Raw genomic sequence first — 57,671 nt, forward strand, 5'->3', positions numbered from 1 at the left:
ATCATGGAAAAAATCAAAAATACTGTAAAAAGTGATTTTATTTTTTCACTAAGCAATGCAAGTAGCGTTGCGAATATTTATGGATCTTATCTTGCTAAAGGCGATTTAAAACCTTTACTTGATTATGAAAAAAATATAGAAAATCTAAGCAAAGATGATTTAATTCATTGTGCTAAAAAATATTTCAATGAAAACAAATCTACTACAATAATCTTAAAAAGGGGTGAAAATGGACAATAAAATCATCATAGGAGCAATGACAGCTTTAATAACTCCATTTAAAAATGGAAAATTAGATGAACAAACTTACCACAAACTCATCAAAAGACAAATAGCAAATGGGATTGATGCAGTAGTGCCTGTTGGAACAACCGGAGAAAGTGCCACTTTAACCCATGAAGAACATAGAATTTGTATAGAAATAGCATTAGATGCTTGCAAGGGAAGTTCTTGTAAGGTTTTAGCAGGAGCAGGAAGCAATGCTACCCATGAAGCTGTAAGTTTGGCTAAATTTGCACAAGAGCATGGAGCTGATGGTATTTTAAGCGTTACTCCATATTATAACAAACCCACACAAGAAGGTTTGTATTTACATTATAAAAAAATAGCAAAAAGCATAGATATACCTGTACTTTTATACAACGTGCCAGGAAGAACAGGTTGTGAGCTTCAAACAGAAACCATTATAAGATTATTTAGAGATTGTGAAAATATTTATGGAGTAAAAGAAGCTAGTGGGAGCATTGATAAATGCGTTGATTTGCTAGCACATGAGCCTAGAATGATGCTTTTAAGCGGAGAAGATGCGATTAATTATCCTATACTTTCAAATGGCGGTAAAGGTGTGATTTCAGTTACTTCAAATTTACTTCCTGATATGATTTCAAAATTAACTCATCTAGCTTTAGAAGAAAAATACATCGAAGCTAAAAAAATTAATGATGAGTTGTATAATATCAATAAAATTTTATTTTGCGAAAGCAATCCTATACCTATTAAAGCAGCAATGTATATAGCAGGTTTAACTCCTACTTTAGAATATCGTTTGCCACTTTGTAAACCTAGTGATTGCAATTTAGCAAAAATAGAAGCGATTATGAAAAACTATAATATCAAAGGATTTTAATGGATACTTTTTTTCAAAATAAAACTTTAGTAATTAGCGGTGGAACAAGAGGGATTGGTAAAGCTATTGTATATGAGTTTGCAAAAGCAGGAGCCAATGTAGCTTTTACTTATAATTCTAATGCAGATTTAGCTCAAGAAATTGTAAAAGATTTAGAAAATAACTATAAAATCAAAGCAAAGGCTTATGAGTTTAACATACTTGAACCAGAAACTTATAAAGAATTATTTGAAAAAATCGATCAAGATTTTGACAGAATAGATTTTTTCATCTCTAATGCTATTATCTCAGGTCGTGCTGTTGTAGGTGGATATACTAAATTTATGAAATTAAAGCCAAAAGGTATTAATAATATATTCACAGCAACTGTAAATGCTTTTGTTGTTGGAGCACAAGAAGCAGCAAAAAGAATGGAAAAAGTCGGCGGGGGTAGTATATTATCTATTTCTTCAACAGGAAATTTAGTACATATTGAAAACTATGCAGGACACGGTACAGCTAAAGCAGCAGTAGAAGCTATGGCAAGATATGCTGCAACTGAACTTGGTCCTAAAAACATCCGTGTAAATGTAGTAAGTGGTGGACCAATTGACACTGACGCGCTTAAAGCATTCACAAATTATGAAGAAGTTAAAAATGCAACTATTAATCTTAGTCCATTAAACCGTATTGGACAACCTCAAGATTTAGCAGGAGCATGTTTATTTTTATGTTCTGATAAAGCAAATTGGATCACAGGGCATACCTTAATCGTAGATGGTGGTACTACTTTTAAATGATTCATTACCCCATTTTGGGGTATTTTCTTTAAACACAAGGATTAATAAACAATGAATTTACCTAATATCTTAGCATTTATAAGGATATTATTAGCTCCACTTTTGTTTTTTTTGCTTATTAATGATTTTGAAAATATTCATCCTAGTTGGGTAAATTATTTTGCTTGTGTTGTTTTTGGTATAGCTGCCTTGACTGATTTTTTTGATGGTTATATTGCAAGAACTTGGAATCAAACTACAAAACTTGGAGCTATTATAGATCCACTAGCAGATAAAATGCTTGTTCTGGCTGCTTTTTTAGGATTATTACTCACCCAAAAAGCCGATCCTTGGATGATTTATATTATTTTAGTAAGAGAATTTTTTATAACCGGTTTTCGAGTGGTTATGGTGAGTGAAAAATTTGACGTAAGTGCTTCTTTTGCAGGAAAAATAAAAACAACCTTTCAAATGATAGCTATTATATTTTTAATCATGCAATGGCCTTTTGCTAATACATTGTTATTTATTGCCTTAGTACTTACACTTTATTCGGCTTTTGAATACATACTAGCTTATACAAAACATTTAAAAAAGGTATAATTTGAAATCATATTTATTTTTATTTATTATCTTAGCCATTGGCTTTAAATTTTATTCTTTTAGCTTTTTAATAACGCTTTTGGTTATATCTTTTTTAATTTTTTTTCACGAATTAGGACATTTTCTAGCCGCAAAACATATGAAAGTAGATGTAGAAATTTTTAGTATAGGCTTTGGAAGAGCTGTTTTTAAAAAAACTTACAAAAACACAGAATATCGCTTATCTGCTCTACCTTTTGGTGGTTATGTTAAACTCAAAGGACAAGATGATTTAAATCCTAGCGAAAAAAATTACGAACCAAATAGCTATAATACTCTAAGTCCTCTAGCTAGAATTTACATACTTTTCGCGGGACCATTTTTTAACTTTTTTCTAGCATTTTTACTTTATATAGCCATAGGTTTTTTAGGAGTTCAAAAGCTTGCACCTGTTATTGGTAATATAGCACCAAACTCAGCTGCACAAAAAGCAAATTTACAAATTGGAGATAAAATCCTAGCTATAGATGGAGTTAAAATTCAAAGCTTTGAAGAAATCGGCAAACTTGTGCATATAAAACCAACCTTACTTAGTATAGAACGCGATGGTAAACTCATCAACATCACCCTAACCCCGCAAATTGACCAAGGTTATAATGAGTTTTATCAAAAAGTTCAAAAACCACTAATTGGCATAGCACCTAAGGGTGAGTTTGTTGCTATTTATCATCCAGGAATTAATAGTTTAAAATATGCTTATGAAGAAAGCATAGAAGCCTCTTTACTTATTTTTAAAGGTCTTGCTAAAATCATTAGCGGGGAATTAGACGCTAAGAATATGGGCGGGATCATCACTATGGTGGATATAACTTCCAAAGCAGCAAATACTAGCATAGTGGTTTTATTTTTAATCACCGCTTTAATTTCTATCAACCTTGGAATATTAAATTTACTTCCCATTCCAACGCTAGATGGAGGGCATATACTTTTTAATCTTTATGAGTTAACTTTTAAAAAAGAGGTACCAAAAGTATGTTTTGAATATCTTAGTTATTTCGGTATGGCTTTGCTTTTAAGTTTAATGGTGTTTGTAACTTATAATGATATTGCTCGTTTTATGAGTAATTAATAAGTCCTAGTAGCAAAATCATAGCGATTAAATTTACTTATATTGTTTTTACGGTAAAAACTATTATAAAATTGCTTACTTAAACTTTGCTCATAATTTAGTCTAAATCTTACCCACATTGCTGTTTGATCTTTGGCACTAGTTTTTTCATCTTGATAATTAAGTGATAAATCTAAAATAGAAATTGGAGAATAAGTAATGTTATATTGATTTTGTAATTCTTTTATATTAGAATTTACATTTAAAACATTCAAATAAGGCAAATCAAACATCAAACCAAGCTCTGTGCTATCTTCACTATCATTTTCCTTTATATTATAGTGATTAGCATATGCTTTAAAATAATGACCAAATTGAAATTCAGCACCAAAACTATTTTTTTCATAAGCTTCTTTATACTGATCATTAAAATAATTAAAACCTAAATTAAACTCATCAAATTCATAACGATTAATAAGTCCTAAAGAATAAGCTTGTTCTAATTGCCCTATTCTTGCTTGTTTTTCTAAAAGCAAAGTAGCATTTTCATAATCTAGTATTGAATTAATATTTTTTATATTTACATTTAAAGCATCATAGTCTAAATTAGCCTCTGTCTTATCTTTAGAGCTTAAATTTAAAACTTGACCTAAAGAATTACTAGCAAAAGAACTAAGATCTGTACTTTGAGCTTGGTATTCTTGTGGTTTTTGAAAAAATACTTGCTTAGAAACAGTGTCTGACTTTTGATATTTGCTAATATTAGCCTCACCCTCACCTAAGCTTTCTTCTAAATTTAAAGCAAATGCATTTATGCATATACAGCTTAAAAAAATGTATTTTTTCACTCAACCTCTAATGTATTATTTTATAAAGATACAAAATTTCACATTTATCATGAAATATTGCTAACTCTATATTTATAATAGCATTATATTTTTACAATATAGCTAATAGCATTTCAGACAAAAAAACTACTTATTATAAAATTTTTCCCTTTTTTAACATTCTGATTAAAAATCTTGCAGGATGAGTAGCATGTAAAAAATCTTTTTCTATTTTTGGCTCATCAAAGATTAATGCACTAAGTATTCTAGCTCCAATAATAGCGCTAGCAAAAGCCCTAGATCCATGAGCAATAGAAAAATACAAAGGAATAAAATCATTTGGTGCTACTTGACTTTTATTTTTATGCCATAAAAGTGCTTTATAATTTTGCATATAAAAATTTTCATCATAGGCTTGACCTATTATGGAAAATCTATCACTAGAATATGATCTAAATCCTACTTTTCCGCCCATAATTTCTAAATTTTCAACATGCAAAAACTCTTTTATATTTTCAATATTTTGCAAATCATCATTTTTTAAAAGCGTTATATCTTGATTAAGTCTATCATAACTTGCACCAATAAGTTGCAAATTTAATTCTTCATTGATAGGACAAATATAACCTTTTGAAGATAAAGCATGAGAATTTTTTAAAAATGGTTTTAAATGAGTGCATTGCCCTCTAACACTGCTTAATTTCATATATTTATACTCTAAAAAATTCTTAACATCAGCACCTTGAGCATAAATTAACACATCATAATCTTTTAATGTTTTTTGATTATTAAATTGCAAAGAAAACTTTTCATTTTCATAAGAATAATCTTTAAATTCATACTCAAAAAACACCCTAGCCTTGCTTTTTTGTAAAAGTGTTTTCACAAGCTCTTGGGGTTTTATGCAAGCTCCATCTTTTAAAAAAGCTTGGTTGTTAATAATTTCAAATAAAACATTATTTTTTTGACTATCAAAACGCTCTTGCATAAGCTCATTATGAGCAAATTCATAAACTCCTTGAGGAATTAAACCTAAAATTTGCCTATAAAATCTACTAGCCTCTAAAAAAGCATATTGTGAAAACTCGCCTAACAAAACATCAGGTTTTAAAATCAAAGAACTTAAAATTCCATTGATATTTCCAGAAGCACCTTTTCCTAATGAATTTTCTTTTTCAAAAACATCTACTTGAACATTTCTTAAAGAAAACTCATAAGCTATACTAGCTCCGGCTATACCTGCTCCGATGATGGCTATTTTTTGTATCTCTTTTTTTAAACTTGGAGTGTTAAAATAAGCAAATTTATCTTCAAACTCAAGGCCATTAAAAACAGCCTGTATCATTTCTCTTTTTCTAAAACCTTTGATTTTTTGTACTTGAAAATTATTATTAATTAAAGCTTTTTTTAAAATGCTTGCAGAAGAAAAAGTCAAAATCTTGGCATTTATTTTTGAATTTTTGGCAACTTTGTTTATAATATCCTCATTAAACATCTCTTGATTTTTAGCAGGAGCAAAACCATCTAAATACCAAACATCGACTTTAAAGTCTAAATTTTGTAACTTTTCTTTAGCATCGCCAAATACCAAATCTAAAAAACAATCTTGAAAATAAAATCTATAAACTCCATCTTTACATGGAGGGTAAAATTTTAAAAACTGCTCTAAAAGCTCTTTAAATTCCTCATAAAAACTAAGGTTTTTATAAATTTCTCTTAATGTTTCTTTTTCTATATAAAAATTTTCAAAACTAAGATAAAATAATCTTTGATTTTCTTTTTTTTCCTTTATAAAACGCTTTAAAGTAAGGAAAAAATTTAAACCTATACCAAAACCAAGCTCTGCAATGATAGTTTGTTTTGTTTGAAATTCAAAAGCATTAGTATAGATAAATTCACTCTCACTTAAACCATCACTAGAATTAAAATAATAATCATCAAAATCCAAAGAAAAAGGTGCATTGTTTTTAATGATAATATTTGCTTTTTTCATTGATTTTTATAAAAATAACTCTCTATGCCATTAGCAATACCAATAGCTAATAATTCTTGGAAATTTTTATTTGTTAATCTATTTCTTTCACTAGGATGACTAATATAACCTGTTTCAATCAATATAGCAGGCATTTGCGCTCCCACTAAAACCCAAAAAGGAGCTTCTCTAACTCCACCATCAACAACTTTATATTTTTTTCTTACATTACTTAAAATCTTTTTTTGAACATCAATAGCTAATTTATTTGAAGCAACGATTTTTTCACGGTTTAAAAAATTTAAAAAGGTTTGTTTGGAAAAATAATTCATCTCTTCAAAATCGGATTGATTTTCCAACTCAGCAGCTTTTTTACTTCTTTCGCTTCTTGCAGGCGATAAGAAGAAGGTTTCAATACCTTGTAAAGTTTTAGCTCTTTGTTTATTTGGAGCTGCATTTGCATGGATAGAAATAAATAAATCCGCCATTTTTTCATTAGCCATAGAGGTTCTATCTCTTAAGTTTATAAATTTATCTGTACTTCTAGTATAATAAATTCTATATCCACGTTTTTTAAGCTCATTACCAAGTTTTAAAGCCACACTTAAAACTACATCTTTTTCTCTAACACCCTTATCACCCAAAGTACCTGGATCTTTACCTCCATGACCTGGGTCAATTACTATGATTTTACCTGATTTTTTAATGGTAGTTTTTGCCGTTTTTGAAGTAGTTTTTGTTGGTGTTTTTTTAGCCTTTTTTTCAAAGCCTATAAATAATTCCTCATCGTCTAAATCAAGATTGGTTTTAAAATCACTAGTAGAATTTAAAACAACTCTTACTGTAGTTTTATTAAATTGCACTATTGTGATGGATTGATTTTTATTGATATCGATTTTTTTTCTATCGCCTTCTAAAATAGCTTCAAAGCTTACAATAGAACGATATGTTTTACCATCTTTAAAAGAATTGATTTTAATATCTTCAATATCAATATCATTGTTTAATTTTAAATTAACACCATTTTTATCTTTACTTGATTTTAAAATATATAAAGGCTCATTTTTAATAATTTCTTTTTTTACTTCTGTTTTTTTAATTTCATTTTGTTTTTTAACTATAGGTTTGGGTTCTTCTTTTTTTTCTACTTTTTCAAGCCCCATAAAAAGACTTTGATCTTTAAGCTCTATTTTGATCTTTAATTCTTTTTTTGAACTTAAGACCAAACGCATACTTGTTGGGTTAAATTGCGATACGATAATATCAAAATCTTTAAATTCAAAAGTTCTCTTAGGTCCTTTTAAAATCCCATCAAAATCTGCAACATAACGAAAATTCTTATCGCCTTTGAGAGTAAAGTTTTTAATGTCTTTTTGGCTGATTTTTTCACTTAAATCAAGTAAGATACCATTGTCTGATTTCTTTACATCAAGTACAAAAAGCTCTTTTTGCACCGGAGCTTTTTTATCTTCTTTTTTATCTTCTTTTTTATCTTCTTTTTTATCTTCTTTTTTATTAATAGGTGATGTGGTATTGGTTTCAATTTTTGTTTGTTCTTTTTTTATTTTTTGATCTTGTATAACTTTTAAAGCATTTTTTAAACGTGAAATTTCTTCTTCACTTACTCCGCTTTCTTTAAGCTCTTGCACATAAGCTTTATCATCAAAGCCTAAAGAATTTGAACTTATGATTAATCTTTTTAAAATCTCATTTTTTTCTTCATTATTATCATTAATCACACTTTGTATATACAAAGATTTTAACTGCTGGTGTAATTGTAGTTTTTCTTCTGAATTAGAAGTTAAAAAATTATGATCAAATTTCTTAACTTCTGCATTAGCAAAAACACTAAAACAAAATAATAAAAAAATAAAAAATATTCTAAGCATCTTCGCCATTAACTAATTTTTTCATTAGCTCTTCTACACTAATAAGCTTATCTAGTCTATATCCATTAGCCCCTGTAAAAAATAAGCCTGTTTCTTTTTTACCGCTCCAAGCATCATATAATCTATCTGCTATACAATAACCCACCTTAGTAGCTTCCTTACCTCTACCGCATGGTGCAACACAATTACTCACACAAGAAATTTTTGGCCCCATTCTTTTATCTACTAAATTTAAAAGATTAGTTCTTACCCCTCTTGCAGGATAGCCAACTGGAGATTTTAAAAGCTCAATATCTTCTTTTTTACAATCTAGCAATACTTGTTTAAAATCATCACTCGCATCGCATTCAAAAGTTCCTATAAAACGAGTTCCCATTTGAACACCACTTGCTCCTAAAGACATCATTTTTTCTATATCTTGCTTATCCCAAATTCCACCCGCGGCGATTAATGGTATATCTCCCCAGTTTTTAATTTCTTGCGCAACTTGTGGTACTATATTTTCTAACTGATATTCATCCATTAAACATTGCTCATAAGTAAAACCCTGATGTCCACCACTTTTTGGCCCTTCAACTATAACTGCATCAGGCAAGCGATTGTATCTGCTTTGCCATCTTTTGCAGATAATTTTTAAAGCCTTAGCCGATGATACAATAGGCACCAAAGCAACATCAGGATAATCTTGTGTAAATTCAGGCAAATTTGTAGGAAGCCCTGCTCCTGAAACTATCACATTAAAACCAACCTCACAAGCATTACGAGCAATTTGCGCATAATTATTACTTGCATATAAAATATTACAGCCTAAAGGTGCGTCTTTACAAACCTTTCTAGCATTATCTATCAAAGCTTTTAGGCCTGCTTTTGAGTAAAAATTATCACTACCATAAGGCTTCGCATTGAACTCTTTATCTATATGCGTTCTATTTTCATAATATCCAGTTCCTACCGAAGAAATAATCCCTAATCCACCATTTAAAGAAACTGCAGAAGCAAGTTTGTCCCAACTTATACCAAGTCCCATGCCACCTTGAAAAATAGGATATTTTATCTCATGCTTTCCAATTTTTAAAGCTTTAAAACTCATCATATTACCTTTAATTTTGCAAATTTTCTTTTTCCAACTTGTAAAATATATTCACCGCTTTCTAGTTGGAATTGTTCATCTTGAACTTTTTCTCCATTAACACTTACTGCATTTGAATTAATCAATCTTCTAGCAGCTGAAGTAGAACTTTCCATTTTGCACTCTACTATAGCTTTTGCAAGCCAAATACTACCTTCTAAAGTAAAACTTGGCATATCACTAGGAAGTTCTTTTGCGCTATGGACTTTGTCAAATTCTTCCTTAGCTTTTAAAGCACACTCGCTTGAGTGAAAACGCGCAGTAATTTCTAAAGCTAAATTTTCTTTAGCTTTTTTAGGATGCAATGAGCCATTTTTAATATCATCTTTTATTTGTGAAATTTCATTTAAGCTTTTTTCACTTAAAAGTTCATAATATCTAAACATCAATTCATCACTAATACTCAAAACTTTAGCATACATATCTTTGGCATTTTCAGTTACACCAATATAATTTCCCAAGCTTTTACTCATTTTATTTACACCATCAAGGCCTTCAAGCAATGGCATCATCATTACCGCTTGTTCTTTTTGACAATTATATACTCTTTGAAGCTGTCTACCCATTAAAAGATTAAACTTTTGATCCGTTCCACCCATTTCTATATCACTTTTTAATGCAACACTGTCATAACCTTGCAAAAGCGGATATAAAAACTCACAAATTGATATAGGGTTTTGTTCTTTGAAGCGCTTAGTAAAATCATCTCTCTCAAGCATTCTAGCAACACTAAAAGTCGAAGTAAGCTCTACTATACCAGCAGCACCAAGCTCATTTAACCATTTAGAATTAAAATGAATTTGAGTTTTATTTGGATCTAAAATCTTAAAAACTTGTTCTTCATAAGTTTTAGCATTTTTAAGTACTTCTTCTTTGTCAAGTTTTTTTCTTGTAGCACTTTTTCCTGTTGGATCGCCTATTTGAGCAGTAAAATCACCTATTAAAAATTGTACTATAGCTCCATGCTTTTGAAGCAAAGCCATTTTGCTCAAAACCACAGTATGACCCAAATGCAAATCAGCAGCCGTAGGATCAAAACCAGCCTTTACAAAAAAATTTTCACCTTTTTCATAGTAATTTTTTACTAAAGAAACTAATCTTTCTTCATCAATAATTTCTGCTATTCCTCGTTTAATTTCTTTAATAATTTCATTAATATCCATAAAAAACCTTTTTTAGTGATTATTATATGCATCATTTAAAGATGTAAAATCTAAAATTTTATATCTAGATTTTAATCTTTCTTTTGCATTCTCAAGATCTATATTATTAGGTAACTCAACTTGTACTTCAAAATAGTTTGCAACAACTGGCTCTGAATCAGCTGAGTTAATACTTAAAACATTAATCTGCATTTTAGCTAAAGTAGTTAGAAAATCTGCTAAAGAACCTTTTTTATTTTCTATAGAAACGATGATTTTGTAACTTTTTATCGAACTATCATTCCAAAAAACAAAAACCATTTCTTTATTATCTTCTATCATTTTCATTGCTTTTTCACAAAGCTTATGGTGTATCGTTGCTCCAGTTGAATGTCTAAAAGCAATAATTTCATCTCCTCTTTTAGGCCTACAACAATAATCAAAATTAATCGTGGTTATTTTATAATTAGAACCAATCACTATGCTTTCAAATTTTTGCTCATTTTGTTCAAATTTAGCTGCTTGATTTTGCCCCATATATTTTCTTAGAGCAATAATTACATCTTTAAAATAATTAAAATCCAAAGCAATTTGTCTTAGCTTTTTATTAAAATTTTCTTTTTCAAGCCATTCTTCTATAAGTTTAGAATCTTTATTAAAAACAGTAGATAAAAGATTAACAGCAATTTTGTTATTTAATTCTTTTTTCTTTTGCTTGCAAAAATCTCTTATACTAGCTCTAGCCTTTCCTGTTTTAACGCTATCTATCCATGAACATCTAAAAAATTCTTCTTCGGAAGTTTCAATGCTAACTATATCTCCATTTTTAAGCACGGTTAAAAGTGGTACTCTCATGCGGTTAACAAACGCAGTTTTTGCATGAAGTCCTACTTTGGTGTGAACTTCATAAGCAAAATCCAAAGCCGTAGCCCCGCGCGGCAAAGTAAAAATTTCACCCTTTGGAGAATATACTGCTATATCTTCTATATATAAACTATCTTTTGCATATTCATAAAGTTCGATAGCATCACAATCTTGCACAGCATTGCCATCTTCTTTACCATGCATAGAAATATCCGCAAGCCAATCTAAATTTGGTGTTGTTATATTTCCTTCTTTATATTTCCAATGCGCTGCCACGCCAAATTCAGCAGTCTTATGCATATCAAAGGTGCGAATTTGAGCTTCTATGATATTTTTTGCATCAAAAAGTGTTGTATGTAAGGTTTGGTAACCATTTTGTTTTGGCAAAGCTATATAATCTTTAAATCTTGAAATTAAAGGATTAAAATGTGTATGTAAAATTCCTAAAGCCAAATAACAATCATAAACTTTTTCAACCAAAATTCTTACACCCAAAAGGTCTAAAACTTCATCAAGCCCCACACCTTTTCTTTGCATTTTTAAATAAATAGAATAATTATGTTTGATTCTTTTGTGTATAACAAAACTACCTTGTCTAAACCCATTTTCCAAAAATAACATTTCTATTTTTGAGATAAATTCATTAAATCCAAGTTGAATTTGTTGATCTTTTGCATTTATATAATTATCAATTTGTGCATATTCATCAGGTAATAAAAACTTAAAACTTAAATCCTCAAGCAAATTTTTTATACTTGAAATTCCAAGTCTATGAGCTATAGGTGCATATACCACCAAGGTTTCTTCGCTGATTCTTTTTTGTTTATCTTCTCTTAAAAAATTTAAAGTAAGCATATTGTGCAATCTATCACAAAGCTTTATTACAAGCACGCTCACATCTTCAACACCAGCTAAAAGCATATTTCTAAAAGTCAAAGCAGATTTTGCAAGCTTTTCATTAGAATTAGAGCGTGTAAGATGATCTTCTCTAATACTGACTATTTTGGTTAAGCCTTGAACTAATTTGGTGACTTCTTCGCCAAAATTTAAACTCAATTCTTCTTCATTGCAATTTGTATCTTCTAACACATCATGTAATAATGCAGCTATGATCATAGACTGCACTGGACTTAAAAAAGCCACAAAAGAAGCCACTAATATAGGATGAACTGCATATGGTTCTCCGCTTTTTCTAAATTGCCCTTCGTGTTTTTGGATACAAAAATCTACTGCTTTTTCTAAAACAGCAGATTGTGGGAAGACCATAAAAAGGATTTCTTTTGCTCTTTGTAAATCCTTACAATTTTTAACATCATCAACAAGTTTATCTAACAATAACTCATCATTTACTAGCTTCAATAAATCCCTCTAAAACGATTTTATCTTCTGCTATTTCATGTAAAGCAATGTCGGTATATTTGTATTTATTTTTATCTAAATTTACCAAAGGTTCTGCACCATTTGCAAGCTCTTCAGCTCTTTTAGCTACTACAAGAGCTAGTTTATATCTATCATCTTTTAGTTTTTTTAATGCTTTTGCAGCTATTTGTTCTACTCTCATTTTTATCCTTAATCTTGATTTTTAACAATAGAGCATAAACTCATATCGCCTTGGATGATTTTTAATAAATTTCCTTCTTTAAACATATTACACACCACAATAGGTAAAGCATTATCTTTAGCTAAGGCTATTGCAGTATCATCCATAACTTTAATATTATCATGCAAAGCTCTTTCATAACTTAGCTCATTAAGCATAATTGCATCATCATATTTTTTAGGATCTTTATCATAAATTCCATCTACCTTAGTTGCTTTAATGATCATATCTGCTTGAATTTCTACCGCTCTTAAAGTCGCAGCAGTATCTGTAGTAAAATAAGGATTACCCGTACCACAAGCAAAAATAACTATACGTCCTTTTTCTAAGTGTCTATGTGCTCTTCTCATGATATAAGTTTCACAGAATGCTTCCATTTGAATAGCACTTTGAACCCTTACATCAAGCCCAGCACTTTCTAATGCTTCTTGCATAGCTATAGAATTAATCACAGTAGCAAGCATACCCATATGATCACCACTTGTTCTTTTTATAAGTCCATCTCTTGCAGCAGATACCCCTCTAATGATATTTCCACCGCCTATTACTATACCTACTTCAACATTTTCGTTAATCAAGCTTTTTATTTCAGAAGCTATGTATTTTAAAATAGAATTTTCTATACCAAACCCATTTTCTCCAGCCAAAGCTTCTCCAGAAAATTTAACCAATACTCTTTTTCTTTTATTGTTCATTAAATTTCTCCTTTGATTTGAAACTATATCAAAATTCGCATTAAAAAAAACTAATTTATTTAATCATCTCTAAAGGATTGATATGAAAATTCTTTTGTGTTACTTCAAAAGTTAAATCACTTTCAACCCTACCTATAATATAACCTTTTTTGATATTTCTACCCACTTTAACCCCAGGTGCAATTTTATCTAAATGCGCATAAATAGTATGTATACCATCTTTATTTTCAACAATCACAACTTGTTTTAAAGTTGGAGTTGCTTTTGCAAAAACTACTTTACCATCTAAGACATTTCTTACTGCAGCATTAGCACTGTCACTTTTTAAAACCACATTTTCATTATAAATTTTAATATTATAAATAGGATCAACATAATTTCCAAATTTTTGCTTTACCGTGTAAGATTCTAAAGGAGCGATTGTCTTAGGACCGCTATAACGCTTAACACTGCTTGTTTGATAACTTGAGCCTACTTGTTTAACATTTGAGCTTGGTTTTTTGTCTTCTTTTTTTTGTGCTAATTTTTCTTCTTCTTTTTCTTTGATAATTTTTAATTTATTAAGTGTTTTTCTTAATTCTTGCTGTTGGGCTTGTAAATTAGAAAGTTTTCTAGTATAAATTTCTTTATCTGTTTTTTGCTTAGCTATTTCTTGTTCTTGCTTTTTTCTAAGATTTTTAAGCTCATCGATTTGATCTTTATAGGTTTTTAAATTATTATTGATTGTGGTAATTTGAGTTTGTTTTTCTTCTATTTTTTTACTTATATTTTCATAATCTTTTGAAATTTGATAAAATTCTTCTTTGAAAATTTTATCCAAAACCCCAACTAATTCTAAAGCTATAATACTATCTTCACTTTCAATATAATTTTTAGGAATTGCCAAATCATAAGCAAAATCTTTAGCAATTAAATCAATAATCTTTCCTTCTATTTTGTTTTTATTTTGCAAAAGATCTTTATTTTGTGCATTGAGTTGCTCTAGCGCTTTTATTTGAGTTTTTACTGAACTTTCAAGTTTAGAAGTTTTTGAAGTTAAAGTGCTAATTTCTGAAGCGATTTTTTTTAGATTTTTTTCATTATCTAAAATTTCACTTGCTAAATCCTCTAACTTTTTAGAAAGTTGCTTTACTATACGTTCATTTTCTTTAATATCTTTTTGTTTTTGTGCAATTTCATTTGCAAATAAAACAGAAAAAGAAAACAAAAAAAGCAAAAAGCATTTTTTCATTTTCTAACCTTAAACATTACAAAATTCACACAAGCAAAACAAACACAAAGCATTGCTAAAAAAATCAAAAACAAATGTGTGAAAATACTTATCTTAGGTAAGCTAATATCCACACTTTGTAAGGCTAGCTTGATAGAATCAAGATCGTAAACTTGGGTAAAAAATAATACAAGCAATAAAAATGCTATAAAACAATCAATAAAAACAATCTTATAAAGCATAAAAGATCTAAACCAAAACGGCGCTCCAAGTAAACACATGATTTCAACTCTTTGAGTATGCTCAAAAAGCCAAATTTTCATTTGCTTAAGCAATAATACAAAGCTAAGCAATATTATAATAAACAAGAAAAACCATAATAAAAATTTCACTAAAACCAAAAGTTTGTAAATTTTTGTATGCGTTTTAGCAAAAGTCTCCACTCTAGTAATATTAGGATTTTTTAAAAGCTTATCTTTTAAAGTATTTAGCTCATCTTCTGATAAAAGTTTATTGAGTTTTAAAGTATAAAATTTTGGCAATGTAGCCTTTAAAACTTCTATATTTTTAGCTGATATATCATTTTTAAGTCTATCTATCATTTCATTTGGATTTAAAATTTCTAAAGACTGAAAATGATTTACCTGATCTTCTATGCCTTTTTTATCTAAATGAGTTTTACCTACTAAAATAATATTATAATCTTTATTTAAAAGTTTTTCATAATGCTCTATAGTTTTGTTTGTAATGATTAAAAACTCAAAAGCAAACATCATTACCATTAAAGCAAATATTAAAGAAAGATGATTTTTAAAAGATTTCATTCATTCTCCCATTTTCTATATTAAAACGACGATAATCAAGTCTTAAATTAGTAGGAATTCTATGCGTAACAACCACTACACAAGTTCCAAGTATTTCTCTAGCTGATTTTAATAAAGTCCATATAATATCTGAAGAATACTCATCCAAATTTCCCGTTGGCTCATCACATAAGAGTAATTTTGGATTATGTGCTAAAGCTCTTGCCATAGCCACGCGTTGTTGCTCTCCACCTGAAAGCTGAGCTGGCTTCTTATCAGCTTTGAAAGTTAAATTTACATGCTTTAAAAGCTTTGCGGCTTGTTCTTTACATACATTCTTACTATAACCTTTAATCATCAAAGGTAGCATTACATTTTTTTCTACACTAAATTCTTGAACTAAACGATAATCTTGAAAAATAATTCCTATTTTTTGCCTAAGCTGTAAAAGCTCAGCATTAGAAATATCCACTAAATCATTATTACAAACTTTTAAATTCCCACTTATTGGCTCTAAATCTCCATAAAAAGATTTTAACAAAGTTGACTTTCCACTACCGCTTTTTCCTGTAATAAAAACAAAATCATTATCTTTTAGCGAAAAACTAGCATTTTCTATAACAAGTTCATCATAACCAAGACAAAGCTTTTTAGCTTCTATCATCACTGCTTTTCCTTATTTATTTTATAAATGATTATTTGATATAAGAATACAATATTTCTCTTAATTTTTCTATAGCTTTTAAATTTTCTTTAGTTTTAAAAGGCTGTTCAAAAATAAATTCTATCTTTTGTGCGTTTAAAGCTATATAAACATGCTCAGGCTTATAAAAAGCACCAAAAGCTATTTTAATGACAAACCCATCATCCTTAATATACATTTTTTCAAAATGCAAGAAAAAATCCTCACCTTTAAAAACTTCATTTTTAAAATTCTTTTTTATACAAGCTAATTCTTCTGCGTTTAATCTTAAATCTTCAATGGCAAATTTTTGATCCTTGCTTAAACTTTCACTCTTGCTGAAACCACTAATGATTAAATCATATATATCTTTATTTTGCCTTTTCCAGCGATCTTCATATTTGCTTGAAATTTCTAAATTTTCATTTTTCTTAATCAAGGCCTTTAAATGAAAAAAATTCAAAAAAGTTTCTAGGGTAAAATCAAAATACAAAAAACTATCTGTTCTAAGTTCAAATTGCCCATTTTCTTTTAAAACCCTAGCGCATTCATTTGCAAAATTTAACCCGACTACCCTACGATGAGGCTTTTTATCCCAAGGAACAGGAAAATGCAAAAAGATTTTATCTATCAAATTAGACTCAAGTACGCTTAGTAATAATCTTGCATCGGTTTCTATTAATAAAACATTATTTAAGTTTTCGCTTAAGGCAAGTTTAGCTACTTGCTCCAACGCAGGGGTGTAAATTTCTATACCTATAATCAAAACATCAGGATTTGATCTTGCTTGATAAAGCAAATGCCTACCACTTCCAAAACCTATTTCAATAAAAATTTGCTTTTTGTTTTTTATTTGCTCTAGTAATTCTTTTAAATCATTAGCGATTAAAGGGGTTTTTTGGATTAACCTTGTATGTTTTAATGCTACAGCTTCACAAACTACATCTTGAGTAAAGTTTTCTTTAAACACAAGTAAAGCTTTTTGCAAATATCCAATTTGCGAAGGCTTAGTGTGTTTTTCACCCTTAATAAGCCATTCTTGTTTTTTTTCATCTTTTTTAATCTGCAAAAAAAAGTTTTCTTGCTTTATGCGCGTAAAAAGCAAGTCTACATTTTCACCTTTAGCAAGCCATAAAAATTCAACCCCATCTTTTTCAAAAGGAAGTTGAATTTCTTTTAAAATTTTACACTTAAAATTTGGCATTATTTCACCGCTGTAAATTTATCAGAAGCTTTTGATTCTATACCATTTGCATCAATTGCTATAACCTCATAACTATATACTTTTCCAGGAACAGCTGTTATATCTTTTAATTGTTTAGATTTAATCTCTTTAAACACAGCATTACTTCCACCACCGCTTCTTTTAACTATATACTCTTTAGCTCTATCATCATTATCAACCCATTCAACTCTAATACCATCATCTTCAACAGCACATAAAATAATACTTGGTGCTAATGGTGCCCCTAAGGTAATACCTTCTACAGGCTCACTTGCTATAGGACTTTCCAAGCCATCTTTATCGACCATACTCACTTTATAATATCTTTTTTCAGCCACGCCTTTAACCACATCTTCATAAGTATTTTCAGAAGTTTTAGCTACCACGCTAAAAGGTAAAAAGGTAGTTGAACTAGAATAAATTTTATAATAAGCAAAATCAGCATAGTCAATTTTATCCCAAGTTAAAATGATTTTTCTTGGCGCATCTTTACTTGCTTGTAAATTACTTACCATAGGAGGAAGTGCTTTGGTGGTTGATTCTACTATTTTACTTGGAGTACTTTTAATACCATCATAAGTTAAGGCTATAATTCTATATTGAAAACTTTCATCAGGTTTTAGCGAATCATCTATATATTCAGCACTTAAGCGATTTTTGATTCTAGCTAATTCTTTAAATTTCATATCTTTCATGTTTGCACGCTCAATGATGTATGAATTTACTCTTACATCAGGGTGTGGTCTCCAAACTATTTTTACACGATTTGGCAAACCCACAATAGCTTGCACAAAAGGCACTGGATCAATCACTCTATTGGTAAAAGCTTCTATACTCACGCCATCTTGAGAAACTTGTCCAAGCTCGTTAAAGGTTTTCATAGAATAATAATATCTTGTATTTGGCTCTAAATTTGTATCAGTATAATGAGTTTGAAATTTATTTTTAATTTTTGCTATAAGCTCCATAGGTGCACCAGCTGCATTTGCCCTATAAATATAATAGCCTGCTATATTTTGATCATACAATGGTTCCCATTCAAAAGCTATGCTTGTAATATCACTTATACTTTTAATATTTGAAATTTTTGGTAAAGTATCGTTTACTTGAGCAATTTGAGGCGAACTCATAGTTGTACTACAAGCACTAAAAGCCAAAGCAGAACTTAAGATAATCCAGTGAAGTTTTTTCATCTATCTCTCCTTGTGTAAAATTTTCTTTTAAAATTTGATAAAAATCATCAAACATAGGAGCTTTTATAAACATTAACTCTTTAGTCCTAGGATGAATAAAATAAATCAAATACGCATGAAGCATTACTCTATTATACTTTATTTTTCCTTTATATCCGTATAATTCATCTCCTAAAATATAGCGATTAAAATCTGCTAAATGCACCCTGATTTGATGGGTTCTTCCTGTATATAATTTAGCAGCTATTAAAGAGCAGTTTTTAGCACTTAATAAATTTATAAAATCTGTTTTTGCATTTTTTGCTAAAGGATTTTTGGTATTTGTAGTAATTTTTTTAAGCCTATTATTAGGACAACGCATAATGGCTTTTTCATTACTCATTTTATCATTTTTCAAAGGCAAGTCACTCAAAGCAAGATAAAATCTTCCCATACTTTTATCTAAAAGCTGATTTGCTAAAAATTGATGTGCTTGATTATTTTTTGCTATGATGATAGCTCCGCTTGTGCCTTTATCAAGTCTATGCACAAGCCCTGCTCTATGCTCTCCATTTAAATTTGATAAAGCATAGCCCTTATGTAAAAGCCAATCCACCAAAGTCGCTTCTTTAACACTACTTGCACCATGTACGACAACATTAGGAGCTTTGTTTAAAACTAAAACATCATCATCTTCGTATAAAATTTCTATATCAAACTCGGGCGTGTAGCTTTCTTTAGCTTCTTTTACTAAAGGTAAAAAAATACTTATTTCATCTTTTTGTTTTATTTTTTTAGAACTTTTATTTTCTAATTTTTCATTAATATATATGCAATTTTCTTTGATTAGTTTAGCAACTTGCGAACGACTTTGTTTAAGTATATCTGATAAAAAAATATCCAATCTTTCTTCACAAAGTGATGAAATTTTTAGCATATTATATTTCCTTGTGATAAAATTTGCAATTTTAGCATATAATTACACAATATTTTGTAAAAAAGGTTAGCTTTGATAAAACTTGATAGAAGAATTCTAACGCATTTTGATTTTATTCAACCTCTTTTAGTATTACCTATCATAGCTATATCTTTTCTTTTAATTTATGAAGCAAATATACGCTTAGCCGAAAAACAATTTATCTATACTTTAGTAGGTTTTGCAGGATTTGCATTTTTTTTCTTTTTACCTTTAAGAAGATTAATGTGGCTTATACCTGTGTTATATTGGATTAATATAGCTTTGCTTTTGAGTGTGGATATTTTTGGTGTTGAAAAACTTGGAGCTAGAAGATGGCTTGAAATACCTTTTACACATTTTACCATACAACCTTCTGAAATTTTTAAGCCTTCTTTTATTTTAATGTTAGCTTATTTGATTTATCAAAACCCACCACCTCATAATGGCTATGGTTTAAAACAATTTTTAAAGCTAAGTTTTTATATTTTACTCCCATTTTTACTTATAGCAGGAGAACCTGATTTAGGAACAGCTTTAGTACTTTTAATAGTGGGCTTTGGAACGCTTTTTATCATAGGAGTAAATTATAAAATTTGGCTTAGCATTTTTTTAGCTATAGCTATAGCTTCGCCTATTATTTATAGTGATTTTTTAAAACCTTATCAAAAACAAAGAATTCATGATTTCTTAGCTGAAGAGCCAAGTTACCATGTAAAACAATCCATCATTGCAATAGGAAGTGGTGGTTTGAGCGGAAAAAAGGCTGATGAAGCCACACAAACACATTTTAAATTTTTACCTATTTCTACGAGTGATTTTATCTTTGCATATTTGTCTGAAAGATTTGGTTTTATCGGTGCGGTTGTAATCATATTACTTTACACCTTACTCATTTTTCATTTATTGAGTTTAAATTATAAGCTCAAAGATGATTATTTTACAAGAGTAGTAACAAATTGCATTGCTTTATTTATTTTCATATATGTAGCAGTAAATATATCAATGACCATAGGTTTTGCTCCTGTTGTTGGTATACCTATGCCATTTTTTAGTCATGGGGGAAGTTCTTTTGCTACCTTTATGATTTTCTTTGGAATTTTACAAAATTTAATAACTTTTAGATATTTAGCAATAGAAAAAGCAGTAAAAATAAAATTCTAAATTTAAATTAAGGAAATAAAGATATAATAACATTTTTATTTTAACTTCTGGCGGATTTATAGCTCAGTTGGTTAGAGCAACCGGCTCATAACCGGTTGGTCGCAGGTTCGAGTCCTGCTAAATCCACCATTTTATTTAATCTCGTATTTTTATTCTGATCAAAACTTTTTTTAAATTACATTCTTATTTTAATTATTTTTTAAGTGTTTTATATTAAAGCTAAATTCAAATTTCTTATATGTTAAATTAGAGTATTAAAACTAATGAAAATCATTAAAAGTAAGATTAATAATATTTTTATTTACTATTAATTTAAATTCTTTTAAAAATTTTATTAGGAAATTGGTTGCGAAGGGGAGATTTGAACTCCCGACCTTCGGGTTATGAGCCCGACGAGCTAACCACTGCTCTACTTCGCGGCATCATATGAAGTGGATGGGGTAAAGGGATTCGAACCCCTGAATGACAGGACCAAAACCTGTTGCCTTACCGCTTGGCGATACCCCAATAAATGAAGTAATTTTTAAATTAAAAGTGGTATTATATATTATTTTTTACATAATGTCAAGAAAAATGTTATATAATTTCTTAAAAAAAATAGAAAAAAGGAGATTATTAGTGGGATATATTAGTGTAGAACAAGCTATAAAAGAACTTCAAGATGGCAAAATGCTAGTTATGGTAGATGCAGAAGATAGAGAAAATGAGGGAGATTTGATTTTCCCTGCACAATTTAGCTCACAAGAAAAAGTAAATTTTGCCATTACTCATGCAAGAGGTGTGGTGTGCGTAGCATTGAGTGAGAATTTGGCTAAAAAATTTGAACTACCTTTAATGGTGCCTAAAAATACATCAAATCACGAAACAGCTTTTACCATCACTGTCGATGCAAAAAATGCAACAACAGGAGTAAGTGCTTATGAAAGGGATATGACTATACAAATTTTTGCTGATGATAATGCAAAGGCAAGTGATTTTGTGCGTCCTGGCCATATTAATCCTTTGATAGCAAAAAAAGGTGGGGTTTTAGAAAGAACAGGTCATACAGAAGGAACAGTGGATTTATGTCGCTTGGCAGGATTAAAAGAAGCATGCGTGATATGTGAGATTGTTAAAGATAATGGAGATATGGCTAGAAGAAGCGATTTGCTTGAGTTTTGCAAAAAACACGATATTAATATGATTACTATTTCAGATTTAATCGAGTATCGTTTAAAAAATGAAAGTTTGATTTCTTTAATCAAAGAAGAAGACAGTATTTTAGCGGGTTTTAAAGCTAAAAAAATGACTTTTAAAGATCATAATGAAAATGAACATATAGCTTTTAGCTTTGGCACTTTGAAAGAATGTGAGAATGTTAAATTTTATCTTAGCGGAAGCGACTTTGAACTTCTAACTTCTAATAAATTTAATGAATTATTAAAACAGATTGAGTTTTTAAGCCAAAAAGGTGGTGTAATCATTTTCATGAAAAATGAAAAACAAGAAAACACACAATATAAAAATTACGGCATAGGAGCGCAAATTTTAAGGTATTTAAAAATTTCAAAAATCAAACTTCTAAGTCAAAATACCGATAAAGAATTTATAGGCTTAAAAGGCTTTGGACTTGATATTACAAGTAGTGATTTTAAAGCTTAAATTCTAAAAACTTAAACTTATCACCAAAGTTAAACATCAAATTTTTACTTTGGCTGATAAAGTTTTTATAAATTTGAGAGTTAGTATTTTTAGCGTGCTCGATAATTTCTTCTAAGCCAAAGTCAATTAAAGCTTGATTTTGATTTTTATATTCTAACACTTCAAAGCCCTCTTCTTTTAAAACTTGTAAAAAATGATCAAAATTTACATTATATGTAATATCGCTTTTAGCAAAAAAATCTTTTAAATTCTCTTCAAAAAGATTATACACTTGGTGATTTTTATACATTCTAATACTAATTTTTTCTTCTTTTTTTGCATAATCAAAACATGCAAAAGTTAATTTTTCACAAGTTTGTTTTAATTTGGATAAAAAAGGTTTATAAGAGATACAAAGCTCACTATTAGTGATAGCATATTTTTCACATTCTTTTAAAAGATCTTCATTCATAGACTTAAAAACAATATTTAAATCATCATCAACATATGCCATTGTTTTATCTTTTATAAGTTCACATGCAAAACAATCAAATAATTCATTAGCATAAAAAAAGGCATTTTTAAAATGACATTCTTCTAAAGAATTATAAATTTTTACATCCAAATCATACTCATCAAAAAGTTTTTTTTGAACACATCTTAACTTTTCATGTGGCTCTATAATAAAACATTCAATCTGCTCTAAAACATCAGCTCTAAGAGTGTATAAAGCTTGTATAAAATCAAGCATTAAATGCCCTTCATTTACCCCTATTTCCACAACTTCAACCGGTAAAGTTAGTTTTTTATCATCTATAAGTTTTAAAAAATGATTAGCTAAGAGTACTCCAAAAAGATTTCCCACACTAACTGCAGTATAAAAATCTCCATTTTTGCCAACACTCACAACTTGGGAGTAATATTTATCAATCCAATTTTGAAAAAATTCACTAAAAGCTATCATTATAAAGCATTAAATTTAGCTATAAAATCAAGCGGATCAACTTGCACACCATTGACTAAAATTCCAAAATGCAAATGTGGCCCTGTAACCCTACCACTAGCTCCACTCAAACCTATAAGCTCGCCTTTTTTTACCTTTTGTCCTACTTTTACATTAAGTTTTGATAGATGATAATACTGAGAATAAATCCCATATCCATGGTCAATCACCACTGAATTTCCTGCATAGTAACGATCTGAAGCAATCCTTACAATACCATCATTACTTGCATAAATTTTTGTCCCACTTGCTGCTCTAAAATCAGTTCCGCTATGATAACTTTTAAGAGTATCATTAAACAATCTTGCTTTGCCAAAATCACTTGTAATTTTACTTTCTAAAGGGTATGTAAAATTGCCTTCAAATAAAGCTGTGTTAGTATAAGTATTATAAACCTTAATAGCTTCTTGATATTCTTTGCTAATGCGATCAAGTGTTTCTTTAAGTGGATTGACCTTAGAAGCACTAACTTTTAAAAATTCTTTTTTATAGTTTCCTTCGCTAAATTTTATGTTAATTTCTTCTTTGGAATAATCTTTAAATTCAGCTATTAATTTTCTATCTTTGGGGTTTTTATAAGGCATAGCTATACTAACAATAACTTTATTTTTATACTCAAAAAAAGGAAGTTTTTTAGAATTTGAACTAACTTGTAAAAAATTACTTTTATCAAATTCTAAAAAAACTACTTGCCCTTTTACAAGCTCAATCTCTCTAGCTTCTAATGCAAACACCAAAAAGCAAAGCAAAAAAAGAATTTTTCTCATATACTAAGCTCTTTAATATCAGCTATTTTTAAAAACTCACGATAAATTGCACATACCAAAGCTTGACGATTGTTTTTAATATTTTCATCTTTGTCATTAATCATTACTTTATCAAAAAAAGCATCAATTTGCGGTTTGAGTGCAAAAAGGCTTTCTAAAAGCTCTTGAGTATTATTTTCTTTTGTTTTACACTGCATAAAAGCTTGATATAAATCTTTTTCTTCTTGAGTGTTAAACAAATTTTCATTAACTTGAGCTTCACTCAATACTGCAATATTTGCTAAACGCTTAAAAGTAGCAAAATTTTGACTAAAATCTGCCTTATTTGCGCTTTGAATCAAAGCTTTCATACAAGAATCAATATAAATAACATCATAAGTTTTAGAGCTAAGCACAGCTTTAACAAAAGAAGCATTTACTTCATAAAAAGTATATAAACGCTCTAAGATAAAATCTAATAAAATTTTCAAATCAAAGCTTTTATACTCACCAGCTATTGCTTCTAAAAATATCTTAAGATCAAAATTTTTATTTAAAGCTAAAATAATTTTTAAAACACCATTTGCTGCTCTTCTTAAAGCGTAAGGATCTTTTGTGCCGCTTGGGATTTTCCCCATTGAAAAAAGCCCCATAAGTGTATCAAATTTATAAGCTAAAGCTACAATAGAACTAAATTCATTACTTGGCATAGCTGAATTATCGCCATTTGGAAGGTATTGTTCTTTAATCGCCAAAGCAAGCTCATCGCTCATACCCATAGCTTTAGCATAATAAGATCCCATAATGCCTTGAAGATCAGTAAATTCATACACCATTTGAGTGCTTAGATCAGCTTTTGAGTATTCTATGGCTTTTAAAATTTCATCTTTTTGAGTATTAACAAAAACCTCACAAAGCTTAGCGGCGATTTTTTGCTCTCTGATGATTTTATCTTTTAAGGTTCCAAGCCCTTCAAGATAGACCATTTGGCTTATTTTATCATTATTTAAGCCATGCGCTAAGTCATTTTTCCAAAAAAACATCGCATCACTTAATCTTGCCCTTAAAACCCTTTCATTCCCATTAATGATTTTAGAATAATCTTTACAAACTGCATTAGAAACTACAATAAAATGATTGCTTAAAGCATTGTTTTTAAATACTGCAAAATAGCGTTGGTTTTCTCTCATGGAAGTGATGATTACCTCACTTGGGATTTCTAAATACTCTTTTTCAAAATGCCCTAATAATGCCTTTGGATACTCTGTGATAGCTACAACCTCAGCTAAAAGCTCATCATCTTCTGCAATAATAATATCATTTTCTTTTTCAAGCGTCTTTAACTGTTTAATGATAAGCTTTTTTCTTTGTTCTTGATCTAAAATAATATAATTTTGCTCTAAAGCTTTAAAATACTCATCAATATTCGCAAAAGCTATCAAATCATAACTAACACTTCTATGTACAAAAGTACTTTTTGCACTTTTAACACCATAGCTTTCAAATTCAATCAACTCATCATTTAATACACAACAAAGCGAGCGAATAGCTCTAATAAATTCAAAACTACCATCACCCCATCTCATAGTTTTACCAAAGCTCAAGTTTTTTAAGAAAGCTTCGATCATTTGAGCTAAAACCGCTTTACTCTGTAAGCCTTGCACTTGTTTTTGACAATACAAGACTTCTTTACCTTTAATTTCTTTAAATTCAAGCTCTTCTTCTTTTAAACCACTTTTTTCTAAAAAACTAAGCCCTGCTTGAGTAAGCTTTCCATCTTTATAAGCTATCGCCCTAGGTGCGCCTATAAATTCCACAAAAGAATCATCTTGTTTTTCTTTAAAATTTTCATGGATAAAAACCAATCTTCTAGGAGTATAGAAAAATTTAAATTCAGATTCTAAATGATACTCTTGTAAAATCTTTTCCCATTTTTTAGCAATATTTGGAAGTTCTTTTAATAAAGGAATAGCAGGAAGCTCTTCTGTGCCTATTTCTATTAACAATTTCATTTTACACTCTTTTTTAAAAATTTTTTAGTGTATTTTACCTATTTTTTTTAAAATCTTTCTTTGTTTTTAATTTTTCTTCTCTTTGTTTGGCTTTTTCTTGCATTTGGCGGTTAAAGCCAAACACAAGAAAAACCGTAAAAGCTATAAACAAAGCAATAATAATATAATCTATCATTAGTCCCAACACTCTGCGTTTTTAATACCAAGCTTTGAAGCGCTAAACACTGGATCCCTACCTTGTCTTTTTTGCTCACTAAAGTCTTTTAATACCTTTTTCACTATACCACCAAGCAATAAAATGGAAATGATATTAATCGTAGCCATAAACGCCATAGTAGTATCAGCTAAATCCCACGCAAATTTTAAATCCATATTTGCACCAATAAAGATCATAAGCACAGCACTTGCTTTAAAAAGATTAATAATAATAGGATTTTGAGTAAGGTATTTAATATTTGCCTGAGCATAATAATAATTTCCTATCAAAGAAGTAATAGCAAATAAAACTATACTAACAGTAGTAAAATGTACACCTAAATTTCCATAATATTCTTTCATAGATTCTTGCACCAAAGGCAGTGCTGTTAAAATAGGCTTACCATCTACGCCGATATTATTTGCATAAGCAAGTGAAAATAACACTAAAAATCCTGAACTTGTACAAATAATCACATCAATTAATACAGAAAATGCTTGAATAACTCCTTGTTTTGCAGGGTGAGTTGTAAGAGCTGAAGCTGCTGCATTTGGCGCTGAACCCATGCCTGCTTCATTAGAAAATAATCCTCTTTTTATACCTATAACCAAAGCAGAACCTGCAAATCCACCAAAAATAGCTTCAAAATCAAAAGCACTTTTAAAAATCATAGAAAACACTTCAGGAATTTTATCAAAATTCATAAACATTGCTATGATAGATAAACCAACATAAATCATCGCCATAATAGGAACTATAACTGAGCTTACTTTACCTATTTTAGTATGATCACCAAAAAACATATAAGCAGCAAAAACAGCTAAAATTGCTCCTATTACAATAGGCCACCAGCTTTGAGCAAAGCTTACTTCACTAGCATCAACCATGCCTTTATAGTAAAACTCAAATGCTGAAGTCATAGTTTGACTTTGAAGACCATTAAATCCATAAGCATAAGTAATGATTAAAATCACCGCAAAAACAGCTCCAAGCCATTTTAAATTTAAAGCTTTACTAATATAATAAGCAGGGCCACCTTTAAAACTTTTACCATCACGGCTTTTATAAACTTGTGCTAAAGTACTTTCTGCAAAAGCTGAGGCACCACCAAAAAACGCCATAGCCCACATCCAAAATAAAGCACCTGGTCCACCCAAAACAACTGCTACTGCGATACCTGCGATATTTCCTATACCAACTCTTGAAGCTGTTGAAATCATCAAGGCTTGAAAAGGAGTAATATGGTGTTTTTCATGCTTTTCTTGCTTTTCTGTTAAGATATCAAACACATAAGGAAGCATTCGAAATTGCACAAAACCAGTCAAATAACTATAATAAAACCCCGTGACAATAAGTAAAATTACTAAAATAGAATAATACTGATTATTCACAAAGGCAACAAATTGGGATATTAAATCCATATTTATCTCCTTTTTTATAAATTTTCAAATACAAATTTATCATAAAAAAATGAATTTGTTATAAAAAAATATAATTTTAGGTTAAATTTATTTTATTTTTTATAGCTATGTGAAATTTTAACTCAAAATGTTAACAACAACATCACATAAAAACACCTTTAAGTAAAAAGAAAACTTAATTTTTATACACTTAGATTTTTAAAAATTTATCAAGGTGTGCAAGTTGAAACAAAATACGATGAAACTTTTTGTATTTTTTGCCATTATTATTTTTTGGGCTTATTTCTCATTTCCTATTGAAATTTTACAAGTCAAAGATCAAAATGGTTTAGCCACAGGTGAATATGCTTATACCATAGAAGCTAAAGCTTATGTTCATAGTTATTTCACAACACTTGGTTTAACAGTGGGTGGGATTTTAATAGGAATAGTGTTTGGTTTTTTTCTAGCGTTTTTAAGATTTTTAGAAATCCAAAGTTTAAATTTTATTATAGATGAATACATAGACATCATACGCGGAACCCCTTTACTTTTACAACTTTTGATTTTTTCAGTAGTGATTTTTGCTACTTGGAGTGATAATTTTTATGTGGCTATTATCGCACTTGGACTTAATAGCTCTGCTTATGTAGCTGAAATCGTAAGAAGTGGAATTCAAAGCGTAGACAAAGGACAAATGGAAGCAGCAAGAGCAATGGGGCTTAATTATTCTGCTTCTATGAGACTAATCATCTTCCCGCAGGCAATTAAAAACATTTTACCTTCTTTGATGAATGAATTTATTTCTTTATTTAAAGAAACTTCAATAGTAGGTTATATTAGTGTTATGGATATTACCATGCAAAGTAAAAGCTTGCAAGCAATTTATTATAATCCTAAACCTATTATTTTTACAGGACTTGTATATTATATAAGTGTTAAAATTTTAACACTTATCGCAAGAATTATAGAAGTGAGATTAAATAAACATGATTAAAATAGAAAATTTAATTAAAAAATATGGAGATTTAGAAGTCTTAAAAGATATTAGTGTTGAAGTACATAAAGGCGATATTATTGCTATTATAGGGCCTAGTGGAGGCGGAAAAAGTACTTTTTTACGCTGTTTAAATAAACTTGAAACACCAGATAGTGGTAATATTTATATCAATGATGTGAATATACTTGATAAAAAAGCAGATATCAATAAAATTCGTCAAAAAGTAAGCATGGTATTTCAACATTTTAATCTTTTTAATAATAAAAATGTTTTAGAAAATTTATGTCTAGCGCCAGTACAAACAAAAATCATGAGTAAAGACGAAGCAGTAAAAAAAGCACGAGAACTACTCAAAAAAGTTGGCTTAAGTGATAAAGAAAGCTATTTTCCTCACAAACTCTCAGGCGGACAAAAACAGCGTATTGCTATAGCAAGGTCATTAATGATGAATCCTGATGTGATTTTATTTGATGAACCAACTTCAGCTTTAGATCCTGAAATGATAGGTGAAGTTTTAAACATCATGAAAGAAGTAGCTAAAGAAGGTCTAACCATGCTTGTAGTTACACATGAAATGGGATTTGCAAGAAATGTAGCTAATCGAATTTTCTTTATGGATAAAGGCATTATAGCAGTAGATGAATATCCTAAAATAGCATTTGAAAACCCAAAAAATGAAAGATTGAAAGAATTTTTAAATCAAGTTTTAAATCATTAAAATTTTTCAAAAGAGGCAAAATTTTGCCTCAAAGCCTCATAACTCACTATACCTACACTTGTAGCTAAATTTAAACTTCTACCACAATCTTTCATCGGTATAGTAATGGCATTTTCCCATTTTTTTTGCATTAAATCCATAGGCAAGCCAAAACTTTCACTTCCAAAAAACAAAAAATCGCCTTTTTGATAATTTACGTCAAAATAAGCTTGAGTAGTTTTAGTTGTCGCAAAGAAAAATCTATCTTGAAATTTTTCATATTCTTTTAAAAAATCTTCTAAATTATTCCATAATAAAGGATTTAATTTTTTCCAATAATCAAGCCCTGCTCTTTTAACTGCCTTTTCATCGATACTAAAAAGTGGATTGATAATATGTAAAGTAAATCCTGCATTAAAACACATTCTACCTATACTTCCTGTATTTTGTGGTATACGAGGCTCAACCAAGACTATATGAAACATCTTTTTCCTTAAATGGTGCCCCCAGCAAGGTTTGAACTTGCGGCCTCAGAATTAGGAATTCTGCGCTCTATCCAGCTGAGCTATGAGGACAAATATTTTTATTATTTTAAGAAAAAATTTATTTTATAGAGCTTAAATTTTAAGCTCTATAAAAAAACATTTTGGATTTTCATTAAAACCTAAAATTCCATTATGTGCATCAATAATTTGTTTTGACAAAGAAAGCCCTAGACCATTGCCTTTTAACTTAGTTGTTTTAAAAGCTTCAAAAACCATTTTTTTATCTTTGATACTTACCCCGTTATCATAAACTTTGATAAAGATTTTATCTTCTTTTTGCTCACATTTAACTTTTATACAACCATCATCATTTTCACTTTCTTCAATAGCATCTATGGCATTATAAAGCAAATTTTGCAAAACCAAAGCAAGCAAAGATTTATCTGCGTTGATTTTTAAATCTAAAAATTCAAATGTAAAATCAATATTAGCTAGATAATTATAAGCTCCAATAGCTTGTTCGCATTCATCTTGTAATTCTTTTAAATTAAATTCATTTAAATTAACATACACTCCTTTTGTAAAAAGCAAAGTAGAATTTACAATACGCTCCACCCTAGAAATAGCTTTTTGAATTTCTAATACTATATGCTTATTTTTTAACTCACTTCTTTCAAACAAAGTTGAACTTAACAATGAAATAGAACCGATAGGATTGCGTATTTCATGTGCTAGGTGTGCTGCTACTGTACCCATACTGGCTAATCTTTCATTCCTTTTTTCATCGCTAATATCAGTGGCGCTAACTATAAGCTTATCCGCATGAGAGGTGACTTTTATTAAATAAAATTTATGATCAAACTCAAGCTCATAATGAGTTTTTTCAAGATCAATTTTTTCTAAAAGTTTTGGTTGTTGATTAGCTAAGTTATTTTGAAGTGTTATCTTTTTATTAGTATCTAAAACCCACAAAGCCATTGGTAAAACTTCTATAATATCACTTACCATTTGTCTTAACGCAGTGTAGTTTTTATTAAGTTGCTTATATTCATTTTCTATAACATAGGTTTGCTCTATTAAGGCTTTTAGCCCTTGTTGTAAATTTTCTTTTTCACTAGAATCTAAACTTTTTAAAATATTCTCATCCACACTTAATCCTTAATTAAAAATTGAAAATCTTCTAAAGTATATAAAAGCAAATTACGCTCCTTATTTAGAATAAGCTCTTTACTAAAGCCACTCTTTGAAAAAAGCACATATAAATTAGGTTGAATTTGCAACTGTTTTGCTTTGTTTTTTAAGGTATTTAAAATATTTTTACATATTTTTCTTTCTTTAAATTTAACCTCACCTAAAACACAAAAATTTTCTTTTTTATAATAAAGATCTATCTCGCAATAATAATTCCAAAAACTACACACCTGCTCTACCTTAAGCTTTTTAGCTAAAAATTCTTTACACAAAAGCTCAAAAGTAAAGCTTTGATATTTTTCTAAATTTTCTTGGATTATTCCCATTAGCTCGTTGTATCTTTTCATCGTAATTAAGTTTAAATTAGGATATATAAAATAAAAGAAAAATCTCAATCCTTGATTTTTAAAAACAACCTTATCTTGAATGCTATATGAGCGTAATTCTTTTTTAATCTTTTGTCTTTTATTTTTCACAATAGGCTTTTCTTGACTTTTTTCCAAAGTCAAAATATTTTTTTCTAAAAGTTTATTAACAAGTCCTAGAGCTTGAAAATGCGGAATAGATTTATTGATAGAATAGCGTTTTCTATCATTTTTACTTAAAACACTCAAAGCCTTCAAAGCATTATCATCTAAATTTAAATAAGATAAAATATCAAAAGCTTTTAAAATAAAAACATTTAAAATATTATCATATAAACTTAATTTCAAATCAAATTCAAACTCATCAAAAATACTATAAAAATCAAAAATATTTTTAAGCTCCAAAGTTTCACAGCGTTTTGAAAAATCACTAAAATTTATAACCACATCCTTATTTTAAATATTTTGTATGATATAATTTTAACAAATTTTTGGGGGATTTTTTTGAATATTGAAACATTAAAACAAGATATTATTTTAAAAAAAGGCATATATTATTTTGATTTTACAGCTAGCGCTTTAGCATTAAAAAGTATAGAAAAAGAAATAAAAAAAATTCTTACAACTTATGCAAATACACATTCAGATAGCTCTTTAAATTCTTTCATCACACAGCAACATTATGAAAATGCAAGAACAAATTTAAAAAAATACCTTGAATTAGATGATAGCTTTGCTCTTATAGCTTGCGGGAGTGGATCTTCAGCTGCTATTAAAAAATTTCAAGAACTTTTAGGTCTATATATACCCCCGCTTATTAAAGAAAAATACTTTAAAAATACAGATAAAAACACCTTACCTTTAGTTATAGTAGGACCTTATGAACATCATTCTAACGAGCTTTCATTCAGAGAAGCTTTGTGTGAATGCGTTCGCATACCCTTAGATAAAAAAGGCGAGTTAGATTATGCTTTTTTGGAAAAATTGTTAAAAAAATCCAAAAACAGACAAATCATAGCAAGTTTTAACGCTGCTTCAAATGTCACAGGAATTTTAAGTGATTATAAAAAAATCTACTCTCTAATCAAACAATATGATGGCGTAGTTGCTTTTGATATTTCCACCTTAGCTCCTTATGCTAACTTAAATCCTAAATTTTACGATGCAGTGTTTATCAGTTCTCATAAATTACTTGGTGGTGTAGGATCTTGTGGCTTACTTGCTATTAAAAAAAATCTATGTGGTAATACTCCTAGCTTTGCTGCAGGTGGAACCGTAGGCTATGTTTCAAGAACTTCTCAGCAATACTTATGCGAGGTTGAAAATTTAGAAGAAGGTGGCACACCTGGAATTATTCAACTTATTAGAGCAAGTTTAGCTTTTAAAGTACGCAATGAAATAGGTTTAAAAAATATAGAAAAAAAAGAAAAAGAGCTTTGTGAGTATTTTTTAGAACAATGTGCAAATTTTCCAAAAATGATCTTATATGCAAAAAATATCACTCATAGATTGCCTATTTTTGCTTTTAACATAGAAGGAATTTCTCCTTTTGATTTAGCTTACAAACTAAGCAAAACTTATAAGATAGAAACAAGAGCAGGCTGTGCTTGCGCAGGACCTTATGGGCATGATTTACTAAAATTAAAAGATAATCAAGAGCTAAAATTTAAACCAGGTTGGCTAAGAGTGGGTTTTCATTATACACACACAAAAGAAGATATAGAGTATTTTTTTAAAGCCTTGAAAGCAAGTATCAAGGCTTTAAGTTGATTATTGTAAATCGTATTTTTCTACGATTTTTTGGTAAGTACCATCAGCTTTAACTTTTTCTAAACCTGCATTAATTTTTTGAACAAGCTCAGTTTGTTTTCCTTTATCAAAAGCTATGCAAAATCCTGAACTTCCATCATTTTCTTCTAAAAATGCTTCTAACTCTTCATTAGTTTTTAAATAACCTTTACCGATATCTTTATCTGTTAAAACTGCATCAACTTTACCAGCTTTTAAAGCCAAAATTGCAGCTAACATTTCTTCGCTAGCCACCACTTGAGCATTTGGAATAGCCTTAGCAGCACTTTCTTGGATGGTTCCAAGTTGAACACCTATTTTTTTACCTTCCAAACTTTGTTTATCACTAATACTAGAATCTGTTTTTAGTTTTAAATATAAATTTTTAGTATTAAAATAAGTATCACTAAAATCCATACTAGTAAGTCTTTGTGGTGTTGAACTCATAGCAGAAGCTATCATATCAATCTTTCCAGCTTTTAAAGCAGGGATCAAACCATCAAAACTCATGTTTACCCACTCAAGTTTTAAATTTTCTCTTTTTGCAATCTCTTCTAGTAAATCAACATCAAAGCCGGTAATTTTTGCATCTTTAACAAAATCAAAAGGAGGATAATTTGCAGCTATACCTACTTTATAAACTTTTTCACTAGAAGCACTAGCTTGATTTTTATCGCTTGAGCAAGCACCTAAAGCCAATATACCAAATAACGCCAAAACAACATATAATATTTTTTTCATTTCTTTCCTTTGTTAAAAATTAAAAATAAAATTGATAAATGATTATAATGTGTTTAAACGCCTATATTTCTTCATATCCGCCTCCTTGTATAATAAATATAGCATAATTATAGCAGAAAAAAGTTTTTTGTAAAGACTTGATAGCAAATATTTTTTATTTAAGTTATTTTTTATATATTTTAATTAACAAATTTATATTTTTACCTTTTTGCTAATCATTAAAACATAGCCTATTCCAAGACAAATAGACCACATTGAACTACCTCCATAGCTTAAAAGCGGCACAGCAACACCTTTTAATGGAGTCAAGGAAATAATTCCAAAAGCATTCATAAAAAATGAAAACAATAAAAGCAAAGCTACACCCGAACAAAACAAAAAATGAACTTTATTTTCACAACGCCCTGCTATTCTAAAAATTCGAAGTATTACCATCAAATATATAAAACAAATAATACTTAATCCCAATAGTCCTATCTCTTCAGTAATCCCTGATAAGACAAAGTCCGTGTGCACCTCACTTAAAAATCCTAGTTTAAAAGTTCCAAGCCCTAAACCCTCTCCAAAAAATCCACCATGAGCTATAGCATTTAAACTATGTGAAATTTGATAAGGCTCTGAGTTGTGACTTACTCTTAAAACACTTGCTAGCCAATCAGGAAAGAAAGGTAAAAACGCATCTTGGATATTTCCCCACCAAGCAGAAATACGCTGAATTCTTCTTTGATTACTTAAGATTACCAAAACCCCAATCATTCCAACAATAACCACACCAAAAGCAAAAAGTCTTTTACTAGCTCCTGCAAAAAAAGCTAAAGCAAAAACCAAGAAAAAAGAAATAACGCTTTGCCCTAAATCATTTTGTGTCATATAAATATAACCAATAACAAAAGCAGCTAAAATAAAATAAGGAATTAAAATTAAAACTTCATGTTTGATTGCTTTTTTACTATCATCAATTCTTCTTGTATAAGACCAAGCAAGGAAATAAATCAAACCTATTTTAAAAAATTCAACTGGAGAGATAGATAAAGGGCCAAGCCTAATCCACCTTTTAGCACCACCTGCTGCAGTAGCAAGAAAGGTAGGCAGAAAAGGTAAAATAAGTATAAATAAAAAAGAGATGAGTAAAACGCTTATCATCAAATAATGCGCCATTTTACTATCAGGATTTAATCTTGAAACAAAATAAATAATAGCTATACCACTAAGCCCAAAAAAAAGCTGTCTGATAAAAAAGTGAAATTCATTATATTCTAAATAAAGAACAGTAAAAGCACTTAAAGAATATGAAAAAAGTATTCCTATAGTTATAAGAATGCAACTTAAAAAAAATAACTTTCTATCAGCAACCAATATTATTCCCTAAATTTTTATAAAAAATTAATTTTAATAAATTGCAACTTAAAATGATGTTATTTTAACATCAAGTATTATTTTTATATAAAGATTTTAAACTCTCATAAGCAAGCTGAATTTTCTCAAATTCTTCACGGCAATAAGCTTGTTCGATCTTACTTTTACCTTGATGGCGATCAGGATGATAAATTTTAACCAAATTAAGATAATTTTGTCTAATAGTAGCAAAATCATCACTAGAATTACATCCTAGTGTTTGAAAATAATTTTCAAAAAGCTTTGCTAGAGCATTAAATTTCCAATTAGTACTAGCTTTGTTTTTCATTTTATTTCTAAATTCTAAAAGCTGAGTTTCATTAATCGTAAAATCAACACAATATTTCAAATGCTCATTTACACTAGCTAAAATTTCTAAAAGATTTAAAGTATTATCATCTTTGTATTCTACTGAAAAAATACAATTTTTTTCATCATACACGCTTTTATGATCTTTAAAATACTGCTCTAAATACACAGCAAATAATTTTTCATTCGAACTTAGTGTGATTAAAATATTCTTTTGTGCAAAGCCTATTTTAGCAAAGATTACAGGCTTTAAAGTATTTGCTTGAGCAAGATTTAATTTAAAGGTTTTATAATGTGCAAAAGCAAGATTATCAATTTGATTTCCAGTATTTTTTTTATATTTGTGGTTAACAAGTTTTAAAAAATATCTTCTTTGAGGAATTTCATTTTCTACAAAAAAAGACAAAGTTTTATTTTTATTACCTATAACTTTGGAAAAATTTTTACGGATAAGATCTTGAAAATATTTAAACATTAAAAAATCATCAGTATTGACACTAACTGATTCTAAAGTTTGCACTACTTGCATAAAATCCTCTCTATAAACCTAACTCCACAAAAATGCTTGCTCATTTAAAGCACTAGTGTGTTTTAAAATTTCATTTGGACTATAATCGGCTTTATATGCTAAAGATTGACACCCTTTTACAAAATATCCCAAATAAATATATTTTAATTTTTTTAATTGTGCAAGTTTAATTTCTGTTAAAAGTGAGTATTTACCAAGATTTAGATGGGAAAAATCTGGATCATAAAAACAATAAATGCTAGAAATTCCATCTTCTAAAATATCAATCAAATCAACACAAACTAACTTATTGTCTATATAAAAATCAAGCTCATATCCAAAAGTACCAGCATTATCTACATAAAGATTATAATATTTCCTAAAATTTAAATCATAAATTTTCCAATTTCTTTTATCTTTTTGATAATGGTGATATTTTTCATAAAGCAACAAATGCTCATCACTTAAAGAAGGTTTTTGTAAGATTATTTTAGTGGCTGTATTTTTTTTCAAAACCCTGCGATAACTTTTGCTAAAATGAAAATTTTCTACTAAAATACGTAAATTTTGACATTCATTGCAATCATTACATATTGGTCTTGAAAAATACGAACCAAAGCGACGCCAACCTCTTGAAACTAGTTCTTGATTTTGTGTTTTTGTGATAAAAGATATATAATTATACTCATTTCTACAGTACCTATTTTCAAGATAAGGGCATTCTTCTTCTAAAGTACAAAAACCAATAATATTATTCATTAGATCTTTTTAATATCGCTATTTTTTACAAATTCCATAAATTCATTAGCCAAACGCTCTTCTTTTAAAAACATATCTTCAAATTCTTGCTCTTGTTTTTTATCTTCCTTTTGCTTAGCTAAATCTTTTTGTATAGCATCTAAGTCAGTATTTTTCATACTTACTCCACTTTTACTCGCTTTAACCTTTTCTTTTTTTGTTTGACCTTGTTCTTTTTGGAGTGCTTTTTTTATATCTTTTAATTCATCTAAAAAACTCATGATTGTCTACTTTCTTTTATCTTTTGTAAAGTCGCAGCTATTGCAGCAATTACTTCTTCTTTGTTTTCTTGGTGTCTATCTTCTGTTTTTTCTAAAAGCTCTTCCATATGTGTTTCTATAAAAGAAGTATCAAAATACCCTCTTCTAAATTCTCTTATTTTGGTAATTGCAATCAAAAATGGCACAGTTGTTCTAATATCATCAATCACAAATTCTTTCAAAGCCCTCTCGAGTCTATTAACCGCACTATCATAACTTGAACCTTTAACGATTAATTTTGCAAGCAAAGAATCATAATAAGGTGGCACGGTATAGTCTTTATATAAATGACTATCCACTCTTACAGATGGCCCTAAAGCTGGAAAATATTCTGTGATTTTGCCCGGACTTGGAATGAAATTTTTCCATACATTTTCTGCTGTAATCCTAGCTTCTATCGCAAAACCTCTTGGTTTTATATCACTTTGTTCAAGATCTAAAATTTCCCCATTTGCTATACGAATTTGTCTTGTGATAAGATCAATTCCTGTGATTTCTTCTGTGATTGGGTGTTCTACTTGAATTCTTGTATTCATTTCCATAAAATAAAATCTATTATAATCATCAAGTAAAAACTCAACCGTCCCAACATTGGTATAACCCACAGCTTTTGCAGCAGCTACTGCGGTAACTCCTATGGTTTTTCTTAGTTTTTCTGAGATACTTGGACAAGGTGCAATTTCAATAATTTTTTGGTGTCTTCTTTGTATTGAGCAATCTCTTTCACAAAGATGAATGATATTACCATAATTATCTGCTAAAATTTGAAACTCAATATGCCTTGGATTAATAACATATTTTTCCATAAAAACTTCATCATTTTTAAAAAAGCTTAATGCCTCTCTTTTGCACGCTTCAAAAGATTTTTCTAAATCTTCTTCTTTATGTACTACGCGTATACCTCTACCACCACCGCCACCACTGGCTTTTAAAATCACTGGATAACCTATTTTTAAAGCTTGAAGTTTGATTTCTTCTAATGTACAATGATTTAATTTTTCAGTACCTGGAACCACAGGAATTCCATTTTTTTTCATTAAATATCTTGCTATATTTTTATTTCCCATTTTACGGATAACATCTGATTTTGGCCCTATAAAGATAATCCCTGCTTCTTCGCATTCTTTAGCAAACTCATAATTTTCACTTAAAAAGCCATATCCAGGATGTATAGCATCAGCTCCACAAGCTTTAGCAATTTCAACTATTCTTTTGCCATCTAAATACCCTCTTATAGCATCAGTTCCTATTCTATACGCTTCATCAGCAACTTTTACATGTAAACACTCATGATCAGGTTCAGTATAAACAGCAACGCTTTTTATATGTAAATCTCTACAAGCACGGATTACCCTTACTGCAATCTCACCTCTATTAGCTATTAAAATCTTATGTATCATTACTTTGCCTTAAGCTAAAATATTATTCAAAGAAGATTAGCATAAAAATATAAAAATTCTATAAAATTACTTGTTTTTGCTAATTTTAAGAATTTTTTGATAAAATTACTCTTTTATTTTGCGCCCATAGCTCAGCTGGATAGAGCATTTGATTGCGGTTCAAAAGGTCAGAGGTTCGAATCCTCTTGGGCGTACCACTTTACTTACATTCTTTGTCTATAAAATTCCTTTCTAAAATTTTCAAATTCGTCTTTGATAATAGCTTCACGCATTTGCTTTACCAAATTTAGATAATAATGCAAATTATGAATACTTGCAAGTCTAAAAAAGGTTAATTCTTTAGCTTTAAATAAATGATTCAAATAAGCCCTTGAAAAGTTTTTACATGAATAGCAAGAACATTTGCTGTCTATAGGAGCATGATCAGTGATAAATTCTGCTTTTTTGATATTAAATTTTCCAAAGCTAGTAAATAAAGTTCCATTTCTTGCATTTCTTGTTGGCATCACACAATCAAACATATCAACACCTCTTGCTACATTTTCTACTAAATCTTCAGGTGTGCCAACTCCCATTAAATATCTAGGACGATTATTATCTACATAAGGCATCATAGCTTCAACCGTATCATACATAGCCTCATTTTCTTCTCCTACGCTCAATCCACCTATAGCAAGTCCATCAAAATCCATCTCACAAAGTGCTTGAGAACAAATTTTTCTAGCTTCAAAATCAGTACCACCTTGAATAATACCAAAAATATTCTGCCCTACTCCCACACCTTGACTTTGCTTTAGCTTGTGATAATCAATAGCTTCTTTTGCCCATTTTATAGTGCGTTTTAAAGAAAGCTCTATCCTTTCTTTACTTGCAGGCAATGCCACTAAATCATCTAAAATCATCATAATGTCTGAGTTAAAATCATACTGAGCATCTAAAACACTTTGCGGGGTAAAATAATGCAAACTTCCATCAATATGACTTTTAAACTGAATTCCTTTTTCATCAGGTTTTGAATTTTTACTTAAAGAAAAAGCTTGAAAGCCTCCACTATCTGTTAAAAAAGATCCATTAAATTTACTAAAACCATGCAAGCCACCCATTTGTTTAATCACCTTAGATCCTGGTCTTAAATACAAATGATAAGTATTTGCTAAAATGATTTTTGCGTTTAAAATCTCACTCATATCAACAGCATCTAAACTTTTAATCGCAGCCAAAGTTCCAACTGGCATAAAGATGGGAGTTAAAATTTCACTATGTGTAGTTTTTATACGACAAGCTCTAGCATTTGCACTTTTATATTGAACTTCAAATTCCATTGATTTTCCTATATTTTTTGCATAATCATACCAAAGACTTGCTTATAAGTTTTTTTGAAAGAAAGCCTGTTTTTAACAGGCTTAAAAAATTAGTAGTTTTTTACAAATTCAACGATTTTTTCACAACCTTCAATGATATCTTTTTCATTAGTTGCATAAGAAAGTCTAAAATACCCTTCCATACCAAAACCTATGCCTGGTACTAAAGCTACTTTTTGCTCTTCTAATAATCTTTTACAAAATCTCATAGAATCACTATCAACTTCTTTACAAGAGATAAATAAATAAAAAGCTCCTTGTGGAATTTGTTCTAATTTTAACTTATCGCTTTTAGCTAAAATTTCACACGCTAATTCTCTACGCTTTAAAAAGGCTTGTCTCATCATTTCAATATCACTATCTGCTTTTCCAAGTAAGGCTGGTAAAGCTGCATGCTGAATGATTGAACAGATATTTGAAGTGCTTTGTCCTTGTAGTTTTTTAACAGCATTATTAAACTCACTCATTTTACTTGCCATATAACCAAAACGCCATCCTGGCATAGCACCGCATTTACTAAGACCATTAATACTTACAGTTCTATTTAAAGCATCTTCACTCACTTGCGCAAAAGCACAAAATTCTCCATCATAAACTAATTTTTCATAAATCTCATCACTTAAAACTACGATTTTAGTTCCTTCTAAAACCTTAGCTAAAGCAGTAATTTCTTCTTTAGAATATATAGCACCTGTAGGATTTGATGGGGAATTAAACATCAAAACCTTTGTTTTTGGAGTAATAGCTTGTTTTAATTGCTCAGGAGTGATTTTAAAGCCATTTTTTGCTTCACCTTCTATAAATACAGGAGTTGCGCCTGCAAATTTCACCATTTCAGGGTAACTTACCCAATAAGGACTTGGTATAATAACCTCATCACCTTCTTCAACTAAACACTCAATTGCCATAAACAAAGAATGTTTAGCACCAACATTGGTAATGATTTCACTTGCTTTATATTCTAAATTATTATCATTTTTAAATTTATATTGTATAGCTTCTATAACTTCTTTTATACCCACAACAGGTGTATAAGCCCCGCAACCTTTTTCAATAGCTTCAATTGCTGCTTTTTTAATGATTTCTGGAGTATCAAAATCAGGCTCACCTGCTGAAAAACTAATAACTTTTTCACCATTTGCTTTTAAAGTTTTGGCTATATCAGTCATTACTAAAGTTAAGGATTCTCCTAAATTTTGAGATCTTTGACTTAGCATTTTTTATCCTTTATTTTTGCTTTGATTTTTATTTGTGTTAATTGTTACAACTTGGAGCTTAAAAAAATCTACGAATAAAATTAAGAGTGTATATTTTTATAAATTTGTGTAGAAACTATACATTTTCTACACATAAAAATTTTACATTGTTTCTTTGAGTAATTATTCCAAAGCTTCTATATCGCTTTCATTATGATGGATAAAACGCTCATCTTTTTCTATAGTTTCAACCAAACGCCCTACTCTTTCCCATCTAACTTTTTTATTTTCATCCCATGAAAAATAAATAAACCAAGGTTGACCAACTATATATTTATAATCTACACTCCCCCAAAATCTACTATCACTAGAGTGATCACGGTTATCTCCCATCATAAAATACTCATTTTCAGGAACTTTATAATAATAAGCATTAAAACCATAAATATTATTAGCACCTAATTCATCAAAAGAAGCGGGCTTCATAGCAAATTGACCTAAATTTAAATAGCGAAAAAATACACTTTCTATATCCACTCTAGAATCATAATGTATTCCTTTTTCTACAAAAGGTTCTTTTACAAAAAGCCTTCCGCCTATGATTTTTGTTTTATTAGGATAATAATCTTTCATATATTCATCACCCTCAACCATACGCACATATAAGGTTTTATTTGCAAAAACAACCTCATCTCCGCCCTTAGCCACACATCTTTTTACATAGTGGATTTTTGGCTCATGTGGATATCTAAATACTACAATATCTCCTCTTTTAGGACCCTCAGCACTTACTAAATGTCCATTTTTATTAAAATCAGGTAAAACAGGCACTTCTATCCAAGGAATATGCGGAGTTGGAATACCATAAGAAAATTTTTTTACAAATAAAAAATCCCCCACTAATAAAGTATTTTTCATAGAACCACTTGGTATGGTAAAAGCTTGTATAAAGAAAAATATAACCAATAAAACAACTATTAAAGTTCCTGTCCAAGATTGTGTGAATTTATAGATTTTTTTCAGAAAATTCATTTTTTAATCCTATTTTTAGCTGATTTTATAGTATTTTCTAAAAGCATTGCTATAGTCATAGGTCCTACCCCTCCTGGCACAGGAGTAATATAACTAGCTTTTTTGCTTACATTTTCAAAATCAACATCACCTACTATTTTTCCATTAACCCTATTAATCCCTACATCAACTACTATCACACCCTCTTTAACCATATCTTCTTTTAAAAGATTTGGACAACCTGCTGCTACGATGATAATATCAGCATTTTTTGTATAAGCTTTTAAATCTTTTGTATAAATATGACAAATACTCACACTAGCATTAGCATTTAATAAAAGTGTAGCCATGGGACGACCTACTACATTAGAAGCTCCTATTACAACCACATCAGCACCTTGTAATTTTATATCATAATGCTCTAAAATTTTCATAACACCCAAAGGTGTACATGGCAAAAAACCACCTTTTAAATTTAAATTTAAATTCCCGACATTAAAAGGATGAAAACCATCTACATCTTTATTAAAATTAATACTTTCTAGGATGATATCTTTATTAATATGTGCTGGTAATGGAAGCTGAACTAAAATTCCATCAACACTATCATCATGATTTAGGGTATTAATCAAAGCCAAAAGCTCATTTTGAGTTGTGTTTACATCAAGTCTATAAACCAAAGACTTAATCCCGCATTGCTCACAAGCCTTTGCTTTAGAACCCACATAAGTAGCACTAGCAGGATCTTCACCTACCAAAATCACGGCCAAACAAGGCTCTATACTTTGGGTTTTAAGTTCTAATACTTCTTGTTTTAGATTATTTTTTATCTCATCACTTAGCTTTTTACCATCTAAAAGTGTCATTTCTTTCCTTAAATTTATAGCTTTCTTTAACTTAAAAAATTGTATCATAATAAAACTTCTTTTTTGTTAAAGGTGATAAATGAAAATTATTTTATTTTTGTTTTTTATAGTTTATGGTGTTTGGGCTGAAGATTTTATCTCACCTAAAGAATACCAAGAATCCCTTTACAAAAATCCAAGAGGCATAAGTTGTGCTAAATGTCATGGTGATGGAGGACAACAAATACTAGGATATTATACTAAAAATGGAGAAAAAACACCTTTTATAGTGCCAAGTATTAAAAACACTCCTTATACACGTTTTAGAGAAATTTTAAGCCAACCTCAAGAGGCAAAAAGCATTATGCCAACTTACTCATTAACAGAAGATGAGATGAAATCGCTTTATGATTATATTACTAACAACAAAAGGAGTAAAAAATGAAAAATAATAAAAAGGCCTTTGAAGAAGCTTATGAATATATAGCAGGTGGGGTTGATTCTCCTGTGCGTGCTTTTGCAAGTGTAGGTAGCAATCCTTTATTTATCAAGCAAGGAAAAGGTGCTTATATTAGCGATATAGAAGATAATACTTATATAGATTATGTACAAAGTTGGGGGCCTTTACTTTTTGGACATTGTGATGAGGGTATTGAAAAAGCTTGTAAAAAAGCATTAGAACACGGTTCAAGCTTTGGCGCACCAACCCTAGCTGAAACTAAATTAGCTAAATTTATCCTAAAAGATTGGCCGCATTTAGACAAAATACGCTTTGTAAGCAGTGGCACAGAAGCTACTATGAGTGCTATTCGTCTTGCAAGAGGATTTAGCAAAAAAGATAAAATCATCAAATTCGAAGGGTGTTATCATGGGCATTCTGATTCTTTACTAGTAAGTGCTGGAAGTGGCGCCGCTACTTTTAACACCCCAAGCTCACTAGGAGTATTAACCGATGTAGCTAAAAATACTCTAGTAGCTATTTATAATGACATTGATAGTGTTAAAAACTTAATCAATAATGATGATAATATAGCTTGTATCATTATAGAGCCAATTGCAGGAAACATGGGCTTAGTACCTGCTAAAATAGAATTTTTACAAGAGCTAAGAAAACTATGTGATGAACATCAAATTCTTTTAATTTTTGATGAAGTTATGAGTGGCTTTAGAGCTTCATACCTAGGCTCTTTTGGAATTAATAATATAAAAGCTGATATAGTAACTTTTGGTAAGGTTATAGGCGGAGGTATGCCTGCGGCTGCTTTTGCTGCAAGAGCTGAAATTATGGATTTATTAAGTCCTTTGGGCGGGGTATATCAAGCAGGAACACTAAGTGGCAATCCTCTTGCTATGGCTGCAGGTTATGCGAGCTTAAAAAAAGCAAGAAATTATGAAGGTTTATATGAAAAATTAGAAAAACTAGGTAAAAGACTTACTCAAGGCTTTAAAGAAGCTGCAAATGATTGCAAAATTCCTTTGCAAGTTAATTGCGTTGGTTCTATGTTTGGATTTTTCTTTTGTGAAAACCCTGTTAATAATTATCAAGATGCTTTAAAATCAGATACTAAATTATTTGCTAAATTTCATGCACAAATGCTAAGCAAAGGTGTGTATTTAGCACCATCTCAATTTGAAACAGGTTTTATATGTGAATGTATGGATAAAAAAATCATTGATAAAACTATACAAGCAGCACAAGAAAGTTTTAAAGCCCTATGAATAAAAGACAAAAAATCATTCGCAAAGGTATAGAAGCTGCAGATGGATTAAGCCTTGGCATATCCATGGTTGTAGCTGTTTTAATCGGGGTTAGTATAGGCTATTTTTTAAAAAACTTAACCGGCATTATTTGGCTTTTTTGGGTAGGAGTGTTTATAGGAGTAGCTGCAGCGATTTTAAATGTTTATAAAGCTTACAAAGCACAAGTAAAAAGCTATGAGGAATTTAAAGAAGAAAATCGCTATAAAGATTTAAAAAAATGATCCTAAAGCCTAAAATTTTACTAAAACTCTTGCTAGGATTAAATTTACTTTTCTTAGCAGGAGTTTTTTTCTATAAAGGAATAAGCTTTGAATTATTCATCAGTTTTGAATTTGGATTTTTAGCTCAAAATTTGATCATTTTATTTTCTTTTTTAAATTACAAAAATTTTATTTATAAGGCTGCTAAAAATTACACTTTTACTCAAAGACCCTTACAAATTTTTGCTAAAAAACAATATTCTTTGCCAAAAATTATAAAATTTATCCATATAGATGACGATTTAAAACCAAAATTTAAAAGTATTTTTAAAAACGCATTAGCTTTTTTTTCTTTGTTTAAAATTTTTGCTTATGTGTTTTTAATAGCAGGATTTTTATTTTTAGAGTTTCAAGGCTTAATGAGTATTTTTGCCTTGTTTTGTGCAATGTTTGTCACACCCATAGCGGTATTAATATATAATTTTTTAATAAGAAAATGTTGAGCTCAAAAAGAACGATTAGATCGTTAACTGCATTGTTTTTTGGTATGATTTTTGTTTTTATAGGAAGTGCTTTAACGGTAAATTCTATAGCAATTATTTTAAAACATAACGATGTTAGTAATTTTTATATAGGGATAATAGGAAGTTGTTATTTTCTTGGTGCTATGGTAAGCACTATTAGTGCTCATAGGATAGTCTCTAAAGTAGGACATATAAGATCTTTTGGAATTTTTGCCATCATTTTTGGTATAGCTACTATGCTTCATAGTTTAAACTCTAATCTTTATTTTTGGATGGTTTTGAGATTTTTGCTTGGTTTTTGCTATTATGCACTTTTAATGGTCATAGAATCATGGCTTAATGAAAAAGCAAAAAATGCTATTCGCTCAAGAGTAATAGCCTTTTATGAAGTAGTATTTTACTCATCATCAGGCTTTGGAATTTTACTTATGTCCTTTGACTTCCCAAGTAATACAGTATTTATTTTAAGCGCTAGTTTTATTATGTTTGCCTCTATTCCTTTATTTTTAATCCGTATTAAAGAGCCGGTTTTACCACAAAAAACCAAAATTTCCATCCCTAAAGTTTTTGATATAGTGCCTTTAGCTTTAGTGACAAGCTTTATAGCAGGTATGCTTTTGAATGGATTTTTCTCCATGGCTTCTTTATTTATACTCATACAAGGATTTGGCGCAAAAGAAGCTTCGATTTTTATATTTTGTACCATGTTAGGAGGATTTATATCTCAACTTTTCATCGGAACCCTTTCTGATAAAATTAGTCGTAAATTTGCTATTATTTTATGCGCTTTTACTGCTTTAAGTGCTATGCTTTGTATTTTATTATTAAGCTATAATATTTATTTAAAATACTTTTTTGGCTTTTTACTGGGTATGGGAATGTGTTGTTTATATGCTCTTTCTTTAGCTAGAGCAAATGACATGCTTGAAGATTCTAGCAAAAGAGTTGAGCTTGGCAGAGCGGTTCTTTTTACTTATTCTTTTGGTGCTTTATTTGCGCCTGCTGTGCTTGGAACTTTGATGTATTATTTTGAAGGCAATGGTTTTATGTATTTTTACATTGTTTTATTAACTGTTTTAATTGCCTTTACCATAGATAAACCAAAATTTAAAAATCTAACCAAATTTAAAAGAAAACCAGGTAATATGGTAATGCTAGATGATAACTAATATTTCTAACAATCAAAATCAATTTGCAAAAAACGAAACAAACAAAGAGAACAAAAGTGAGAAATCAGACAAAAAAACCTCACTTAATGATGCTTTAAAAAATCCTTTATTTTCTAAAAATGATCCCGAAATCAAATTACCTAAAGATTATGTAAGCAAAATCGATCAAAAATTACAAGAATTATTAAATAAACTTTTAGATCAAATCAAAACCAACAAAGATCCTGATTTAGCAGTATTAAAAAATCACAAAGATTTAAATTTTGCACCTAATTTTGCCAATGAAGTTAAAAAACTTCAAGCAGAGCTTTCTAAAAAACCTGAATTTGAAAAACTGCTTAAAGTTTTAGAAGATCTAGTTAAACCCGCTAAAGATATCAACAATAAAAATCTTTCATCTTTGGTAAAAAATTCAGGTGTATTTTTAGAAGCAAAACTCAATCATTCTTTAAAAGAGCAAAATTTACCACAAAGCTTTTTTAATCTTTTAAATACCATAAAAGGGGCTACTAGTGAAAATCTAAAACGCGATATAAGTAATTTAGATCTTAAAAATCTTGACACCACAAGCACCTTAAAAGAACTTATTCACATCTTACAAAATCACAAAAAAGATAATAAAATTTCTTTAGAAAATACAAACTACAAGACACTTTTTAAGCTATTTGATAAAATAGAAAATTTTAAAAACTATATCAATAAAAACCCAAACTCTATTAGCCAAGAAAAGCTACAAAATATTGCTAATAATTTCATTAAAAATCTCAGTAAAAATTTAGCACTTATCAACAAAGAATTAGCCAAACCTGAAAATATAAAAATTCAAAATACACATATATTAAAAGAGCTTAGTCAAAGCATTAAAGATCTTATAACACTTTTAAAAGACATAAAAAATCATAAAAACAAAACTGAAATAACACAAGAAAATTTAAATAAAACTCCACATACTAAAGACATCAAAGAAGAATCAAAAGAGGAAATAAAAACTCCGCAAAAAAACACAGAGGATAAAAAAGAAACTCAACAAAAACAAGAAAGCATGATAAAAGATAAAGAAATTCAAAACACAAAAGAAGAAAAAACACCACAAAAAAATACTGAAGATTTAAACAAAAATGATAATAAAAGTCAAAATTTACAAACAAATAACACTAAATTAGAAGATATATTTAAAAGTACTTCAGGTAAAATTTTACTAGAAGATATTTTTAAACAAAATGTAAGTAAAAATCTTAATTTTAGCCAAAATCGACAAGAAGAGCTTTTAAATAATCTTAACAAAGAACTAGGCCTAATAGGAAGAAAACTCAATGAGGTTTTAAAAGCTTTAGATTCTAAAAATTATGAAGCAAAAAATTCTTTAGATGATATAAAAAATATAGAAAAAAAATTAGAACTTTCTATAAAAGATCTTGGAAAAATTACTCCAAAAGATACCGCAGAAATTTCTTCAGAATTACAAAAAGACATTAAATCCACTCTTTTGCAAGTTTCTAATCTGGCTAAAAATTTAGACAATGAAAGCATACTAAATCAAGCAAATCGTCTTATAGCTCAGCTTGAGTTTAATCAGCTTTTATCTTTGGCTAATAATAGCATTCATACTTTTTTACCTTTCTTTTGGGATGATTTAGAAAAATCTAATGTAGTTTTTAAACGTGGCAAAAAAGATAAATTTTATGCGCAAATTAATCTTGAATTTGAAAAATTAGGAAAAATCAATGTATTTTTATCTCTAAGTAATGATAAATACATTGATATAAATATGATGATAGAAAATGTTAATTTTAGAAAAAAACTTTATGAAAGAGCACGTGAGTTAAAAAAAGCCTTGGTTAAAGTAGGACTTCTAAGCTCTAATTTTTTCATCAGCGATATAGTTAAAAGCAAATTTCACAATCAAAAAGAATACAATGACTTTAATATGGGTTTTGATACAAGGGCTTAAAAATGGCTAAAAAAACAAAAAAAGCCGTTGCACTAGGTTATAACAAAGAAGATCAAAATGCACCAAAAATCCTAGCTAATGCCAAAGGTGAAAACGCTGCTAAAATCATCTCTTTAGCCAAAGAAAATGGCATACCCATAAAAGAGGATAAAGACTTAGTAGAAGTTCTTAGCAAGCTTGACTTAGGCGATGAAATCCCACCTAATATGTATAAAGCGGTGGCTGAAATTTTTGCCTTTTTGTATAAAGTTGCTAATGAAGATGAGACTAAGCAAAATCCGCAATCTTCTTAGAAAATTCAACTTGCTCATAAGCGTTTTTACTAAATTTTAAAAACCCTTTTTGGGCAATTAAAACTATCGTCGAACCTAGCTCAAAATTTCCAAGCCTTTGACCTTTTTTTACAAAAAGCCCATCATAAGTATGAGTAAAATCAAAATTTGCAGCATTAGTTTGTATACTAGTATCAAAACTAAAATGCATTTTACCTACATTTAGCGCACCCACAAATACCATCCAAAGTATAAATTTTCCTTCCACTAAGCACTTTAAAACCACTCTTTCATTTTTAGTATAAAGGTTTATAATCTTAGCCAACTTTGCCTCACTCACTCTAAATAAAGCCCCGCTCATATAAGTAGCACTTAAAATTTGCATATTACAAGGTGCATGATAATGATGATAATCTTTTGGAGATAAATAAATATTTGCATAATCTATGCCATTTTTTAATTCTTCTTTACTAGCTGAGTTTTTTAAAAGCTCTTCTATACTATAACTTGAACCTTTAATGCTAAAGGCTAAATTTTCTTTTAAGTCATTTTGAAAACTACTTCCAAGTTCTAAAATTTTACCATCACTTGGACTTATAAAGCCATCTTCTAATTCTCGCTCATTTAACAAAGTTCTTGTAAATAAAGCATTTAAGCTCTCATATTCTTCTAAGGATTTAAATTCACTCATATTGATATTGAAAGCATTTACATAAGCTTTATTTATATTTTTTTGTATAATTTTTGGAAATTTATATTTTGCTATGATTCCAAACATTTTTGAAGCACTATTGCTAAATCCCACTTATTCTCCTTTTAATCTAATCAAAGCTATCTCACTAGGAGCTAAAAATCTCACAGCAGGTCCCCAAAATCCAGCCCCACTGCTTACATAAAGCAAACTATCTTTGCTTAATTTATAAAGCCCATACACAAAGCCTTGCTCTAAATATACTAGCAAAGAAAAAGGGAAAATTTGTCCTGCGTGTGTATGTCCTGATAAAATCAAATCAAACCCACTCACATCATAAGTTTTTACATATTTTGGCTGATGCGTGATTAAAATATTAACTTTTTCTTGATTGATTTGAGTTTTAATTTTTTCTATATTGCTTTCTTTAAAACCCAAACGTTTAGCAGCCAAATCCAAAGTCCCACTTAAAGTAAAATCTCCAAAATCAATACTTTCATCTTCTAAAACTTTGAAATTCTTAAGCGTTTTAAGCTTTTTGCTTATCGCATTTATATCATTATAATACTCATGATTTCCATAAACAAAATAAGTGCCATATTTTGATTTAAAATTTTCTAATAAATTAATATAAGACATACTAGCTATATCTGCATCGATTAAATCCCCAGCTATGATGATTATATCAACATTTAAAGCATTAACCTCATCAATTAAGGTTTTTAAAAAATCTTCACCTAAATTTTTCCCTAAATGCACATCAGAAAGCAAAGCTATGTTTAAATCTTCTTTTAAATTTTTAATTTTAATATCTACCTCATTAACCTTAGGCGTGCTGATAGCATTTACAAAGCCTTTAAACACCATACTAACGCTAAGTATAATAAGCCAAGAATCAAAAATTAATTTTAAAAACTTTCTTCTTTGAAGGCTAAAAATTTGCTCTTTTTTATTTTCGTTAAAGAAAATCCAAGAACCAATTTCAAAAACCACTCCAAAAAGCAAGAAAAAGCAAGTAATAGTAGGAAAAATAGCTAAAATATAATAAAGCTTTTCATGTAAAAAATCCCCGCGCATATTTACAAAAAAGATTAATTCACATGCAAAAACCATTAAAACAAGAGCTAATACAAATTTCTTATAAGGTTTTAAAAAATCAACCTTACTTAAAAATCTTTTATAAATATACCAATTTGCCAAAGCAAAAAATAAAACTAATAAAGTAAAAAAAACAAACACTCTCATAGTGTAATTTTATTTAAGCAAAATTAATACTTTTTAAAGTAAAATCGCAAAAAACATTTGGGAAAGAAATTTGGCTTTAATAGATTTAATCGATGCAAATAAGAAATTTAATACAAAAATAGTTTTAGAAAATGCAAATTTTAGTGCAAATTTAGGAGAAAAAATCGCCATTATAGGTAAAAATGGCGAAGGAAAATCAAGCTTTTTAAAAGCCCTTATGGGAACTTTAAAACTAGATAGCGGTAGAGTGATTAAACAAAATAACACTAGCATAGGCATACTAAGCCAACAAGTAAGCTTTGAAAGCACCTTAAGTGCGAGCGAAGCCATCAAAAAAGAACTTAAAGAAATTTATCAAGCCTTAAAAGAATTTGAAAACTATAACGAAAAACTAGCTCTTGATCCTGAAAATAAAGAATATTTAAAAAAAGTAGATGAATTAAGTTTATTTATAGATTCAAAAGATGCATGGAATTTAGATCAAAAAATACAAAGAATACTAGAAGAGTTTAAGCTATTAGAGTATAAAGACAGAGCACTTTGCTCTTTAAGCGGAGGAGAAATAAGACGTGTAGGACTTTGCACGCTTTTGCTGAAAAATCCTGATATATTATTGCTTGATGAACCAACCAACCACCTAGATGTATATATGAGTAGCTTTTTAGAAGAAAGATTGAAAGCTTCTAAAATGTGTGTTATTTTCATCTCTCATGATAGATATTTTATCGATGCGATAGCGCAAAAATGCGTAGAAATAGAAGCAGGAAAATTAAGTGTTTTTGAAGGCGGATACACACAATATCTAGAAAAAAAAGCAGCTATTTTAGCTTCTTTAGCCAAAAGCCATGAAACCTTGCTTAAGCAACTAAAAAGTGAGGAAGAATGGCTAAGAAGAGGAGTTAAAGCTAGACTTAAGCGCAACGAAGGGCGTAAAGAACGCATTTTTAAAATGCGCGAAGAAGCCAAGAAAAACCCAGGAGCTATCAAACGCTTACAACTTGAGATTAAAAGAGCAAGTAAAAATTTCAATCAAATCCAAAGTCAAAATCGCAAAAAAATGCTTTTTGAACTTAAAAATATCTCAAAATCTATCGCTAACAAGACACTTTTTAAAGACTTTAATGCACGAATTTTACAAGGTGAACGCATAGCCATAGTAGGTAAAAATGGCTGTGGCAAATCTACTTTTTTAAAAATTTTACTTGATCAAATTCCACTTGATAGCGGGGAAATTAAAAGAGGTGAAGTTAAAATAGGCTATTTTGATCAAAGTAGAAGCTTACTCAATACCGATAAAAAACTTTTAGAAATTTTTTGCCCAAATGGTGGTGATCATATTCAAATGCGTGGTAAAAATATGCATGTTTATGGGTATTTAAAACAATTTTTATTTCCAAAAGAATTTTTAGAACAAAGCGTAAGTGTTTTAAGCGGAGGAGAGAAAAACAGAGTTGCCCTAGCCTTGCTTTTTATTAAAGAATATGATGTGTTAATCTTAGATGAACCAACAAATGATTTAGACATAGCTACGATTAATATTTTAGAAGAATATTTACTTTCTTTTGAAGGTGCGATTTTGCTTGTATCACATGATAGATACTTTGTTGATAAAATAGCAACTAAACTTTATGCTTTTGAAGATAATGCAAATATTAATATAGAAGTTCTTTCTTACAGCGAATATTTAGAAAATGAAAAAGAATACAAAGACTTTGAAGAATTTTCAAAAAGTTTAGAAACAAACACCACAACAAGTGTAAAAACAAAAGAAAAATCAAGTAAAAAACTAAGCTATAAAGAAAATGAAATTTTAAACTCATATCCTGATAAAATTCATAAATTAGAAGAAGAAATCAAAGAAATCAAAAATGCCCTAAGCAATCCTGCAATCTATCAAGAACTAGGTATAAATACCCTTTATGAAAAGCTAAATTCCTTAGAAAATGAACTTAGTATTTTAGAAGAAGCTTATTTTAAGGTTTTGGAAAAAAGTGAAAGCACTGATTAACTTTATATATTTTAAATAAGATAAAATTACTCAAATTTATTTAAGGAAAAATTATGACTTTAATAACTATTTTATGTATTTACACGGCCTTTTTGGTTTTTATATCTTATATGCAAATTTCTTTTTTAAAAAAAGAAAGAGAAAAACAAGCAATTATTTTAAATGAGCATGATTATAAAAATGCTGCAAATATCGCCATAGAAAATGAAAAATACAAAATCTTTTCTAATCTTTATAATCTGATGATTAATATTTCTTGGATTAGCTTTGGTTTTTTGTATTTAAAAGAAATTTTTATAAAAGAAAATTCTACTTTAGAAAATACTTTATTTTTACTTACATTTTTATTTATTATTAGTATTTTAAATTTACCACTTAGTTATTATGAAAGCTTTATAAAAGATAAAAAACACGGCTTTTCAAATATGACTTTAGCACTTTTTATTAAAGACAGCATTAAATCTTTAGCCCTAATGCTTATTTTTGGCTTTTTAATCATCTATGCTTTAGTGTTTTGTTTTGAATTTTTTAGCACATACTGGTGGATTGTTGCTTTTGCTTTAAGCTTTATAATCATACTTATTATAAATCTCATCTACCCTACTCTTATTGCACCTATGTTTAATAAAATGAAAAAACTTGAAGATGAAAATTTATTAGAAAAAATCACCAATTTAATGCAAAAATGTGGCTTTAGTGCAAATGGTGTTTATGTTATTGATGCAAGCAAAAGGGACAAAAGATTAAATGCTTATTTTGGCGGTTTATTTAAAAGCAAAAGAGTGGTGCTTTTTGATACACTTTTAAATGCTTTAAAAGAAAAAGAACTCATCGCTGTTTTAGGTCATGAGCTAGGACATTTTGTGCATAAAGATTTACTAAAAATGTTATTTTCTAGTGCTTTGATGCTTTTTGCTTTATTTTTTATCTTTGCACATTTACCAAGCTTTTTTTATATTGAAAGTCATTTAGATGGAGTAAATGCTGGAGTTTTTGCGCTTTTATTGATTTTTGGAAATATTTTTACTTTTATTATCTCCCCGCTACTTAATAAAATGAGTCAAAAAAATGAATTTAATGCTGACTTACATGGAGCAAAACTTAGTTCTAAAGAAGATATGAAAAATGCCCTCATAGCTTTAGCAAAAGAAAATAAAGCCTTTGTTAAAACAAGTAAAATTTATACTTTCTTTCATCTAAGTCATCCTTGTATTTGCGATAGAATTAAAGCTTTGCAATGATTTCAATCAAACAGGCCTTAAAGCAAGCTTACGCAAAAGATCCTACTCACAAAGAATATATACTTTTTATTCTTTGTGAGCTTTTACAAAAAGATAAGGCTTGGATTTTTTTAAATCCTGAATTTCAAATCGATGAAAAAGTTTTTTTAGAATACGTAGATAAATTTTTAAATGGCGAGCCTTTTGAGTATTTATTTCAAAAAACACAGTTTTATGGTTTAGATTTTTTTATTGAAAAAGGGGTTTTAATACCGCGTTTTGATAGTGAAATATTACTTGAAAGATGCTTAGAAATTTTAGATCATAACTCTTTTAAAAATATACTTGAAATTGGCTTTGGGAGTGGAATTTTAAGTATCTCTCTAGCAAAGTTAAAGCAAATTTTTATACAAGCTTGCGATATTAATCCAAAAGCACTAGATCTTGCTAAAAAAAATGCAGATTTTCATAATGTTTCAAATTTGATTGATTTTCAACTTTGTGATTTTAAAAATATGCAAGGAAATTTTGACTTTATTTTTTCTAATCCTCCTTATATAAAAAATAATTATCCTTTGGATAAATGGGTGCAAAATGAACCGCATAATGCTTTATTTGGCGGGGATAAAGGTTGGGAAATTTTACATGAAATTATCCTTTTTGCCAAAAACCATAACACAAAAGTCTTAGCGTGTGAGTTTGGCTATGATCAAAAAGCAATTTTAAATAAAATTTTAGAAGAAAATGATTTTAAAGCTACTTTTTATCAAGATTATAATGGATTTGATAGAGCCTTTGTTGCGTGGAATTTAAAAAATTAGACTATAATTATCTTTTTATAGGAGAAAATATGAAATCAATATATTTATTTTTATTAGCAAGTTTAATTGGGATTGAAATTAGCATAGGTGTATTTTTAGCTCCGACTATATTTTATCCTGCTAAATTCATAGGCGAAGGGGTTTTAACTCATTTTCAAAGCGGACTTTTAATGACACACATTTTTGTGCAATTTGGTTTTGTTTTACTAGGTGTGAGTGTTTTATCTATTTTAATGGAAATTTTCTCATTTAAGGATAAAAATTTAACTTTTAAAATAAATTTTTCAAAATTCATGCTTTCTTTAATCATTTTGGCACTAAGTTTGCTTTTTGTATTTTACTTCACTGCTTATGTTTTAGAAGCACAAAGCTTAGGAGAAGAAGCAACTAAGACTCAAGAATTTATAAAAATTCATAGTGCAAGTGAAGTTGTGATGAAAATTATCATGTTATCACAAGTAATTTTATTTTTTTTAAATTTTAAAACAAAAAAATGATATAATAAAATAAGTCTTTAAAAGGAGTCAAAGATGAAAATAGGCGATATAGGGACAACTCAACAAAACCATTACTTAAATCAAGCGCAAAAAAGCCAAGAAAAAGCTTTAGAAAATATAGCCGCAATGCGTGCTATAGATGGGAGTGATGGGGCAAATTTAGCCATAGCTGATTCTTTAAGAAGTCAGTATAGCACCATAGATCAAGGTATTTTAAATGCTTATGATTCAGTAGGTGTTTTACAAATTGCTGATTCGACATTAAATAATATCTCAGCTACTGCAGATAGACTTAACGAACTTTCAGTACGCTCAAATAGTGCTGCATTAAATGATAGACAAAAAAGCATGCTAAATGCTGAAGCAAATAAGCTCATCAGCTCGATCAATGATGCATTTTCAAACGCGACTTTTAATGGAAAAAATGTTTTCCAAAGTATGGATTTTGTTGTTGGATCTGGGGTTGAAAGTATCAATTTAAATCAACCAAGCACGGCAAACTTAAGCCTTGAAAACCAAGATGGAATTCGCGATTTTCAAGATCAAGTAGGTTCTTTACGCGCAGATATTGGTGCTGGGATCAATGCTATCCATTCTAATATCAACTCATCTTTGCAAACTAGCATTAACACTAAAGAAGCTGAAAGCAAATTGCAAAATAATGACTTAGCGCAAAATATTAATGATTTTAATGCAAATTACCTAAAAGAAAATGCGTTTTTGTTTGCAAATGCTCACTCAAATGTAATGCTACAAACTAAACTAGCAAGCCTACTTCAATAATAAAAACTCCCAAATAAGGGAGTTTTTTAAGGAAAAATATGCAAGATAATGCTTTATTAAAGCAAGTTTTAAAATATCCTTTATATGAAAAAATTCAAAAACTTAGTACAAAAGTTAAAAACTCAAATTATCTAATAAACGAAAGTTTTGATATTTTTTGCGATAAAAGTTTAGATAATGAGATTAAAGACATTGCCTTAGAATTAAAACCTTGGCGCAAAGGACCTTTTAAAATCAATGATTTGTTCATAGATACAGAGTGGCAAAGTTTTATTAAATTTAACATATTAAAGCCTTATATGCAAGAAATCAAAGGCAAAGTGGTTGCAGATATTGGTTGTAATAATGGTTATTATATGTTTAAAATGCTTGAATTTAATCCTTCAAAACTCATAGGTTTTGATCCTTCTATTAAGTATTATTTGCAATTTTTACTTTTAAACTCTATTGCAAAAACTCCTATACAATATGAGCTTTTAGGTGTGGCTGATGTACCAAATTATGGCATAAAATTTGATGTAATTTTTTGTCTTGGCGTAATTTATCATCGCAGTGATCCTATAGCCATGCTAAAACAACTCAAGCAATCTTTAAATAAAGATGGCGTAGTCTTTTTAGATACTATGTATATAGAAGATGAAAGAGAAATTGCACTTATCCCTCAAAAAACTTATTCAAAAATACCAAATATTTTTTTCATTCCGTCGATATTGGGTTTAAGAAATTGGTGTTATAGAGCTGGATTTAGTGAATTTGAAGTTATAGCAACCAAACAAACTGATTTTGAAGAACAAAGAAAAACACAATGGATTGATTCTTATTCTTTAGATCAATTTTTAGACGAAAATGACTCAAATTTAACTTGTGAAGGCTATGAAGCACCAAAAAGAGTTTATGTTAAATTAAAGGTGTAAAAATGGCAAGAACAGTAAGTGCTGTTACTATAGAAGAGCTAATAGACCCTGAAGAATTAAATCGCATTAAATCAGAACTTATCACTTGTCCAGGGATAAATAATGCTTTAGCAGGAAGTATTTCTCATATAGAAAAAAACTTTGCTAAAGGTATCTTAATCACAACCCATGATATGGCAGTAGATGAGCTAGGATTAGTGCATAGTGGTTTTGTATTTAATGCGGCAAATTATATAGCTCAAGCTGCAATCAATAAAGAATTTAGCGTCTTAATAGGCTCAAGAAGCTTTTTTTATGCGCCTTTAAAAGTTGGAGATGTTTTAAATCTTGAAGCAAGCGCTCTATTTAGCGATGATTCAAGAAAAAGAGAGGTTAAAGTAGTTGG

General features: G+C 29.3%; 58 protein-coding genes and 5 tRNA genes (2 of these 63 cut by a window edge). 26 read left to right on the forward strand and 37 right to left on the reverse strand.

The genetic code is table 11. The features are described from left to right. The 5 genes in view from CAMP5121_RS01465 to rseP are tightly spaced (at most 51 nt apart) and all read left to right on the forward strand, a layout consistent with a single transcriptional unit that may run on beyond the window. Nucleotides 1–240, forward strand: partial view of a M16 family metallopeptidase gene (locus CAMP5121_RS01465; RefSeq protein WP_337214603.1) — the 3' end only. The gene continues 1,014 nt to the left of window position 1, outside the view; the window shows 240 of its 1,254 coding nt (coding positions 1,015–1,254); its start codon lies beyond the left edge, outside the window; its stop codon occupies nt 238–240. Further along, a complete protein-coding gene (gene dapA, locus CAMP5121_RS01470) occupies nt 230–1,126 on the forward strand; it encodes a 4-hydroxy-tetrahydrodipicolinate synthase (protein WP_337214604.1) in 897 nt (298 codons plus the stop codon). Before CAMP5121_RS01465 ends, dapA begins: the two co-directional genes overlap by 11 nt. Next, complete coding sequence (locus tag CAMP5121_RS01475) at nt 1,126–1,905, forward strand: enoyl-ACP reductase (protein ID WP_337214605.1); 780 nt, start codon at nt 1,126–1,128, stop codon at nt 1,903–1,905. Before dapA ends, CAMP5121_RS01475 begins: the two co-directional genes overlap by 1 nt. Nucleotides 1,906–1,956: 51 nt before the next feature. Then, nucleotides 1,957–2,487 carry a CDP-diacylglycerol--glycerol-3-phosphate 3-phosphatidyltransferase gene (gene pgsA / locus CAMP5121_RS01480; RefSeq protein WP_257928099.1) on the forward strand — a complete coding sequence of 177 codons (531 nt, stop codon included), beginning with the start codon at nt 1,957–1,959 and terminating at the stop codon, nt 2,485–2,487. A 1-nt stretch (nt 2,488) separates the two neighbouring features. Next, nucleotides 2,489–3,595: an RIP metalloprotease RseP gene (rseP, locus tag CAMP5121_RS01485; protein WP_337214606.1), complete on the forward strand. Its 1,107-nt coding sequence runs from the start codon at nt 2,489–2,491 to the stop codon at nt 3,593–3,595. Here rseP and CAMP5121_RS01490 read toward each other — a convergent pair. From CAMP5121_RS01490 to CAMP5121_RS01555, 14 genes are all read right to left on the reverse strand, one after another. Further along, on the reverse strand, nt 3,592–4,422 hold the full coding sequence (locus CAMP5121_RS01490) for a hypothetical protein (protein ID WP_337214607.1): 831 nt from the start codon (nt 4,420–4,422) through the stop codon (nt 3,592–3,594). The genes rseP and CAMP5121_RS01490 overlap by 4 nt on opposite strands. A gap of 133 nt (nt 4,423–4,555) precedes the next feature. Continuing rightward, entirely contained in the window at nt 4,556–6,394 is a 1,839-nt protein-coding gene (mnmC, locus tag CAMP5121_RS01495; RefSeq protein ID WP_337214608.1) for a bifunctional tRNA (5-methylaminomethyl-2-thiouridine)(34)-methyltransferase MnmD/FAD-dependent 5-carboxymethylaminomethyl-2-thiouridine(34) oxidoreductase MnmC, read from the reverse strand. Next, nucleotides 6,391–8,262 carry an N-acetylmuramoyl-L-alanine amidase gene (locus CAMP5121_RS01500; protein ID WP_442863279.1) on the reverse strand — a complete coding sequence of 624 codons (1,872 nt, stop codon included), beginning with the start codon at nt 8,260–8,262 and terminating at the stop codon, nt 6,391–6,393. Before CAMP5121_RS01500 ends, mnmC begins: the two co-directional genes overlap by 4 nt. Continuing rightward, nucleotides 8,255–9,352: a nitronate monooxygenase family protein gene (locus CAMP5121_RS01505; RefSeq protein WP_337214610.1), complete on the reverse strand. Its 1,098-nt coding sequence runs from the start codon at nt 9,350–9,352 to the stop codon at nt 8,255–8,257. The genes CAMP5121_RS01500 and CAMP5121_RS01505 overlap by 8 nt, the downstream gene beginning before the upstream one ends. Further along, on the reverse strand, nt 9,352–10,554 hold the full coding sequence (gene tyrS, locus CAMP5121_RS01510) for a tyrosine--tRNA ligase (RefSeq protein WP_337214611.1): 1,203 nt from the start codon (nt 10,552–10,554) through the stop codon (nt 9,352–9,354). The genes CAMP5121_RS01505 and tyrS overlap by 1 nt, the downstream gene beginning before the upstream one ends. 12 nt (nt 10,555–10,566) lie before the next feature. Next, complete coding sequence (locus CAMP5121_RS01515; protein WP_337214612.1) at nt 10,567–12,756, reverse strand: RelA/SpoT family protein; 2,190 nt, start codon at nt 12,754–12,756, stop codon at nt 10,567–10,569. Continuing rightward, a complete protein-coding gene (locus CAMP5121_RS01520) occupies nt 12,740–12,958 on the reverse strand; it encodes a DNA-directed RNA polymerase subunit omega (protein WP_039618002.1) in 219 nt (72 codons plus the stop codon). The genes CAMP5121_RS01515 and CAMP5121_RS01520 overlap by 17 nt, the downstream gene beginning before the upstream one ends. An 8-nt stretch (nt 12,959–12,966) precedes the next feature. Next, nucleotides 12,967–13,692 carry a UMP kinase gene (pyrH, locus tag CAMP5121_RS01525; protein ID WP_039628219.1) on the reverse strand — a complete coding sequence of 242 codons (726 nt, stop codon included), beginning with the start codon at nt 13,690–13,692 and terminating at the stop codon, nt 12,967–12,969. 55 nt (nt 13,693–13,747) lie between these two features. Beyond that, entirely contained in the window at nt 13,748–14,923 is a 1,176-nt protein-coding gene (locus tag CAMP5121_RS01530) for a peptidoglycan DD-metalloendopeptidase family protein (RefSeq protein ID WP_263691638.1), read from the reverse strand. Next, a complete protein-coding gene (locus CAMP5121_RS01535; protein WP_337214613.1) occupies nt 14,920–15,726 on the reverse strand; it encodes an ABC transporter permease in 807 nt (268 codons plus the stop codon). The genes CAMP5121_RS01530 and CAMP5121_RS01535 overlap by 4 nt, the downstream gene beginning before the upstream one ends. Then, complete coding sequence (locus tag CAMP5121_RS01540; protein WP_039625813.1) at nt 15,713–16,369, reverse strand: cell division ATP-binding protein FtsE; 657 nt, start codon at nt 16,367–16,369, stop codon at nt 15,713–15,715. Before CAMP5121_RS01540 ends, CAMP5121_RS01535 begins: the two co-directional genes overlap by 14 nt. Before the next feature lie 31 nt (nt 16,370–16,400). Further along, on the reverse strand, nt 16,401–17,591 hold the full coding sequence (gene trmB / locus CAMP5121_RS01545) for a tRNA (guanosine(46)-N7)-methyltransferase TrmB (protein ID WP_337214614.1): 1,191 nt from the start codon (nt 17,589–17,591) through the stop codon (nt 16,401–16,403). After that, nucleotides 17,591–18,805 (reverse strand): fibronectin type III domain-containing protein, encoded by a 1,215-nt coding sequence (locus tag CAMP5121_RS01550; protein WP_337214615.1) that lies wholly within the window; start codon nt 18,803–18,805, stop codon nt 17,591–17,593. Before CAMP5121_RS01550 ends, trmB begins: the two co-directional genes overlap by 1 nt. Continuing rightward, nucleotides 18,759–19,721 carry an RluA family pseudouridine synthase gene (locus tag CAMP5121_RS01555; protein ID WP_263691642.1) on the reverse strand — a complete coding sequence of 321 codons (963 nt, stop codon included), beginning with the start codon at nt 19,719–19,721 and terminating at the stop codon, nt 18,759–18,761. The genes CAMP5121_RS01550 and CAMP5121_RS01555 overlap by 47 nt, the downstream gene beginning before the upstream one ends. A 72-nt stretch (nt 19,722–19,793) precedes the next feature. Between CAMP5121_RS01555 and CAMP5121_RS01560 the strand changes: the two genes are divergently transcribed. Together CAMP5121_RS01560 and CAMP5121_RS01565 are read left to right on the forward strand one after the other, a co-directional pair. Further along, entirely contained in the window at nt 19,794–20,903 is a 1,110-nt protein-coding gene (locus CAMP5121_RS01560; protein WP_337214616.1) for an FtsW/RodA/SpoVE family cell cycle protein, read from the forward strand. Between the two features lie 52 nt (nt 20,904–20,955). After that, nucleotides 20,956–21,032, forward strand: a tRNA-Ile gene (locus tag CAMP5121_RS01565). Between the two features lie 214 nt (nt 21,033–21,246). Here the strand turns inward: CAMP5121_RS01565 and CAMP5121_RS01570 are convergent. After that, nucleotides 21,247–21,322, reverse strand: a tRNA-Met gene (locus CAMP5121_RS01570). 13 nt (nt 21,323–21,335) lie between these two features. After that, nucleotides 21,336–21,410 (reverse strand) — tRNA-Gln (locus CAMP5121_RS01575). A 111-nt stretch (nt 21,411–21,521) separates the two neighbouring features. Here CAMP5121_RS01575 and CAMP5121_RS01580 point away from each other — a divergent pair. Continuing rightward, nucleotides 21,522–22,544: a bifunctional 3,4-dihydroxy-2-butanone 4-phosphate synthase/GTP cyclohydrolase II gene (locus CAMP5121_RS01580; protein ID WP_337214617.1), complete on the forward strand. Its 1,023-nt coding sequence runs from the start codon at nt 21,522–21,524 to the stop codon at nt 22,542–22,544. Here the strand turns inward: CAMP5121_RS01580 and CAMP5121_RS01585 are convergent. Genes CAMP5121_RS01585 through CAMP5121_RS01605 form a run of 5 tightly spaced genes read right to left on the reverse strand, consistent with a single transcriptional unit; the run spans nt 22,534 to nt 27,901 of the window. Beyond that, nucleotides 22,534–23,484: an SAM-dependent methyltransferase gene (locus tag CAMP5121_RS01585; protein ID WP_337214656.1), complete on the reverse strand. Its 951-nt coding sequence runs from the start codon at nt 23,482–23,484 to the stop codon at nt 22,534–22,536. The genes CAMP5121_RS01580 and CAMP5121_RS01585 overlap by 11 nt on opposite strands. 2 nt (nt 23,485–23,486) lie before the next feature. Continuing rightward, nucleotides 23,487–24,293 (reverse strand): M23 family metallopeptidase, encoded by an 807-nt coding sequence (locus CAMP5121_RS01590; protein ID WP_337214618.1) that lies wholly within the window; start codon nt 24,291–24,293, stop codon nt 23,487–23,489. Further along, on the reverse strand, nt 24,290–26,284 hold the full coding sequence (gene glyS, locus CAMP5121_RS01595; RefSeq protein ID WP_337214619.1) for a glycine--tRNA ligase subunit beta: 1,995 nt from the start codon (nt 26,282–26,284) through the stop codon (nt 24,290–24,292). The genes CAMP5121_RS01590 and glyS overlap by 4 nt, the downstream gene beginning before the upstream one ends. A 34-nt stretch (nt 26,285–26,318) precedes the next feature. Beyond that, complete coding sequence (locus CAMP5121_RS01600) at nt 26,319–26,459, reverse strand: hypothetical protein (protein WP_263678966.1); 141 nt, start codon at nt 26,457–26,459, stop codon at nt 26,319–26,321. Then, nucleotides 26,459–27,901, reverse strand: coding sequence for an alanine/glycine:cation symporter family protein (locus tag CAMP5121_RS01605; protein WP_214100050.1), 1,443 nt, complete (start codon nt 27,899–27,901; stop codon nt 26,459–26,461). The genes CAMP5121_RS01600 and CAMP5121_RS01605 overlap by 1 nt, the downstream gene beginning before the upstream one ends. 223 nt (nt 27,902–28,124) lie before the next feature. Between CAMP5121_RS01605 and CAMP5121_RS01610 the strand changes: the two genes are divergently transcribed. Continuing rightward, nucleotides 28,125–28,877 carry an amino acid ABC transporter permease gene (locus CAMP5121_RS01610; protein WP_263682985.1) on the forward strand — a complete coding sequence of 251 codons (753 nt, stop codon included), beginning with the start codon at nt 28,125–28,127 and terminating at the stop codon, nt 28,875–28,877. Next, on the forward strand, nt 28,870–29,598 hold the full coding sequence (locus CAMP5121_RS01615; RefSeq protein WP_263702776.1) for an amino acid ABC transporter ATP-binding protein: 729 nt from the start codon (nt 28,870–28,872) through the stop codon (nt 29,596–29,598). The genes CAMP5121_RS01610 and CAMP5121_RS01615 overlap by 8 nt, the downstream gene beginning before the upstream one ends. On the opposite strand, the gene CAMP5121_RS01620 is transcribed toward CAMP5121_RS01615, so the two are convergent. The 4 genes from CAMP5121_RS01620 to CAMP5121_RS01635 form a co-directional block, all read right to left on the reverse strand. Then, a complete protein-coding gene (locus tag CAMP5121_RS01620) occupies nt 29,595–30,062 on the reverse strand; it encodes a tRNA (cytidine(34)-2'-O)-methyltransferase (protein ID WP_263678963.1) in 468 nt (155 codons plus the stop codon). The two genes, CAMP5121_RS01615 and CAMP5121_RS01620, sit on opposite strands and share 4 nt — an antisense overlap. Nucleotides 30,063–30,075: 13 nt before the next feature. Further along, nucleotides 30,076–30,152, reverse strand: a tRNA-Arg gene (locus CAMP5121_RS01625). A gap of 42 nt (nt 30,153–30,194) precedes the next feature. Further along, on the reverse strand, nt 30,195–31,211 hold the full coding sequence (locus CAMP5121_RS01630; protein ID WP_337214620.1) for a fla regulon two-component system sensor histidine kinase FlgS: 1,017 nt from the start codon (nt 31,209–31,211) through the stop codon (nt 30,195–30,197). Nucleotides 31,212–31,213: 2 nt separating this feature from the next. Continuing rightward, nucleotides 31,214–32,065, reverse strand: coding sequence for a DUF234 domain-containing protein (locus tag CAMP5121_RS01635; RefSeq protein WP_337214621.1), 852 nt, complete (start codon nt 32,063–32,065; stop codon nt 31,214–31,216). Nucleotides 32,066–32,122: 57 nt separating this feature from the next. Between CAMP5121_RS01635 and CAMP5121_RS01640 the strand changes: the two genes are divergently transcribed. Further along, nucleotides 32,123–33,388: an aminotransferase class V-fold PLP-dependent enzyme gene (locus CAMP5121_RS01640; RefSeq protein WP_337214622.1), complete on the forward strand. Its 1,266-nt coding sequence runs from the start codon at nt 32,123–32,125 to the stop codon at nt 33,386–33,388. Here CAMP5121_RS01640 and CAMP5121_RS01645 read toward each other — a convergent pair whose 3' ends face one another. From CAMP5121_RS01645 to CAMP5121_RS01670, 6 genes are all read right to left on the reverse strand, one after another. Further along, a complete protein-coding gene (locus tag CAMP5121_RS01645; RefSeq protein WP_263663955.1) occupies nt 33,389–34,147 on the reverse strand; it encodes a basic amino acid ABC transporter substrate-binding protein in 759 nt (252 codons plus the stop codon). It lies immediately after the preceding gene. A 192-nt stretch (nt 34,148–34,339) separates the two neighbouring features. Continuing rightward, entirely contained in the window at nt 34,340–35,503 is a 1,164-nt protein-coding gene (gene ftsW / locus CAMP5121_RS01650) for a putative lipid II flippase FtsW (protein WP_257397039.1), read from the reverse strand. Nucleotides 35,504–35,573: 70 nt separating this feature from the next. Continuing rightward, complete coding sequence (locus CAMP5121_RS01655; protein ID WP_039617961.1) at nt 35,574–36,380, reverse strand: adenylosuccinate lyase; 807 nt, start codon at nt 36,378–36,380, stop codon at nt 35,574–35,576. Nucleotides 36,381–36,398: 18 nt separating this feature from the next. After that, complete coding sequence (locus CAMP5121_RS01660; protein WP_337214623.1) at nt 36,399–37,118, reverse strand: arginyltransferase; 720 nt, start codon at nt 37,116–37,118, stop codon at nt 36,399–36,401. After that, entirely contained in the window at nt 37,118–37,378 is a 261-nt protein-coding gene (locus CAMP5121_RS01665; RefSeq protein ID WP_263678907.1) for a hypothetical protein, read from the reverse strand. The genes CAMP5121_RS01660 and CAMP5121_RS01665 overlap by 1 nt, the downstream gene beginning before the upstream one ends. After that, complete coding sequence (locus tag CAMP5121_RS01670) at nt 37,375–38,817, reverse strand: acetyl-CoA carboxylase subunit A (RefSeq protein ID WP_039668233.1); 1,443 nt, start codon at nt 38,815–38,817, stop codon at nt 37,375–37,377. The genes CAMP5121_RS01665 and CAMP5121_RS01670 overlap by 4 nt, the downstream gene beginning before the upstream one ends. Before the next feature lie 120 nt (nt 38,818–38,937). On the opposite strand from CAMP5121_RS01670, the gene CAMP5121_RS01675 reads away from it, so the two are divergent. Then, a tRNA-Arg gene (locus CAMP5121_RS01675) sits at nt 38,938–39,014 on the forward strand. Between the two features lie 6 nt (nt 39,015–39,020). Here the strand turns inward: CAMP5121_RS01675 and tgt are convergent. The 4 genes from tgt to folD form a co-directional block, all read right to left on the reverse strand. After that, on the reverse strand, nt 39,021–40,139 hold the full coding sequence (gene tgt, locus CAMP5121_RS01680; RefSeq protein WP_337214624.1) for a tRNA guanosine(34) transglycosylase Tgt: 1,119 nt from the start codon (nt 40,137–40,139) through the stop codon (nt 39,021–39,023). An 89-nt stretch (nt 40,140–40,228) separates the two neighbouring features. Beyond that, the gene (locus CAMP5121_RS01685; RefSeq protein WP_263707064.1) at nt 40,229–41,395 is read right to left on the reverse strand and encodes a pyridoxal phosphate-dependent aminotransferase; all 1,167 of its coding nucleotides are present in this window, start codon (nt 41,393–41,395) and stop codon (nt 40,229–40,231) included. A 162-nt stretch (nt 41,396–41,557) separates the two neighbouring features. After that, nucleotides 41,558–42,406: a signal peptidase I gene (gene lepB / locus CAMP5121_RS01690; protein ID WP_337214625.1), complete on the reverse strand. Its 849-nt coding sequence runs from the start codon at nt 42,404–42,406 to the stop codon at nt 41,558–41,560. After that, nucleotides 42,403–43,251 carry a bifunctional methylenetetrahydrofolate dehydrogenase/methenyltetrahydrofolate cyclohydrolase FolD gene (gene folD / locus CAMP5121_RS01695; protein WP_337214626.1) on the reverse strand — a complete coding sequence of 283 codons (849 nt, stop codon included), beginning with the start codon at nt 43,249–43,251 and terminating at the stop codon, nt 42,403–42,405. The genes lepB and folD overlap by 4 nt, the downstream gene beginning before the upstream one ends. A 79-nt stretch (nt 43,252–43,330) precedes the next feature. On the opposite strand from folD, the gene CAMP5121_RS01700 reads away from it, so the two are divergent. From CAMP5121_RS01700 to CAMP5121_RS01730, 7 genes are read left to right on the forward strand one after another with little or no spacing between them, the layout of a single operon-like run. After that, nucleotides 43,331–43,675, forward strand: a complete 345-nt coding sequence (locus CAMP5121_RS01700) for a c-type cytochrome (protein ID WP_012661297.1) — start codon at nt 43,331–43,333, stop codon at nt 43,673–43,675. After that, nucleotides 43,672–44,949 carry a glutamate-1-semialdehyde 2,1-aminomutase gene (hemL, locus tag CAMP5121_RS01705; RefSeq protein WP_337214627.1) on the forward strand — a complete coding sequence of 426 codons (1,278 nt, stop codon included), beginning with the start codon at nt 43,672–43,674 and terminating at the stop codon, nt 44,947–44,949. The genes CAMP5121_RS01700 and hemL overlap by 4 nt, the downstream gene beginning before the upstream one ends. Then, a complete protein-coding gene (locus tag CAMP5121_RS01710; protein ID WP_337214628.1) occupies nt 44,946–45,212 on the forward strand; it encodes an AtpZ/AtpI family protein in 267 nt (88 codons plus the stop codon). The genes hemL and CAMP5121_RS01710 overlap by 4 nt, the downstream gene beginning before the upstream one ends. Beyond that, complete coding sequence (locus CAMP5121_RS01715; RefSeq protein ID WP_337214629.1) at nt 45,209–45,694, forward strand: hypothetical protein; 486 nt, start codon at nt 45,209–45,211, stop codon at nt 45,692–45,694. Before CAMP5121_RS01710 ends, CAMP5121_RS01715 begins: the two co-directional genes overlap by 4 nt. Next, nucleotides 45,691–46,884: an MFS transporter gene (locus CAMP5121_RS01720; RefSeq protein ID WP_337214657.1), complete on the forward strand. Its 1,194-nt coding sequence runs from the start codon at nt 45,691–45,693 to the stop codon at nt 46,882–46,884. The genes CAMP5121_RS01715 and CAMP5121_RS01720 overlap by 4 nt, the downstream gene beginning before the upstream one ends. After that, complete coding sequence (locus CAMP5121_RS01725) at nt 46,874–48,835, forward strand: flagellar hook-length control protein FliK (protein ID WP_337214630.1); 1,962 nt, start codon at nt 46,874–46,876, stop codon at nt 48,833–48,835. The genes CAMP5121_RS01720 and CAMP5121_RS01725 overlap by 11 nt, the downstream gene beginning before the upstream one ends. 2 nt (nt 48,836–48,837) lie before the next feature. Continuing rightward, nucleotides 48,838–49,128, forward strand: coding sequence for a FlhB-like flagellar biosynthesis protein (locus tag CAMP5121_RS01730; protein ID WP_039617937.1), 291 nt, complete (start codon nt 48,838–48,840; stop codon nt 49,126–49,128). Here the strand turns inward: CAMP5121_RS01730 and CAMP5121_RS01735 are convergent. After that, nucleotides 49,103–49,912: a phosphatidylserine decarboxylase gene (locus CAMP5121_RS01735; RefSeq protein WP_337214631.1), complete on the reverse strand. Its 810-nt coding sequence runs from the start codon at nt 49,910–49,912 to the stop codon at nt 49,103–49,105. The genes CAMP5121_RS01730 and CAMP5121_RS01735 overlap by 26 nt on opposite strands. After that, nucleotides 49,913–51,043: a metallophosphoesterase gene (locus CAMP5121_RS01740; RefSeq protein WP_263678895.1), complete on the reverse strand. Its 1,131-nt coding sequence runs from the start codon at nt 51,041–51,043 to the stop codon at nt 49,913–49,915. It abuts the gene before it with no gap. A 70-nt stretch (nt 51,044–51,113) separates the two neighbouring features. Between CAMP5121_RS01740 and abc-f the strand changes: the two genes are divergently transcribed. The 7 genes in view from abc-f to CAMP5121_RS01775 are tightly spaced (at most 53 nt apart) and all read left to right on the forward strand, a layout consistent with a single transcriptional unit that may run on beyond the window. Next, nucleotides 51,114–53,051, forward strand: coding sequence for a ribosomal protection-like ABC-F family protein (gene abc-f / locus CAMP5121_RS01745; protein WP_337214632.1), 1,938 nt, complete (start codon nt 51,114–51,116; stop codon nt 53,049–53,051). A gap of 53 nt (nt 53,052–53,104) precedes the next feature. Next, the gene (locus CAMP5121_RS01750; protein WP_337214633.1) at nt 53,105–54,292 is read left to right on the forward strand and encodes a M48 family metallopeptidase; all 1,188 of its coding nucleotides are present in this window, start codon (nt 53,105–53,107) and stop codon (nt 54,290–54,292) included. Beyond that, nucleotides 54,292–55,092, forward strand: coding sequence for a HemK/PrmC family methyltransferase (locus CAMP5121_RS01755; protein WP_337214658.1), 801 nt, complete (start codon nt 54,292–54,294; stop codon nt 55,090–55,092). Before CAMP5121_RS01750 ends, CAMP5121_RS01755 begins: the two co-directional genes overlap by 1 nt. Before the next feature lie 29 nt (nt 55,093–55,121). Next, nucleotides 55,122–55,589: a DUF4149 domain-containing protein gene (locus tag CAMP5121_RS01760; RefSeq protein WP_337214634.1), complete on the forward strand. Its 468-nt coding sequence runs from the start codon at nt 55,122–55,124 to the stop codon at nt 55,587–55,589. Nucleotides 55,590–55,622: 33 nt separating this feature from the next. Then, on the forward strand, nt 55,623–56,372 hold the full coding sequence (locus CAMP5121_RS01765) for a flagellin (RefSeq protein WP_263678887.1): 750 nt from the start codon (nt 55,623–55,625) through the stop codon (nt 56,370–56,372). Between the two features lie 38 nt (nt 56,373–56,410). Next, on the forward strand, nt 56,411–57,286 hold the full coding sequence (gene cmoB, locus CAMP5121_RS01770; protein WP_337214635.1) for a tRNA 5-methoxyuridine(34)/uridine 5-oxyacetic acid(34) synthase CmoB: 876 nt from the start codon (nt 56,411–56,413) through the stop codon (nt 57,284–57,286). A gap of 2 nt (nt 57,287–57,288) precedes the next feature. Further along, nucleotides 57,289–57,671, forward strand: the 5' portion of a protein-coding gene (locus tag CAMP5121_RS01775; protein ID WP_263663982.1) for a hypothetical protein. Its footprint extends 181 nt past the window's final position; the window shows 383 of its 564 coding nt (coding positions 1–383); the start codon lies at nt 57,289–57,291; the stop codon falls past the right edge of the window.

Source organism: Campylobacter sp. 2352 PW, from assembly GCF_024723575.1.
GTDB lineage: Bacteria > Campylobacterota > Campylobacteria > Campylobacterales > Campylobacteraceae > Campylobacter_D.

What these genes read in the sequence shown, in the direction of transcription:
- cmoB (WP_337214635.1), top strand. Translation starts at nt 56,411, where the DNA reads ATGCAAGATAATGCTTTATTAAAGCAAGTTTTAAAATATCCTTTATAT.
- CAMP5121_RS01540 (WP_039625813.1), bottom strand. Translation starts at nt 16,369, where the DNA reads ATGATAGAAGCTAAAAAGCTTTGTCTTGGTTATGATGAACTTGTTATA.
- CAMP5121_RS01710 (WP_337214628.1), top strand. Translation starts at nt 44,946, where the DNA reads ATGAATAAAAGACAAAAAATCATTCGCAAAGGTATAGAAGCTGCAGAT.
- CAMP5121_RS01715 (WP_337214629.1), top strand. Translation starts at nt 45,209, where the DNA reads ATGATCCTAAAGCCTAAAATTTTACTAAAACTCTTGCTAGGATTAAAT.
- pyrH (WP_039628219.1), bottom strand. Translation starts at nt 13,692, where the DNA reads ATGAACAATAAAAGAAAAAGAGTATTGGTTAAATTTTCTGGAGAAGCT.
- lepB (WP_337214625.1), bottom strand. Translation starts at nt 42,406, where the DNA reads ATGAATTTTCTGAAAAAAATCTATAAATTCACACAATCTTGGACAGGA.
- CAMP5121_RS01475 (WP_337214605.1), top strand. Translation starts at nt 1,126, where the DNA reads ATGGATACTTTTTTTCAAAATAAAACTTTAGTAATTAGCGGTGGAACA.
- folD (WP_337214626.1), bottom strand. Translation starts at nt 43,251, where the DNA reads ATGACACTTTTAGATGGTAAAAAGCTAAGTGATGAGATAAAAAATAAT.
- CAMP5121_RS01550 (WP_337214615.1), bottom strand. Translation starts at nt 18,805, where the DNA reads ATGAAAAAACTTCACTGGATTATCTTAAGTTCTGCTTTGGCTTTTAGT.
- CAMP5121_RS01740 (WP_263678895.1), bottom strand. Translation starts at nt 51,043, where the DNA reads ATGAGAGTGTTTGTTTTTTTTACTTTATTAGTTTTATTTTTTGCTTTG.
- CAMP5121_RS01590 (WP_337214618.1), bottom strand. Translation starts at nt 24,293, where the DNA reads ATGAGAAAAATTCTTTTTTTGCTTTGCTTTTTGGTGTTTGCATTAGAA.
- CAMP5121_RS01500 (WP_442863279.1), bottom strand. Translation starts at nt 8,262, where the DNA reads ATGCTTAGAATATTTTTTATTTTTTTATTATTTTGTTTTAGTGTTTTT.
- CAMP5121_RS01765 (WP_263678887.1), top strand. Translation starts at nt 55,623, where the DNA reads ATGAAAATAGGCGATATAGGGACAACTCAACAAAACCATTACTTAAAT.
- glyS (WP_337214619.1), bottom strand. Translation starts at nt 26,284, where the DNA reads ATGAAATTGTTAATAGAAATAGGCACAGAAGAGCTTCCTGCTATTCCT.
- CAMP5121_RS01520 (WP_039618002.1), bottom strand. Translation starts at nt 12,958, where the DNA reads ATGAGAGTAGAACAAATAGCTGCAAAAGCATTAAAAAAACTAAAAGAT.
- CAMP5121_RS01600 (WP_263678966.1), bottom strand. Translation starts at nt 26,459, where the DNA reads ATGATAGATTATATTATTATTGCTTTGTTTATAGCTTTTACGGTTTTT.
- dapA (WP_337214604.1), top strand. Translation starts at nt 230, where the DNA reads ATGGACAATAAAATCATCATAGGAGCAATGACAGCTTTAATAACTCCA.
- CAMP5121_RS01530 (WP_263691638.1), bottom strand. Translation starts at nt 14,923, where the DNA reads ATGAAAAAATGCTTTTTGCTTTTTTTGTTTTCTTTTTCTGTTTTATTT.
- mnmC (WP_337214608.1), bottom strand. Translation starts at nt 6,394, where the DNA reads ATGAAAAAAGCAAATATTATCATTAAAAACAATGCACCTTTTTCTTTG.
- hemL (WP_337214627.1), top strand. Translation starts at nt 43,672, where the DNA reads ATGAAAAATAATAAAAAGGCCTTTGAAGAAGCTTATGAATATATAGCA.
- CAMP5121_RS01535 (WP_337214613.1), bottom strand. Translation starts at nt 15,726, where the DNA reads ATGAAATCTTTTAAAAATCATCTTTCTTTAATATTTGCTTTAATGGTA.
- CAMP5121_RS01665 (WP_263678907.1), bottom strand. Translation starts at nt 37,378, where the DNA reads ATGAGTTTTTTAGATGAATTAAAAGATATAAAAAAAGCACTCCAAAAA.
- CAMP5121_RS01685 (WP_263707064.1), bottom strand. Translation starts at nt 41,395, where the DNA reads ATGCTAAGTCAAAGATCTCAAAATTTAGGAGAATCCTTAACTTTAGTA.
- CAMP5121_RS01750 (WP_337214633.1), top strand. Translation starts at nt 53,105, where the DNA reads ATGACTTTAATAACTATTTTATGTATTTACACGGCCTTTTTGGTTTTT.
- CAMP5121_RS01645 (WP_263663955.1), bottom strand. Translation starts at nt 34,147, where the DNA reads ATGAAAAAAATATTATATGTTGTTTTGGCGTTATTTGGTATATTGGCT.
- CAMP5121_RS01760 (WP_337214634.1), top strand. Translation starts at nt 55,122, where the DNA reads ATGAAATCAATATATTTATTTTTATTAGCAAGTTTAATTGGGATTGAA.
- tgt (WP_337214624.1), bottom strand. Translation starts at nt 40,139, where the DNA reads ATGGAATTTGAAGTTCAATATAAAAGTGCAAATGCTAGAGCTTGTCGT.
- CAMP5121_RS01505 (WP_337214610.1), bottom strand. Translation starts at nt 9,352, where the DNA reads ATGAGTTTTAAAGCTTTAAAAATTGGAAAGCATGAGATAAAATATCCT.
- tyrS (WP_337214611.1), bottom strand. Translation starts at nt 10,554, where the DNA reads ATGGATATTAATGAAATTATTAAAGAAATTAAACGAGGAATAGCAGAA.
- trmB (WP_337214614.1), bottom strand. Translation starts at nt 17,591, where the DNA reads ATGCCAAATTTTAAGTGTAAAATTTTAAAAGAAATTCAACTTCCTTTT.
- CAMP5121_RS01615 (WP_263702776.1), top strand. Translation starts at nt 28,870, where the DNA reads ATGATTAAAATAGAAAATTTAATTAAAAAATATGGAGATTTAGAAGTC.
- CAMP5121_RS01605 (WP_214100050.1), bottom strand. Translation starts at nt 27,901, where the DNA reads ATGGATTTAATATCCCAATTTGTTGCCTTTGTGAATAATCAGTATTAT.
- CAMP5121_RS01660 (WP_337214623.1), bottom strand. Translation starts at nt 37,118, where the DNA reads ATGAATAATATTATTGGTTTTTGTACTTTAGAAGAAGAATGCCCTTAT.
- CAMP5121_RS01670 (WP_039668233.1), bottom strand. Translation starts at nt 38,817, where the DNA reads ATGATACATAAGATTTTAATAGCTAATAGAGGTGAGATTGCAGTAAGG.
- pgsA (WP_257928099.1), top strand. Translation starts at nt 1,957, where the DNA reads ATGAATTTACCTAATATCTTAGCATTTATAAGGATATTATTAGCTCCA.
- CAMP5121_RS01730 (WP_039617937.1), top strand. Translation starts at nt 48,838, where the DNA reads ATGGCTAAAAAAACAAAAAAAGCCGTTGCACTAGGTTATAACAAAGAA.
- CAMP5121_RS01700 (WP_012661297.1), top strand. Translation starts at nt 43,331, where the DNA reads ATGAAAATTATTTTATTTTTGTTTTTTATAGTTTATGGTGTTTGGGCT.
- CAMP5121_RS01655 (WP_039617961.1), bottom strand. Translation starts at nt 36,380, where the DNA reads ATGCAAGTAGTGCAAACTTTAGAATCAGTTAGTGTCAATACTGATGAT.
- CAMP5121_RS01725 (WP_337214630.1), top strand. Translation starts at nt 46,874, where the DNA reads ATGATAACTAATATTTCTAACAATCAAAATCAATTTGCAAAAAACGAA.
- CAMP5121_RS01620 (WP_263678963.1), bottom strand. Translation starts at nt 30,062, where the DNA reads ATGTTTCATATAGTCTTGGTTGAGCCTCGTATACCACAAAATACAGGA.
- CAMP5121_RS01555 (WP_263691642.1), bottom strand. Translation starts at nt 19,721, where the DNA reads ATGCTAAAAATTTCATCACTTTGTGAAGAAAGATTGGATATTTTTTTA.